The sequence below is a fragment of the Mycobacterium sp. NGS67 genome (assembly GCF_059812185.1).
Genome location: NZ_JCALCF010000002.1, coordinates 114,767 through 171,015, shown reverse-complemented (window position 1 = coordinate 171,015; position 56,249 = coordinate 114,767). Strand labels below are relative to the sequence as shown.

Annotated in this window: 56 protein-coding genes (2 of these 56 running past the window's edge); 21 read left to right on the top strand and 35 right to left on the bottom strand. The window is 66.4% G+C overall.

What is annotated here, in order from left to right; all coding sequences use genetic code 11:
- From AC5Y4D_RS02325 to AC5Y4D_RS02300, 6 genes are all read right to left on the bottom strand, one after another.
- Window positions 1–2,676: the 5' portion of an AMP-binding protein gene (locus AC5Y4D_RS02325; protein ID WP_500036241.1), read on the bottom strand. Its footprint begins 1,485 nt before the window's first position; 2,676 of the gene's 4,161 nt are visible here — the first part of the coding sequence; the start codon lies at window positions 2,674–2,676; its stop codon lies off the left edge, out of view.
- The gene (gene mmaB, locus AC5Y4D_RS02320; RefSeq protein ID WP_499943839.1) at window positions 2,663–2,908 is read right to left on the bottom strand and encodes an acyl carrier protein MmaB; all 246 of its coding nucleotides are present in this window, start codon (window positions 2,906–2,908) and stop codon (window positions 2,663–2,665) included. Before mmaB ends, AC5Y4D_RS02325 begins: the two co-directional genes overlap by 14 nt.
- Window positions 2,901–4,487, bottom strand: coding sequence for a fatty acid--CoA ligase FadD10 (gene fadD10 / locus AC5Y4D_RS02315; RefSeq protein WP_499943838.1), 1,587 nt, complete (start codon window positions 4,485–4,487; stop codon window positions 2,901–2,903). The genes mmaB and fadD10 overlap by 8 nt, the downstream gene beginning before the upstream one ends.
- A gap of 25 nt (window positions 4,488–4,512) precedes the next feature.
- On the bottom strand, window positions 4,513–5,073 hold the full coding sequence (locus AC5Y4D_RS02310) for an FcoT family thioesterase (RefSeq protein ID WP_499943837.1): 561 nt from the start codon (window positions 5,071–5,073) through the stop codon (window positions 4,513–4,515).
- Window positions 5,070–5,939 carry a (3R)-3-[(carboxymethyl)amino]fatty acid oxygenase/decarboxylase gene (scoE, locus tag AC5Y4D_RS02305; protein WP_499943836.1) on the bottom strand — a complete coding sequence of 290 codons (870 nt, stop codon included), beginning with the start codon at window positions 5,937–5,939 and terminating at the stop codon, window positions 5,070–5,072. Before scoE ends, AC5Y4D_RS02310 begins: the two co-directional genes overlap by 4 nt.
- Window positions 5,940–6,123: 184 nt before the next feature.
- On the bottom strand, window positions 6,124–7,515 hold the full coding sequence (locus tag AC5Y4D_RS02300; RefSeq protein ID WP_499943835.1) for a PPE domain-containing protein: 1,392 nt from the start codon (window positions 7,513–7,515) through the stop codon (window positions 6,124–6,126).
- A gap of 97 nt (window positions 7,516–7,612) precedes the next feature.
- Between AC5Y4D_RS02300 and AC5Y4D_RS02295 the strand changes: the two genes are divergently transcribed.
- A complete protein-coding gene (locus AC5Y4D_RS02295; RefSeq protein WP_499943834.1) occupies window positions 7,613–8,422 on the top strand; it encodes a class I SAM-dependent methyltransferase in 810 nt (269 codons plus the stop codon).
- Between the two features lie 63 nt (window positions 8,423–8,485).
- Window positions 8,486–9,187, top strand: coding sequence for a zf-HC2 domain-containing protein (locus AC5Y4D_RS02290; RefSeq protein WP_499943833.1), 702 nt, complete (start codon window positions 8,486–8,488; stop codon window positions 9,185–9,187).
- Between the two features lie 19 nt (window positions 9,188–9,206).
- Here the strand turns inward: AC5Y4D_RS02290 and AC5Y4D_RS02285 are convergent, their stop codons facing one another.
- A complete protein-coding gene (locus tag AC5Y4D_RS02285) occupies window positions 9,207–11,444 on the bottom strand; it encodes a heavy metal translocating P-type ATPase (protein WP_500036240.1) in 2,238 nt (745 codons plus the stop codon).
- Window positions 11,445–11,550: 106 nt separating this feature from the next.
- On the opposite strand from AC5Y4D_RS02285, the gene sigC reads away from it, so the two are divergent.
- Entirely contained in the window at window positions 11,551–12,117 is a 567-nt protein-coding gene (sigC, locus tag AC5Y4D_RS02280; RefSeq protein ID WP_500036239.1) for an RNA polymerase sigma factor SigC, read from the top strand.
- A gap of 1 nt (window position 12,118) precedes the next feature.
- Here the strand turns inward: sigC and AC5Y4D_RS02275 are convergent, their stop codons facing one another.
- The 5 genes from AC5Y4D_RS02275 to AC5Y4D_RS02255 form a co-directional block, all read right to left on the bottom strand.
- Entirely contained in the window at window positions 12,119–12,925 is an 807-nt protein-coding gene (locus AC5Y4D_RS02275; protein WP_499943830.1) for an SDR family NAD(P)-dependent oxidoreductase, read from the bottom strand.
- Between the two features lie 335 nt (window positions 12,926–13,260).
- A complete protein-coding gene (locus AC5Y4D_RS02270; RefSeq protein WP_499943829.1) occupies window positions 13,261–13,728 on the bottom strand; it encodes a winged helix-turn-helix transcriptional regulator in 468 nt (155 codons plus the stop codon).
- Between the two features lie 24 nt (window positions 13,729–13,752).
- Complete coding sequence (locus AC5Y4D_RS02265) at window positions 13,753–14,265, bottom strand: PaaI family thioesterase (protein ID WP_500036238.1); 513 nt, start codon at window positions 14,263–14,265, stop codon at window positions 13,753–13,755.
- Between the two features lie 49 nt (window positions 14,266–14,314).
- Complete coding sequence (locus AC5Y4D_RS02260; protein ID WP_499991422.1) at window positions 14,315–15,091, bottom strand: DUF2127 domain-containing protein; 777 nt, start codon at window positions 15,089–15,091, stop codon at window positions 14,315–14,317.
- 108 nt (window positions 15,092–15,199) lie between these two features.
- On the bottom strand, window positions 15,200–16,060 hold the full coding sequence (locus tag AC5Y4D_RS02255; protein WP_500036294.1) for a helix-turn-helix domain-containing protein: 861 nt from the start codon (window positions 16,058–16,060) through the stop codon (window positions 15,200–15,202).
- Window positions 16,061–16,153: 93 nt separating this feature from the next.
- Here AC5Y4D_RS02255 and AC5Y4D_RS02250 point away from each other — a divergent pair, with 93 nt between their 5' ends.
- Window positions 16,154–16,972, top strand: a complete 819-nt coding sequence (locus AC5Y4D_RS02250) for an SDR family NAD(P)-dependent oxidoreductase (protein ID WP_500036237.1) — start codon at window positions 16,154–16,156, stop codon at window positions 16,970–16,972.
- On the opposite strand, the gene AC5Y4D_RS02245 is transcribed toward AC5Y4D_RS02250, so the two are convergent.
- The gene (locus AC5Y4D_RS02245) at window positions 16,961–17,569 is read right to left on the bottom strand and encodes a class I SAM-dependent methyltransferase (RefSeq protein ID WP_500036236.1); all 609 of its coding nucleotides are present in this window, start codon (window positions 17,567–17,569) and stop codon (window positions 16,961–16,963) included. The two genes, AC5Y4D_RS02250 and AC5Y4D_RS02245, sit on opposite strands and share 12 nt — an antisense overlap.
- Window positions 17,570–17,632: 63 nt before the next feature.
- Here AC5Y4D_RS02245 and AC5Y4D_RS02240 point away from each other — a divergent pair, with 63 nt between their 5' ends.
- Window positions 17,633–18,454, top strand: coding sequence for an SDR family oxidoreductase (locus AC5Y4D_RS02240; RefSeq protein WP_500036235.1), 822 nt, complete (start codon window positions 17,633–17,635; stop codon window positions 18,452–18,454).
- A 4-nt stretch (window positions 18,455–18,458) separates the two neighbouring features.
- Here the strand turns inward: AC5Y4D_RS02240 and AC5Y4D_RS02235 are convergent, their stop codons facing one another.
- Window positions 18,459–20,204, bottom strand: a complete 1,746-nt coding sequence (locus tag AC5Y4D_RS02235) for a SulP family inorganic anion transporter (protein ID WP_500036234.1) — start codon at window positions 20,202–20,204, stop codon at window positions 18,459–18,461.
- On the bottom strand, window positions 20,201–21,268 hold the full coding sequence (locus AC5Y4D_RS02230; protein ID WP_500036233.1) for a sulfate ABC transporter substrate-binding protein: 1,068 nt from the start codon (window positions 21,266–21,268) through the stop codon (window positions 20,201–20,203). Before AC5Y4D_RS02230 ends, AC5Y4D_RS02235 begins: the two co-directional genes overlap by 4 nt.
- Before the next feature lie 141 nt (window positions 21,269–21,409).
- Between AC5Y4D_RS02230 and AC5Y4D_RS02225 the strand changes: the two genes are divergently transcribed.
- On the top strand, window positions 21,410–21,892 hold the full coding sequence (locus AC5Y4D_RS02225; protein WP_500036232.1) for a hypothetical protein: 483 nt from the start codon (window positions 21,410–21,412) through the stop codon (window positions 21,890–21,892).
- 24 nt (window positions 21,893–21,916) lie between these two features.
- Here AC5Y4D_RS02225 and AC5Y4D_RS02220 read toward each other — a convergent pair whose 3' ends face one another.
- The 4 genes from AC5Y4D_RS02220 to AC5Y4D_RS02205 form a co-directional block, all read right to left on the bottom strand.
- Window positions 21,917–23,461, bottom strand: coding sequence for a PE domain-containing protein (locus AC5Y4D_RS02220; RefSeq protein WP_500036231.1), 1,545 nt, complete (start codon window positions 23,459–23,461; stop codon window positions 21,917–21,919).
- A gap of 82 nt (window positions 23,462–23,543) precedes the next feature.
- Window positions 23,544–25,097, bottom strand: coding sequence for a flavin-containing monooxygenase (locus AC5Y4D_RS02215; protein ID WP_500036230.1), 1,554 nt, complete (start codon window positions 25,095–25,097; stop codon window positions 23,544–23,546).
- Window positions 25,094–26,887: a flavin-containing monooxygenase gene (locus AC5Y4D_RS02210; RefSeq protein WP_500036229.1), complete on the bottom strand. Its 1,794-nt coding sequence runs from the start codon at window positions 26,885–26,887 to the stop codon at window positions 25,094–25,096. The genes AC5Y4D_RS02215 and AC5Y4D_RS02210 overlap by 4 nt, the downstream gene beginning before the upstream one ends.
- A 71-nt stretch (window positions 26,888–26,958) precedes the next feature.
- A complete protein-coding gene (locus tag AC5Y4D_RS02205; protein ID WP_500036228.1) occupies window positions 26,959–27,591 on the bottom strand; it encodes a TetR/AcrR family transcriptional regulator in 633 nt (210 codons plus the stop codon).
- A 56-nt stretch (window positions 27,592–27,647) separates the two neighbouring features.
- Here AC5Y4D_RS02205 and AC5Y4D_RS02200 point away from each other — a divergent pair, with 56 nt between their 5' ends.
- Both AC5Y4D_RS02200 and AC5Y4D_RS02195 read left to right on the top strand, forming a co-directional pair.
- Window positions 27,648–28,295, top strand: a complete 648-nt coding sequence (locus AC5Y4D_RS02200; protein WP_500036227.1) for a TetR/AcrR family transcriptional regulator — start codon at window positions 27,648–27,650, stop codon at window positions 28,293–28,295.
- Window positions 28,296–28,358: 63 nt separating this feature from the next.
- Complete coding sequence (locus AC5Y4D_RS02195; protein ID WP_500036226.1) at window positions 28,359–29,075, top strand: cutinase family protein; 717 nt, start codon at window positions 28,359–28,361, stop codon at window positions 29,073–29,075.
- A gap of 21 nt (window positions 29,076–29,096) precedes the next feature.
- On the opposite strand, the gene AC5Y4D_RS02190 is transcribed toward AC5Y4D_RS02195, so the two are convergent.
- Complete coding sequence (locus tag AC5Y4D_RS02190; protein WP_500036225.1) at window positions 29,097–29,564, bottom strand: SRPBCC family protein; 468 nt, start codon at window positions 29,562–29,564, stop codon at window positions 29,097–29,099.
- Window positions 29,565–29,777: 213 nt separating this feature from the next.
- On the opposite strand from AC5Y4D_RS02190, the gene AC5Y4D_RS02185 reads away from it, so the two are divergent.
- Both AC5Y4D_RS02185 and AC5Y4D_RS02180 read left to right on the top strand, forming a co-directional pair.
- Window positions 29,778–30,590, top strand: coding sequence for a polysaccharide deacetylase family protein (locus AC5Y4D_RS02185; RefSeq protein WP_500036293.1), 813 nt, complete (start codon window positions 29,778–29,780; stop codon window positions 30,588–30,590).
- A 156-nt stretch (window positions 30,591–30,746) separates the two neighbouring features.
- Window positions 30,747–31,307 carry a DUF3558 domain-containing protein gene (locus tag AC5Y4D_RS02180; protein WP_500036224.1) on the top strand — a complete coding sequence of 187 codons (561 nt, stop codon included), beginning with the start codon at window positions 30,747–30,749 and terminating at the stop codon, window positions 31,305–31,307.
- Between the two features lie 59 nt (window positions 31,308–31,366).
- Here the strand turns inward: AC5Y4D_RS02180 and AC5Y4D_RS02175 are convergent, their stop codons facing one another.
- Window positions 31,367–32,512: an LLM class flavin-dependent oxidoreductase gene (locus AC5Y4D_RS02175; protein WP_500036223.1), complete on the bottom strand. Its 1,146-nt coding sequence runs from the start codon at window positions 32,510–32,512 to the stop codon at window positions 31,367–31,369.
- Between the two features lie 79 nt (window positions 32,513–32,591).
- Window positions 32,592–33,197: a TetR/AcrR family transcriptional regulator gene (locus AC5Y4D_RS02170; protein WP_500036222.1), complete on the bottom strand. Its 606-nt coding sequence runs from the start codon at window positions 33,195–33,197 to the stop codon at window positions 32,592–32,594.
- Window positions 33,198–33,261: 64 nt separating this feature from the next.
- Here AC5Y4D_RS02170 and AC5Y4D_RS02165 point away from each other — a divergent pair, with 64 nt between their 5' ends.
- The gene (locus AC5Y4D_RS02165) at window positions 33,262–34,092 is read left to right on the top strand and encodes an alpha/beta fold hydrolase (RefSeq protein ID WP_500036221.1); all 831 of its coding nucleotides are present in this window, start codon (window positions 33,262–33,264) and stop codon (window positions 34,090–34,092) included.
- 317 nt (window positions 34,093–34,409) lie between these two features.
- Window positions 34,410–35,171, top strand: coding sequence for an SDR family NAD(P)-dependent oxidoreductase (locus AC5Y4D_RS02160; RefSeq protein WP_500036220.1), 762 nt, complete (start codon window positions 34,410–34,412; stop codon window positions 35,169–35,171).
- Here AC5Y4D_RS02160 and AC5Y4D_RS02155 read toward each other — a convergent pair.
- The 9 genes from AC5Y4D_RS02155 to AC5Y4D_RS02115 form a co-directional block, all read right to left on the bottom strand.
- Window positions 35,168–35,809, bottom strand: coding sequence for a PadR family transcriptional regulator (locus AC5Y4D_RS02155; RefSeq protein ID WP_500036219.1), 642 nt, complete (start codon window positions 35,807–35,809; stop codon window positions 35,168–35,170). The two genes, AC5Y4D_RS02160 and AC5Y4D_RS02155, sit on opposite strands and share 4 nt — an antisense overlap.
- Complete coding sequence (locus tag AC5Y4D_RS02150) at window positions 35,806–36,219, bottom strand: Zn-ribbon domain-containing OB-fold protein (RefSeq protein WP_500036218.1); 414 nt, start codon at window positions 36,217–36,219, stop codon at window positions 35,806–35,808. Before AC5Y4D_RS02150 ends, AC5Y4D_RS02155 begins: the two co-directional genes overlap by 4 nt.
- A complete protein-coding gene (locus AC5Y4D_RS02145; RefSeq protein WP_500036217.1) occupies window positions 36,216–37,376 on the bottom strand; it encodes a thiolase family protein in 1,161 nt (386 codons plus the stop codon). Before AC5Y4D_RS02145 ends, AC5Y4D_RS02150 begins: the two co-directional genes overlap by 4 nt.
- Window positions 37,377–37,388: 12 nt before the next feature.
- A complete protein-coding gene (locus AC5Y4D_RS02140; protein WP_500036216.1) occupies window positions 37,389–37,718 on the bottom strand; it encodes a hypothetical protein in 330 nt (109 codons plus the stop codon).
- A gap of 1 nt (window position 37,719) precedes the next feature.
- Entirely contained in the window at window positions 37,720–40,050 is a 2,331-nt protein-coding gene (locus tag AC5Y4D_RS02135) for a CaiB/BaiF CoA-transferase family protein (protein ID WP_500036215.1), read from the bottom strand.
- Between the two features lie 2 nt (window positions 40,051–40,052).
- On the bottom strand, window positions 40,053–41,405 hold the full coding sequence (locus tag AC5Y4D_RS02130; protein WP_500036214.1) for an amidohydrolase family protein: 1,353 nt from the start codon (window positions 41,403–41,405) through the stop codon (window positions 40,053–40,055).
- A gap of 163 nt (window positions 41,406–41,568) precedes the next feature.
- Window positions 41,569–41,985: a Zn-ribbon domain-containing OB-fold protein gene (locus AC5Y4D_RS02125; RefSeq protein ID WP_500036213.1), complete on the bottom strand. Its 417-nt coding sequence runs from the start codon at window positions 41,983–41,985 to the stop codon at window positions 41,569–41,571.
- A gap of 15 nt (window positions 41,986–42,000) precedes the next feature.
- Window positions 42,001–43,209: a thiolase family protein gene (locus tag AC5Y4D_RS02120; protein WP_500036212.1), complete on the bottom strand. Its 1,209-nt coding sequence runs from the start codon at window positions 43,207–43,209 to the stop codon at window positions 42,001–42,003.
- 9 nt (window positions 43,210–43,218) lie between these two features.
- Window positions 43,219–45,441 carry an acyl-CoA dehydrogenase family protein gene (locus tag AC5Y4D_RS02115; protein WP_500036211.1) on the bottom strand — a complete coding sequence of 741 codons (2,223 nt, stop codon included), beginning with the start codon at window positions 45,439–45,441 and terminating at the stop codon, window positions 43,219–43,221.
- 142 nt (window positions 45,442–45,583) lie between these two features.
- On the opposite strand from AC5Y4D_RS02115, the gene AC5Y4D_RS02110 reads away from it, so the two are divergent.
- Entirely contained in the window at window positions 45,584–46,153 is a 570-nt protein-coding gene (locus tag AC5Y4D_RS02110) for a TetR/AcrR family transcriptional regulator (protein WP_499943801.1), read from the top strand.
- Here AC5Y4D_RS02110 and AC5Y4D_RS02105 read toward each other — a convergent pair.
- Window positions 46,143–46,751: a TetR family transcriptional regulator gene (locus AC5Y4D_RS02105; protein WP_500036210.1), complete on the bottom strand. Its 609-nt coding sequence runs from the start codon at window positions 46,749–46,751 to the stop codon at window positions 46,143–46,145. The genes AC5Y4D_RS02110 and AC5Y4D_RS02105 overlap by 11 nt on opposite strands.
- A gap of 17 nt (window positions 46,752–46,768) precedes the next feature.
- Here AC5Y4D_RS02105 and AC5Y4D_RS02100 point away from each other — a divergent pair, with 17 nt between their 5' ends.
- The 4 genes from AC5Y4D_RS02100 (at window position 46,769) to AC5Y4D_RS02085 (ending at window position 50,837) form a co-directional block, all read left to right on the top strand.
- Window positions 46,769–47,833 carry a DUF1214 domain-containing protein gene (locus AC5Y4D_RS02100; RefSeq protein ID WP_500036209.1) on the top strand — a complete coding sequence of 355 codons (1,065 nt, stop codon included), beginning with the start codon at window positions 46,769–46,771 and terminating at the stop codon, window positions 47,831–47,833.
- On the top strand, window positions 47,830–49,002 hold the full coding sequence (locus AC5Y4D_RS02095) for a sulfotransferase family protein (RefSeq protein WP_500036208.1): 1,173 nt from the start codon (window positions 47,830–47,832) through the stop codon (window positions 49,000–49,002). Before AC5Y4D_RS02100 ends, AC5Y4D_RS02095 begins: the two co-directional genes overlap by 4 nt.
- Window positions 49,003–49,068: 66 nt before the next feature.
- On the top strand, window positions 49,069–49,440 hold the full coding sequence (locus AC5Y4D_RS02090; RefSeq protein WP_500036207.1) for a hypothetical protein: 372 nt from the start codon (window positions 49,069–49,071) through the stop codon (window positions 49,438–49,440).
- A gap of 53 nt (window positions 49,441–49,493) precedes the next feature.
- A complete protein-coding gene (locus AC5Y4D_RS02085; RefSeq protein WP_500036206.1) occupies window positions 49,494–50,837 on the top strand; it encodes an acyltransferase family protein in 1,344 nt (447 codons plus the stop codon).
- Here AC5Y4D_RS02085 and AC5Y4D_RS02080 read toward each other — a convergent pair.
- Window positions 50,834–51,277, bottom strand: a complete 444-nt coding sequence (locus AC5Y4D_RS02080) for a MarR family winged helix-turn-helix transcriptional regulator (RefSeq protein WP_500036205.1) — start codon at window positions 51,275–51,277, stop codon at window positions 50,834–50,836. The two genes, AC5Y4D_RS02085 and AC5Y4D_RS02080, sit on opposite strands and share 4 nt — an antisense overlap.
- A 68-nt stretch (window positions 51,278–51,345) precedes the next feature.
- Here AC5Y4D_RS02080 and AC5Y4D_RS02075 point away from each other — a divergent pair, with 68 nt between their 5' ends.
- A complete protein-coding gene (locus AC5Y4D_RS02075; protein WP_500036204.1) occupies window positions 51,346–52,278 on the top strand; it encodes an extracellular catalytic domain type 1 short-chain-length polyhydroxyalkanoate depolymerase in 933 nt (310 codons plus the stop codon).
- Between the two features lie 256 nt (window positions 52,279–52,534).
- Here AC5Y4D_RS02075 and AC5Y4D_RS02070 read toward each other — a convergent pair whose 3' ends face one another.
- The gene (locus AC5Y4D_RS02070; RefSeq protein WP_500036203.1) at window positions 52,535–53,536 is read right to left on the bottom strand and encodes an ATP-binding cassette domain-containing protein; all 1,002 of its coding nucleotides are present in this window, start codon (window positions 53,534–53,536) and stop codon (window positions 52,535–52,537) included.
- A 3-nt stretch (window positions 53,537–53,539) separates the two neighbouring features.
- Entirely contained in the window at window positions 53,540–54,589 is a 1,050-nt protein-coding gene (locus tag AC5Y4D_RS02065; RefSeq protein WP_499943791.1) for an ABC transporter permease, read from the bottom strand.
- A 310-nt stretch (window positions 54,590–54,899) separates the two neighbouring features.
- Here AC5Y4D_RS02065 and AC5Y4D_RS02060 point away from each other — a divergent pair, with 310 nt between their 5' ends.
- The 3 genes from AC5Y4D_RS02060 to AC5Y4D_RS02050 form a co-directional block, all read left to right on the top strand.
- Window positions 54,900–55,277: an STAS domain-containing protein gene (locus AC5Y4D_RS02060; protein WP_499943790.1), complete on the top strand. Its 378-nt coding sequence runs from the start codon at window positions 54,900–54,902 to the stop codon at window positions 55,275–55,277.
- Window positions 55,278–55,319: 42 nt separating this feature from the next.
- Entirely contained in the window at window positions 55,320–55,748 is a 429-nt protein-coding gene (locus tag AC5Y4D_RS02055; RefSeq protein WP_500036202.1) for an ATP-binding protein, read from the top strand.
- Between the two features lie 102 nt (window positions 55,749–55,850).
- Window positions 55,851–56,249, top strand: the 5' end (the start) of a protein-coding gene (locus AC5Y4D_RS02050; RefSeq protein WP_500036201.1) for an N-acyl-D-amino-acid deacylase family protein. It continues 1,362 nt past the right edge of the window; the window shows 399 of its 1,761 coding nt (coding positions 1–399); the start codon lies at window positions 55,851–55,853; the stop codon falls past the right edge of the window.

Genomic DNA, 56,249 nt, shown 5'->3' with positions numbered 1-56,249 from the left:
CAGCCTGATGCGGGTGGCCGCCGCGGCGTCCTCGACGCCTTTCCGGGTCCGCGCCGTCTCGAACCACACGCCGAGGCCGCCGTTGTGCAACTCGACGGCGACGTCGGACACTGCGGGGTCTTCGGCGATGCGCCTGGTCACTTCCGCGATGTCGACACGCCTGCCGGAGATCTTCACCACGGCGTCTTTGCGTCCGGAGAAGATCGGAAACCCTTCGGCGTCAACGGTTACCCGGTCGGCGGTGGCAAACGCGCGGTATGTCGAACCGTCGCCGGCGGTCACGGTACCGAAGGCGCGGTCGTCGGTGCCGAGATAGCCCGCGGAGACCAGGTCGCCGACGATGACGATTTCACCGAAGGCAACGAACACGCTGCCCGGCACGATGGGACGACCCACCCTGAGCCGGGCGTCGGGTGCCTGGTCGCAAATACCCGGCACATAGGTGGCGACGACGGTTGTCTCGGTGGGGCCGTAGCTCGAGACGAGTGAGATCCGTTGTGCCGCGCCCGATTCGATCCACTTGTCGACGGCGCCCGGGCGGATGGCTTCACCGCCGACGACGATCTGCCGGAGATCGGAGTGGCGCATCTCCGCGATCGCGTCGCCGTCCTCACACAGCAGGTGCCAGACGGCGGTCGGCAGGTCGACGACCGTCGCACCGGTGACGCCGAATTCCTTTGTCAGAGCGCCGAAGTCACCTGTTTTCATGGCGGTGGTCCGGACGAGCCGCGAGCCGCACAGGGCGGCACCGAAAATCTCCTCGACGCTGATGTCGGACGTCAACGGAGCGCACTGCAGGATGGTGTCCTGCGGTCCCCACCCGTAGGCGCTGCCGGCCGCGTGGCAGAACAGCGCGAGCGAGCCGTGCGACACCCGGACCAGCTTCGGCTGTCCGGTGGACCCCGATGTCGGCATGATGTAAGCGGTTTGGCCGGCGAGGGACTCGTCGGCGGTCACCTGCGCGATACGCGCGTCGGCGAGGTCGCGGAGCGCATCGTCGAGGACCGCGGGAAGGTCTGCCGCAGTGACGTCGAGGGCGTGCGCGGTCAGATCAGCACCGTGCTCGCCGATTGCGGTCACCCGCGCCGCAACGTCGTCGGGGCGGTCGCAGACGCTGTACGCGAAACCGGCCAGGTGACAGGCGATCATCAGATCGATCGTCTTGTCACCGTCGTCATCGGTGAAGACCAGCATCGCACCGGGTGCACCGGCGTTCTGCGCCAGCCACGCAACCCAGCGGTGCACGAACGGCCGGGTCTGCAGGATGTCGGCGACGCCGGCGCCCACGAACCAGGCCGGCACCGGCGGCGGAGGCGTCCGCATCAGCCCACCGTCCGGAGTGAGCGCCCCGTCTGGGCCCGCCACCAACCATTCTTCGGCGATCGTGGCGATCGGCTGCTCCCATCGGGTCGCCATCGATTCCAGCGCCGTGGCGATCCGTGCCGCTATCGGTGTCTTGGTCCCAGGCAGATCCGCCCGGTCCCAGATGGCGAGGTCGAGGGTGCGCCGCTCTTCGTCCAGCACGCTCGCCACGGTCATGCCCTCGACGGGACCGATTGCCGTCGCTGTCGGTGCCTCGGACAGGAACGGGCGCAGGGCCGGCGCGCACGCCTCGCGGATGAAGTTGAGCGTCAACGCCTCGACGTGCGACGTCCGGTTGATCGCCAAATACATACGGCGGAAGTGTTCTTCACGCAGCCATCGACGTCGGACCGCCTTGACATAACCCCGGTCGAGAGCGCGAACCACGTCCTGTACCGACGCGAAGGGCGGGAATCGGACGGAGTGCGCCAGCGAATTGACCAGGCAGGTCGCGACATTCAGTTCCGGGTCGCCGAACCGGTTGTCCACGGCATGGACCAGCAGGCACTCGGTACTCTGCCGCAGGCTTGCGTGCACTGCCGTGGCCGCCGTTGCCACCAGCACATTGAGCGGGACCTGCTTGTCCTCCGCCAGGGCCAGGATCGCGTCGAAGGCGTCGCCGGAGATCGTCACCGATTCCCGCAGGACACCTCTGGCGGCGGAGCCCGGGGTGCTCTGGGCGGTCTGACCGGGTGCGCCCAGTCGCGCTTCGTCGGCGAGCTCACGCTGCACGGCGGGCGCCACTCGCTGCAGCGACTCTTCGACCTTGGCGTCTTCGCGTCGGTGCGCTCGGGCCAGTCGGGCCACACCCGTTGCGACACTGGGCACTTCGACTTCATCTCCGGCCGCGAGATGCCGCGCCAGGTCCGCCTCGACGATTCCGGTGGCGCCGCCGTCGACGACGATGTGGTGGGAGTGGACGTCCATGCCGGTCACGTCGCCGTGCTCGTCGGTCCAGACGGTGTAGCGCACCAGCGGCACACCGAGGATGCCGGCGGACCACTCGCGCGTCAGCTCCTCCTCGGCATGATCACACTCACCCGAACGCACCCGCACGATGTCGTCGAATGACAACCGCGCCACCAGTTCCGGATAGTCGTCACCCGGTTCCAGGACGCACAGTTGCACCGGGTTTTCCAGCACCGAGGCCTGCAGGGCGGTCATGAAACGGGGCAGTGGGAGCGGGCGGAAGCGGTATTGCTTCCCGATCAGGTACAGCGTCGGGTCGCCGTCCTGCACCACCCCGTTGTAGAGGTTGCGTTGTGATCGGCTCAGCGGAACCGCGTCAGCACAACCGTTTTCAAGCCGGCTCACTCGAGTACTCCAGCTCCCGGACCCAGCCCGCGATCGACAGGTTCTCGGCCAATCGGGACGGCAGATCGGATTCCCGGTCCACGCCGAGCTTCTTCATCAGCAGGACGAACCGCACGGAGTCCAGACCGAGATCTCTGAGATCGGTGGCGTCGCCGTCCATCAGGTCGGTTTCGTCGATGTACAGCACGTCGCAGACAGCGGCCAGGATTCGTTCCCTCGTCGTCTCAACCATGAGCACTCACTCCTACTCTGTCGCCGCTCACCGTGGCGGCCAGCGAGGCACGCATGACCTTGCCGGACTGGGTGCGCGGGATCTCGGTGACGATCACGATGGCCGCAGGCCGCGCCGCCGACTCCGACTGCTCGCGGAAGTGCGCGGCAATCGCTTGCTTGAGTTTGCGGCCCCCGAGTTCATCCAGCTCGGTCGCGGGGACGACGGCGAGTCCGACCAGTGCCCCGAACTCGGCGTCCGGGATCTCGTAGCAGGCGGCCTCCCGCACGCCGGGCACACCTTCGGCGATCCGGTCCACCTCGTCGGGCGCGACGTTCACGCCACCGGAGATGAACATCTCCGACGACCTTCCCTTGATGTAGAAGAAGCCGTCCTCGTGGCGCTCGAGCAGATCACCGGTGTTGACCCAGCCGTCGACCAGCACCTCGCTGGTGCGTTCGGGATTGTTCCAGTACCCCAACATGTTTGCCGGCGACTTGATCCACAGGGTGCCGAAGGAGGCCGACGGCGCAGCGTCCGGGGCGGTCGGGGTAGCGCCGTCCGGGCCGGCCAGATAGAACTCGACGCCAGGGTACGGACGGCCCACCGCGCCCGCCTCGATCTTGGCGATCGACCCATTGTCGGTGGGCAGACATAGTGCGGTGCAACCTGTTTCGCTCAGACCGTAGACCTGTGCGGTGCGGACGCCGGTGGCCTCGATGAAGCGCACGTCGGCCGCGATCGCCCGGGACCCGCCGTAGCCGACCAGGCGCAGCGACGGAATTTTGTCGTCGCTGGACTTCAGTTCGGCGACCAGTTTGGACAGCAGGGTGGGCACCAGGCAGGTGGTCGCAACCTCGTTGGTGTTCAGGATCTCCATCAGGGAGGTCGTGTTCTCCCCGCCGGTGACACACGCGCCGCCGCGCATCAGGCAGGTGAAGATCCACCACAGCCCGCCGATGTGCGTTGCGGGCAGCGGGGAATAGGTCGTCTCCCCGTCCACCCAGCTGACCCAGTCCAATCCGGTTTCGCGCAGGATGTCCGGGATGGCGAAGAAGGTGCGATTGGCCAGCAGCACGGCTTTGGGCTCGCCGGTCGTTCCGCTGGTGAAGATCATCGCCAGCGGATCCTCGGCGTCTTGGTCGACGTCGCCGACCTCGGTCACTTCGGCGGCGCCCGTCACGCCGGCGCTGACGTCGACCCTCGTCGCCAGTATCGACTGCAGGCCCGCCGGCAGCACCGAAGCCGCGATCCGGCTTCCGGGCGCGACGAGAATCGCACCCGGCGTGGTGATCTGGCCGAACCGTTCGATCGTCGCCGGCGGCAGGTTGCCGTCGGCCATCACCGCAATCGCACCGAGCCTGGCGCAAGCCAACACCGACAGGTAGGTCTCGGGTCCGTTGTCGGAAATGACGAGCACCCGCGATCCGCGCGAAATCGACTGCGCGCGAAGAGCCGCCGCCAGCCGATCCACTTCGGTGACGAGTTCGCCGTACCGGAGCGAGCTGCTGCCGTCGCAGCGGTGCAGGGCAATGGCCCCTGGCCGCTGTCGGGCCTGCTGAAAAACCCGCTCCAGCACGGTGTTTGGTAACTGAGACATGACGTGAAGTGCTCTCCTGCCGGACTTACGGAATGTTGAGTGCGGCCAGCTCGACCTCAGCGGTCGCAGCACCGCCGAACTCGTCCCAGAACTCGATGGTGCAGGGGACCGACAGATAGCGCATCGACCGTTCCATGACCTTGAAATTCTGGCACAGCAAGCGTGCGGAGAACTTCTGCGCGTGGATGATCCTCTTGAACCGCGACGAGGTGTTCTTGATCAGCATGCTGGGCAACTGCAGGTCGAAATAGTCGGCGATCGACCAGCCTCGCAGCACCGGGATCTCCTCGTTGAGAATGGCCGGCGCGAAAGCGCTGTAGGCGAGTTGGTTGAAGCAGATGATGAGTTCGACGGCATTGAAATGCCCGGTGCTGCGAATGTAGGCGGGGTCGCTGATACTGAAGTTCCCGTATGCGAGGACCGAATCGGCGGTCGCCTTGTAACTCGCGTCCTTCAAATAGCGGCAGCCCTTGTAGGCATAGGGTTCCAGGACCCGAGCGAGCAGGTGCTCTTCGATCGGCGCGGTGTCGCCGATGTCGGTGAATTCAACCGGTTGGGTGTACGGAGATAACGTGATGGTAGTCATACTGCATATCCTGGTGTGATAAGGCCGTCCAACATGGTCAGCCGGTGGGTGGTCAAATGGCCGGCGGCGGTACCGTGCTTTGCACGGTGCATGAGAACACGGTTGTCCCACAAAATGATGTCGCCGACCTCGTAGTGCTGGGTGTGAATGAAAGGCGATTTGTATTCGGTGTCGAGTTGACCGGTCGCCTCCATTAGTTCTTGCAATATCGCCGGGTCGAGGACATTCCCCTCTGTGTCCTCGATCTTGGTGGTCCCTGTCGCGCAGATGTAGAGAATCTCCTGCCCGGTGTGCGGGTGCCTGATCACCGTCGGCCACTTGATCGGCGGCGTGGTCCGGTTAATCTCGTCCCACACTTCCCCGATGGGCTTGTAGACATCGCTGGGACGAATCTTGATGTGGCGCCGTGGATCATGAGTGCTGAATGTGCCGCGCACCGGGTCCTGCTTGGCGGCCGGCAACGACTCCCAGACCCGGTTCAGGTCGATGAAGTAGGTGCCGCGGTCGTGTCCGGGCACCGTGAGCGGGAGCACCATCGAGAAGGCGAACGGCTCCGGCATGAACATGTAGTCGATGTGCCAGAAAGCGCCGGTTTTCGGTACTCCTTGACCCTGCTCGGTGGACGAAACGAAGATCTCGTGATGGTCTTTGTGATGGTAGACCGGCTCGTAATAGGGCACGATTTCTCCCACCAGCCGACCGAGCTGAATGAACTGCTCCGGAGTCGGGTGCACATCTTTGAGAACGACGAGCTTGTGCGTGTAGACGATCTCTCGCAGTTCTTCGGTGGTGAGGTGTTCCAAATTCGAGGGATCGAGTCCGGTGACCTGTGCACCGAGTCCCTCGCCTTTGACGTTGAGCGTCATTTGGTTTCCTTTGTCGATTGTCGAACAGAACGTTGTGTTTCGGTTTCCTCAGCCAGCGGGAATCGACCTCCTGGATAACGTTCGAGTGATTTCACTTCCGCCCCCATTGGCTTCCGATGAAAAATGAGACTGCCATCGATCACTCCGAGGATTCTCAAGAGATTCTTGGCGGATTCTTGGAGCATCAGCGCCGCCCCGGCGCGGTGTGAGCGTCATCGGGCCACGTCGCTGGAAGCAACGGCACCGCTACGCCCTCGCCCATCTGCCCGACCAGTCCGGACGGGACGCTCGCAGCGGTCGGTACGGTGCCGGCGAAGCCGAGTGGGCCGGACCCGTGCCCGCTGGCGGTGTAGGACGGTTCCGTGTCGCTGGCGGCGGGTATTGGCCCGTCCATGGTGGCGTCGAGGAATTCGTCCCGGTAACCGCGCACACCGGTGCTGGCCCGTCGTTGCCGACGGTCCCGGAGGCGGGCCGGAGTCGCCCGCGCCGCCGCCGCGGCGTCGATCCCGTCAGCCACGGTGTCCGGCGACTTCGCGCCGACCTTCGGCCCTGAGCTGACCCCCGGCGGCGCGAAACCCATGACGGCGTAACCGATTCCGGGCGCCGAAGCGGTGCCGACGGATGGCGCCGGGGCGGACGCGGCGGGCGCGGGACTGGCCACCTGCGCTCCCATACCGGTAACGATCGAGGGGACCGGCGCCACCGCGACAGGAATCTCCGAGACACCCCGATGGGCCTCGCCGGCCACCACGGGGACCGGAAGCAGTCCCACCGACGGCCAGCCATTCAGCAACTGCCACAACACATTCAACGCGCTCAGCGCACTGAGAGCCGGTGTGAAGAACGGAAGCAGCAACAGCGCATACGAGGCGTAGTACGGGTACCAGAGGATGTCGTACAACAGCAGCGCGATCACGGCCAGTACGACGGTGGTCGCGGGACTGAATCCGAGTTGCTGGAAGAACTGCAGAAAGTACGCGTACGGGTCGGCAATGAGTTCGGTCAGTTCCGTGAAGATCTGGGTGATCGAACCGGCCACGTCCGAAGAGCTCTCAGCGGTATGGATGGGTGGCGCCGGCTGGGTGACGGGCATGGCGGCCGTCGCCGCCTCGGTCGTCACCTGATAGGCCGCCATCGTCTCGGCAGCCTGAATCCACATCCGGGTGTAGTCGGCCTCGTTGAGGGCGATGGGAATGGTGTTGATGCCGAAGAAGTTGGTGGCCACCAGGACCCCGTGGACGACGTGGTTGGCGGCCAGCTCCGGCAAGGTCGGCATCGCGGCGAGTGCGCTGGTGTATGCGGCCGCCGCCGTCTCGTGCTGAGCGGCGGAGACGGTGCTGTCGACCGCGACCTGCTCCAGCCAGGCCAGGTAGGGGCCGTGCGCCGTCACGTACTTCTCGGCGCTGCTGCCCTGCCAGCTACCGGACTGGACGTCGGCGAGCAGCAGGCTCAGCTCGGCGGCCGCGTCGCGGTAGTGGATGCCGAGCTCGTGCCATTGCGCTGCGGCGGCGAGCAGCGGTCCCGGTCCCTGCCCGGCGCTCAACAGGGCCGAATGCACCTCCGGAGGCATTGCCATCCATATCGGCCCGGTCAGGCTTCACCTCCTTGCATGCGCGTCGGTGGTGTAGTCGTGCGGAGCGGCCCCAAAGTTCCCGATCAGTACAGTCAGATTCATGTCAGTCGTCGACGGCCGCCACCTGACCGGGGTTTCGGAGACCGCGCTGATCACACTGCATCAGCGAGCCACCGAGGCGGCGCGGCCGGACGGCATCATCGACGATCCGATGGCCGTCACCCTGCGTGACAGCATCGACTACGACTACCAGCACTTCGGCCGCACTCACCAAGCCACGGCGTTGCGCGCGCTGGCATTCGACAACGCCACTCGGGAATTCCTGTCCCGGCATCCGCGGGCGACCGTCGTCGCCCTGGCCGAAGGGCTGCAGACCAGTTTCTGGCGGGTCGACAACGGTGACCTCAGCTGGATTTCGGTGGACCTGGAGCCGATCGTGCAGCTGCGCCGGCAGCTACTGCCCGCGTCGGACCGGTTGCGCTACTGCGCCCAGTCCGCACTCGACTACTCCTGGATGGACCGGGTCGACGACAGCGAGGGCGTGCTGATCACCGCCGAGGGTTTGCTGCAGTACCTCAACCGCACAACGGTGTTCGAGCTGATCGCGGCGTGTGCGCAACGCTTTCCCGGCGGCCAGCTGGTGTTCGACAGCATTCCGCGGCTGCTGAGTGTGTACTCGCGCCGCCGCGGGTTCCGGCTGAGTAAGTTCTACACGGCGCCGCCGATGCCGTTCTGGTTCACCGCCAACCAATATGCCGAGCTGCTCGCCATTCCCGGCGTCCGCGCGGTGCGCGAGTTGCCCGCCCCACCGGGGCGCGGCAGGTTCCTGCGGTCCGTGGTCCCGCTGGCGTACCGGATCTCTGCGCTGCGCCGGCTGCGGGCTCCGACGACGCTCGTCGAATTCGGCTGACCGCTGCACAGAAAAGTCTGCCGGAGCGGGAATTATTCGCGCGTACTGCGCGACTATAAGGGCATGGACTGCGAGGTGGCCCGGGAAGCCTTGTCGGCTCGGCTCGACGGTGAGCGCGAGCCGGTGCCCACGGCGCGTGTCGACGAGCACCTCGGTGGGTGTGCCCCGTGCCGGACGTGGTTCGAGCAGGCGGGCGAACAGGCCGAGTTGCTACGACGGCTGGTCCAGTCCCGTCCGGTGATCACGCCGCTCGGGCCGTTCGGCCTCGACCGGCCACCACGGCCGGGGCGGGCCGGATTGTCTTGGCGGCGTTGGGCTTTGCTGTCGGTCGGTGCGACGCAGCTGGTGCTGGCGGGTGCACAGGGGTTGGGCCTGAGCGTCGGATTCACCCACGATCACAGCGGCCCGGGCAACCATCTCCTGCACGAGTCGACGTCGTGGTCGCTCGCGCTGGCCGTGACGATGCTGGGCGCCGCGCTCTGGCCGCGCGCCGCGGCCGGACTCGCGACGGTGCTGACCGCCTTTGCCGCGGTGCTCAGCGTCTACGTCATGGTGGACGCGGTGTCCGGGACCGTCACGATCATGCGGATACTGACGCACGTTCCAGTGCTCGTCGGCGCTGTACTGGCCATCCTGGTGTGGCGGCGCGACGACCCGGCACCGGTACCCTCAGCATCCGCGTCGGAGCCCGAGATCGTGTTGCCGCAGAACGCATCTCGTGGTCGGCGCCGCGGCCATCTGTGGCCGACCGACGGGGCCGCGTAGCCGCAGCGCGCCCTGGGCCCTAGTCCCGCACCGCGCCGAAGTTGCGCAGCCGCAAGCTGTTCGACACGACGAAGAACGACGAGAACGCCATGGCGGCGCCGGCTATCAGCGGGTTGAGCAGTCCGGCGGCGGCGATCGGAATCGCGGCGATGTTGTAGCCGAATGCCCAGATCATGTTGACCCTGATCGTGCGCATGGTGGCTGCGGCCAGGTCCAGCGCCAGCGGCACGACTTCGAGGTCGTCCCGGACCAGGATGACGTCGGCGGCGCCGATCGCGACGTCGGTGCCCCGACCCATCGCCATACCCAGGTCCGCGCAGGCCAGCGCCGGTCCGTCGTTGATGCCGTCGCCGACCATGGCGACGACGTGGCCGCGCTCACGCAGCTGCTCGATGACGTCGACCTTCCCTTCGGGCAGGATGTCGGCGATCACCTCGTCCACCCCGACGCGGGCGGCCACCGCGCCCGCGGATGCAGGGTTGTCGCCGGTCAACAGCACGGTTCGGATGCCGCGCTGGTGCAGCGCGGCGACCGCGTCGGCCGCCGAGTCCTTCACCGCGTCACCCACCGCGATGACGCCGCACGGGTGGCCGTCCACCTCGACGAATACCGCTGTCTCACCGCGTGATTCGGCGTTGCGCCGGGCCGCGAGCAGTACCGGCTCCTGGTCGGCGGCGGCGATCCAGGACGGTTTGCCGATTCGCACGGTCCGGCCGCTGACGCTGCCGCTGACCCCCCGGCCGGGTACGGCACGGAAGTCGGCGACGGGTTCGCGCTGCGCTGCGGCGGCGGCGATCGCCAGTCCCACCGCGTGCTCGGATCCGGCTTCCACCGTCGCGGCCAGTTCGAGGACCTCGTCGGCATCCCAGCCGGGCGCGACGGTCACCGCGCCGACCGTCAGGTGCCCCGTCGTCAACGTGCCGGTCTTGTCGAACACCACCGTTTCGACGGCGCGGCTGGCCTCCAACGACTGGTAACCCTTGAGGAAGATGCCGAGTTGGGCGCCACGCCCGGACGCGACCATCATCGCCGTCGGGGTGGCCAGACCCAGCGCGCAGGGGCAGGCGATGACGAGCACGGCCAGGGTGGCCGAGAAAGCCTGGTCCGGCTGCCCGCCGGCGAGCAGCCATCCCGCGGCAGTCAATGCCGCGATGACGAAGACGCACGGGACGAACACCGAGGCGATCCGGTCGGCGAGTCGCTGCGCGTCGGCCTTCTGTGCCTGCGCCTGCTCGACCAGCCGGACCATGCCGGCGAACTGGGTGTCGGCGCCCACCGCGGCGGCCTCGACGATCAGCCGTCCGTCGAGCACGATCGTGCCGCCGATCACCTGCGATCCCGGACGCGCCCGCACGGGTTTGGCTTCGCCCGTCATCGCGCTGAGGTCGACCGCGGCGGATCCCTCGACGACGAGTCCGTCGGCGGCGATCGTCTGACCGGGGCGTACCACGAAGCGCTGCTGCTCCTGCAATTCGTCCGCCGGAATGACCGCTTCGGACCCGTCGAGCTGCAGGACAGCGACATCCTTGGCACTCAGCGCCGCGAGCGCGCGCAGCGCACTTCCCGCCCTCGACTTGGCGCGGGCCTCGAAATAGCGGCCCGCCAGGACGAAGACCGTGACGCCCGCGGCCACCTCGAAGTAGATGGCGTCGCTGCCCAACAGGGCCTGCCACACGCCCCGGCGCTCGGTGGTCTGGTGCTCACCGAAAACGGTGTAGAACGACCAGATCGTGGCGGCGGTGATACCGACGGAGATCAACGTCTCCATCGACGCCCCGCCGTGCATCGCGTTGCGCAGCGCGACCCGGTGGAACGGCCACGCCGCCCAGGCCACCACCGGCAGAGCCAGCACAGTGAGCAGCCACTGCCAGCCGGTGAAGCGGGTGCCCGGCATCACGGCGAACAACACCGACAGGTGCGCCAGCGGCACGAAGAACACGGCGGCGACGGCAAACCGGGTGAACAGGTACCGCGCCCGGTCGGCATCGGGATCGGCATCCAGGTCGCCGCCTCGGCGCAGCTCGGCGTCGTAACCGGCACCACGCACCGCCGCGCACAGCTCGTCGGCCGTGACGTCCCCGCTGGCCTCGACAGTCGCGACGCGGGTGGCGAAATTGACCGAGGCCCGCACACCCGGCAGCTTGTTGAGCGTCGACTTGACCCGGTGCGCGCAGGCCATGCAGGACATCCCGGTGATATCGAGCTGCACCACCTCGGCGCGTTCGGAAGATGCGTCGGTCGTGGTCGTCGTGGTCATCGCGGTTCCTCACCTCCTGTCAAACCGTCCGATACAGATCAGTCGTCGCGACCGGCTGATTAGTTCCCGACGTATCGACCGCAGTTATGGCCTATCCTCGACATCCGTGGCGACTGGCGGCGACGATGACCAAATTACCCACCTCGCCAAATGCGCCGGTCGGGGTGACCGGGCGGCGTTGTCGCAATTCATCCAGGCCACCCAGCGCGATGTGTGGCGGATGGTGGCCTATCTCGCCGGCCCGGCCAGCGCCGACGACCTGACCCAGGAGACGTTCCTGCGGGCGATCGGTGCGCTGCCGCGTTTCGCCGGCCGGTCCACCGCCCGCACCTGGTTGCTCTCGATCGCCCGTCGCGTGGTCGTCGATCAGATCCGGCACGACACGAGCCGGCCCCGGACGGCCCATGTGGCCGACCTCGACGAAGCGCTCGCCGCCAGTCCTGCACCGGGTCCGCGTGGCAACCGGATCGAGAACATGGTGGAAGTCCGGATGTTGATCGACGGGTTGGATCCGAAGCGCCGCGAGGCCCTGGTCCTCACCCAGATCCTCGGTCTGTCCTACGACGAAGCCGCAGAAGTCGCCGGATGCCCGGTCGGCACCGTCCGCTCCCGGGTGGCGCGCGCCCGCGACGACCTGCTGCGCGCGGCCACCGAAGGCGACCGCGCCGGATAGCTCAATTGCGTTTCAGCGCAGGATGACTGCGGGTGAGCAGCGGCAGCATCCATTCGGGGGGCGCGACCCGGAACAATGCCGAGGCCGCCCGGTTGACCAGTCCCGGGACGACTACAGCCTTGCCGGCCGCCAGCCCGTCGATCCCGGCCTGCGCCACCTTGTCGGCGGGAATCCACATGACCTTGGGTAACGCCGCGTCGGCTTCTTCTTTGGAGAACCCGGCCGCCTCGCCGAATCCGGTGTCCACCGGTCCCGGACACAGCGCGGTGACGGACACCCCCGTTCCGCCCAACTCCCCACGCAGCGAGTGGGTGTAGGACAACACGAATGCCTTGGCCGCGCCGTAGGCCGCCTGACCCGGCAGCGGGCCGAACGCAGCCACGGACGCCACGTTGAGGATGGCGCCGCGCCGGCGCTCGACCATTCCGGGCAGGAACCTGCTGGTCAGGTCCACGACCGCGGCCACATCGACCTCGACCAGGTTGAGTTCCTTCGCCGGGTCGGACTTCGCGACGACGCCAGTCGTGGACAGTCCGGCGTTGTTCACCAGGATGTCCGGGGTCAGACCCAACGCGACGACGCGATCGAGCAGGCTCGCGCGGTCATTGCGGTCGGACAGATCCGCGGGCAGCGGGTGCGCCTGCGCGCCCAGCCGGCCGGCGATCTCCTCGAGGCGATCGACGCTGCGCGCCACCAACACGACCTGATAGCCGCGCTGTGCGAGTATCCGCGCGACTTGCTCGCCGATGCCCGACGATGCACCGGTGACGACGGCGGCGCCGTCCTTTCCTGCAGGTGGGAGTGCCATCAGCTGACCGTACCCGGGCCGCTGTCCAGGCCCAAAGAGGTCAGCAGCGTTCGGCGCCCGGTTGCATCAGGCGGAAGCCGCGCGTCTTGCTTCTCGATACGGCGTGCCAGGCAAGGCAGGCGCGCGCCCGGATCGGCGCGACGAAGTCGAAGCCCGGGGGGCTCAGCTTCCCGTGGTGGAGTGCTGTCATGGCGTCGGTCCTGTCGTCGGTTGGTCAAATTGCAGCCCGTCCGCTTTACACACTCCCCGCACTGCGGTTAAGAACGGGCGAAGCGGCCCTGTGGAGTCCGGCACAATCGCCACGTGCCTGCCGCTCTTGTCACAGCGGTGAACCGTCAGCGCTTCGCAATCCGTACGGCCGCATCGGTCAGCGAAACGTCGTGCCCCGCCGTACATCGAACGCGGGGGACGACGGCGGCGCCGCATCCGTCGTGGACGAGTTCCATGGCGCCGGCTTCACCCTGCAGGGACCTGCCGAATTCGATCAGGCTGATCAGCACCGGGAACAGTTCGCGGCCACGCTCGGTGAGCACGTACTCGTAGCGGGTGCGCTGCCCGGGTTCCTGGTACGGCCGCTTTTCCAGCAGTCCGGCATCGACGAGTTGCCGGAGCCGTTTGGCGGCGATCTGTTCGGTCACTCCGGCGCGGCGGGCCAGTTCGTCGAAACGCCTTCCGCCGAAGAATGTTTCACGCAGCAAGACCATGGCCGAGTGGGTGCCGATGAACTGCAGCGCATATTCCATCGGGCACCAATCGGCCACCGTCCAGCGGTCCCGGTCAGCCAGCCCACCCGACAGCTTCACGTGACTCCGATCTCGTTGCGGCGGTTAGGGATTGAGAATCAGGCAATTGCTGGTCGCGGATGCCAACAACTTGCCGGTGCCACTGGTCAGCACTGCTTCGGCCAGCGCGGTGCGCCGGCCCAGATGGGTCACCGTGCCGGTGCACCGGACCGGCCCGGTGTCGACGCTGATCGCACCGATGAACCGCACGGACAGGTCGAGGCTGGTGTAGGCGACCCCGGCCGGCAGCATGCTGTGGACTGCGCACGCGGCGGCCGAATCGAGCAAGGTGCAGTACATGCCGCCATGGACGGAGCCGATCGGGTTGTAGTGGAACTCGGCCGGCGTCATGGTGAAGACCGCCGTGCCTTTCGAAACCGATTCCAGGCGAGCGCCGATGGTGCTCATCACAGGTGGCGGCGGTATCTCGCCGGCGGCCATGGCCTGCAAGAACTCCAGACCACCGCGGCCGCGGGCGGCAGCTGCGGCGACCATCGGATCTGCCCATTCGACGGTGCGGGTTCTGGTGTCGCAGGCCATTTCGCTCACGCGCTTCATCGTCACCCCCTGACTAAACTCTAGTCAAGTCAGGGGCGTGTCGCCTCGGTCACACCTCGGCCGTCATGGCCGCCCTTTCCAGGTCGAGCAACTGCTCGCCGTGCAGTTCCTCGTCGTAGGCTCGGCGTCCGCCGCGCAGACCGAACAGTCGTTTGGAGACGAGCAGGTACACCACCGCTGCCAGGTTGATTGCCAGCGTCACCACCCGGGTCATCGTGACGCCTTTGAGCAGGTCATGGATCTCCAGCGGCAGAAACAGCGACGTGGCCACCACCGCCAGGTACTCCCCCCAGCGTTTCAGTAGCCACAAGCCGACGCCTTCAACAACCTGCAGCACCGCGTAGGCGCCGAGCATGCAGGTGATCAACGCCAGCGTGGACGGTTTCGCGGCCAGTGCCTTCTCCAGTTCTTGGACGGCGGTCATCTGGTCGACCTTGAATCCGGCTGCACGGAAGATCGGCAGGTCCCGGTCCAGGGTGGCCTGGATGGCACCGCGGGAACCGCGGAAGGTCCACACCGCCCACGCTGCGAGTGCCAACACCACCGCCCGCAGCAGGCGCTCGACAGCCAGCGCGCGGATGATGATGGCCTGCCGCAACGCCTTGCCCCTGGTTATCAGCGGCGCATCTTCGGGACGGCCGCGCCCGTGCGGCTCGCCCAGGGCGAAGTCACCGCATCGTAGGCAGCGCCACGCCTCCCCGAGTTCGGTTGTGGCACTGAGCCTTTCGGCCAATGCCTCGTCGTCGGGCGCGTAGGTGGCATGACCGGTGAGCGCGCAGGTGACCAGTTCCCACCGGTTGACCGTACGGTTCTCCTTTTTGGCCACGTGCGCTCCTTCGGAACCGATCGCGGCCGAATCGATGCCGCGGATGCGCCGATCATTCAATGCCGGAAGCAAACCACGCAAGGGGAACGCGCGTATCGGGCGCCATGCCTACTGTTGCGACACCAACTCGGCTTCCTGCACCAACCGGCTACCTATCGACCGGATCTGGCGAGCCGTGATGGCGCTGAGCGGATGGACCGCGATGATCAGTGCGACCTGCCGACGGGGACCGAACACCGGGGCGGCGATGGTGGCCACCGGTTGCAGTGCCCGGCCGTCCTCGAAAAGCGCTCCGCTGGCAGTGAATTCGACGAGCAGCTGATCAAGGATCTCGCGGACCGTAACCGGCATCTCGTCGTTGTGCAGCCTGCCCACCAACTGCGCGGCCCGCGCCAACGCGGGCGTGGTGCAGTCGACGTCGAACCCACGGTCGCGGGTGCGCGCCAGCACCAATCGCAGGCGCTGCACGCGTTCGGCATCGTTGCCTGCTCCGCGGCGGATCCAGTCGCGCTGACCCTCGGCGGTGTCCCAGGCGGCAAAGGCGACGCCGAACGGCGGCGCGTATGGGATTCGGTCGCCGGGCAGTCCCGAGGGTTCGGTGGCCCCGTCTCCCTCGAACGCGGTGATCACCAGCGAGTCCTCGAACCGCTCGACCACCGAGCCGGCGAAGCCCACCTCACGGGACACCCGCAGCGCCGCCGCGCGGGCGTGATGGGCGAGTGGCCGGGCGATGTCGGCACGGGCGGCCACCACCGCCAACGCCGGACCCAGCGTGAACGTCCTGTCCATCGGGTCGCGGCTTACCCACCCCCGGTCGCAGAGCGTCTTGAGAATGGCGTGCGCGGTCGCCTGGGTGAGATCGAGTTCGCGGACGACGTCGGAGAAACGCAATTGCCGGTCGGTCGAGCGGGCGAGCAGTTCGACCACGTCGAGTACCCGCGCGGTCGGGGCAGAAGTGGATCCGCGAATGGCTTGACTCCCTCTGACCGGTCTTCTTAGAGTTGGACCACTATTTCGAGAGTGTATCTCGTCTATTTGAGAAATTGCCGGAGCGGGGCGCACGTGACATTCGCAGCGAAGTACGGCCCGTGGGCATTGATCGCGGGGGCATCCGACGGCGTGGGCGCCGCGTTCGCCAAAGGCCTGGCCGAGCGCGGAGTCAACGTCGTGCTGCTGGCGCGCCGGCAGGCCGTGCTGGATCAGGTTGCCGCCGAGATCAATTCGACGACATCTGTTCAAACCCGCACCCTCGCAGTGGATCTCGCGCAACCACACGCGTCGAGCACCATCGTCGAGGCGGTTGGTGACCTCGACATCGGATTCCTGGTGTACTGCGCCGGTGCCGACCCCGATTTCCAGCCGTTCCTGACCAATCCACTCGCCGCCGCGGAGTCGATGGTGCAGCGCAACTGCGTGGTGCCGATGCAGTTGTGCCACCATTTCGCTGCGCAGATGGTGGCGCGGGGACGCGGTGGGATCGTCATCTTCGGCTCGGGCGCCGGATTCGCCGGGGGCCCGAACATGGTGGCCTACGGTGCATCCAAGGCTTTCGGCATGGTCTTCGCCGAAGCGTTGTGGGCTGAACTCCACGACAGAGGTGTCGATGTCCTGGGGCTGATCTTGGGCAAGACCAACACGCCCGCCTTGCGTGAACTCGAATACAGCCGCGGTCAGATCGCCTCGCCCGACGACGTCCCGCCGGGCGCGGCCAGCGTCGAGGACGTCATCGCCGAGGCGTTCGAGAACCTGACCAACGGGCCGACCTGGATCGTCGGCGACGACATGCGGGCCGCAATGCAGATGTTGGGTTCGCTCCCGCGCAATCAGGCTGTCGAACTCATCTCACAGGCCAGTGCTGCGGCGATGGGCTCAGACGGCTGACGGTTGGATCGGCGCGCGCCAGGTGATCAGGACCCGGCCGTAGCGCAGGCGCCGAATGCGGGCATCGGGCAGTACCGCGCCGAGATGGGTCCGCAGTTGCGAAAAAGTGTCGGGCGGCGGCCATTTGATGGGAGCACTGTGCTCCCACTTACCTTTGACGCGATTGACCACGGCGCATGCCAACCCACTGCTGAGATGCCACAACCCCTGTCGCAGTGACGGTTTGACGAAGGTGACGACGGTCAGGGTGCCGCCGGGCAGCACCAGTCCGGCGAACCGGGCCAGCGCCGCCCGGGTGTCCTCGATATGGTGCAGAGCCGCATTGGACACCACCGCGTCGAACCGGGACAGGTCCGCGGTCATCACGTCACCGTGCGTCCAACGAACCCGGGCATCGGCAAAGCGAGATTGGGCACGCCGCAGGACGGGCGCGTCGATGTCGATCGCGGTGACCTCGGGAAACCGCTCGGCCAAGCGGGCGGCCAGGAAACCGTCGCCGCAACCTACGTCGAGAATCTGCCGGGCATCGACGGGGACGGTGGATTCGACCAGTCCGTCGTAGTGGATATTGATATTCCACGGTTGTTCGGCCGACACCCCGTCCAACCTAGCCGCGGACATCCTATTCTTCGGTTGGGATCTGGCCCGGAAGGAGATGCAATGACCGCAACTCGAGAAGTTCTCGCCGTGATCGGCGCCGGCGGTATGGGTCTGGCCATCGCGCGGCGACTCGGTTCCGGCAAGACGGTGCTGCTGGCCGACAACAGCGAGGCGAAGCTGATCTCGGCGACCGAAGCGCTGGCGGCCGACGGCTACGAGATCGAGAACCAGCGTGTCGACGTCTCGTCAGCGGAGTCGGTGCGCGCGCTGGCCGACTTCGCCGGCTCCCTCGGGCCCGTGACTCAGGTGGCGCACACCGCCGGTCTGTCCCCGGCGCAAGCCTCGGCACAGGCCGTGATGGCCGTCGACCTGCTCGGTGTCGCCTTGGTGCTGCAGGATTTCGGTGACATCGTCGCGCCGGGCGGTGCCGGTGTCGTGATCGCGAGCATGGCCGGCCACATGTTCCCGCCGATGGACGCCGAGCGGGAAAGGGCGCTGGCGCACAACCCGCCCGGCGAACTGCTGGGCCTGGACTTCGTCAGCAGTATCACCGAATCGACAATGGCTTATCCGATCGCCAAGCAGGCCAACCTGCTTCGCGTACGCGCGGCCAGCGCGCACTGGGGCCGCCGCGGCGCCCGGATCAACTCGATCAGCCCCGGCATCATCTCCACGCCGATGTCGCAGGAAGAACTCGCCTCCCCCGTCGGGGACGGCATGCGCGCGATGATCGCGATGTCGGCGACCGGCCGGATCGGGACCCCCGACGACATCGCGGCCGCTGCGGCCTTCCTGCTCGGTCCGCAAGCGACTTTCATCACCGGTACCGATCTGCTGGTCGACGGCGGCGTGATTGCCGCCGTCAAGGCCGGGAACCCCTGAGACCTCAGACGAGGTAATAGAGCTCCGGTTGCTCGGTGTGGTCGGCCTTGGTCCTCGCGTGCGCGTAACGCACCGCGCGGAGGGTCGCCGAGAATTCCTTGTCCTCTTCGGGAAAGACGTGTTCGGCGGGAAACCACCGCGAGAAGCCGACGTTGTTCAATACCGCGAGGGTGTCCGCGCGCACCCCGGCCAGTAGCACCGTCGTCCCGTGGTTGGTCAGGTCATGGAGAAAGTGCTCGATGCGTTCGATGCAGACGACGTCGGGATGTCGTACCCGCTTGAGGCGGAGGATCACGATCTTGCCTTCGTCTTCGGCCCTGATCCGCTCCTGCAGTTCCGAGAGGTGGCGGTCCAATTCCGGTGCGGCCCCGAAGAACAATTCCCCCTCCAGGTCATAGATGACCGTCTCGGGGTCCGACGGATCTCCCGGAACACGTTCCCGGACAACACGTTCGGGAGTCACTACCAGTTCCTTGGCCCGCAGCTTCGCCGCGCGCGGCACGAACAGCAGGATCGACAGGATCACCCCCAGCAGCACCGCCTTGTCCAGATCGATCGCTATCCCGGTGAATGCCGTCACGGCGACCAGCCCGGCGTCGTACCGGGAGGCTTTCAGCGTGTAGATCAATCTCTTGAAGTCGACCAACCGCGCGGCGGTGACCAGCAGCAGCCCCGCCAGTGCCGGCTGCGGAACATAACGCAGCAGCGGCGCGAACAACAGCAGGGCCACCGCAACCGTTGCGGCCGAGACGATCCCGGAGAACCTCGTCGCCGCGCCGGACTGGTGGTTGATGGCCGACCGGGACAGCGATCCCGAGCCGGGAATGCTCTGGAAGAAACCGCCGCCGAGGTTGGCCAGGCCTTCGGCCATGATCTGCCGGTTGTAGTCGATTTTCTGTTGAGTCTGATGCGCAATGGCTTTGGCGATGGACAGGGCTTCGATGATGCCGACGAAGGCGATGGCCAGTGCGCTCACCGAGATCTCGGGCAGCCAACTGGTATGAACCTCGGGAATGTGCGGGCCGGGCAGGCTGCGCGGCACCTTCGCGGCCACCGAGACCGCGGTGTGGCCGCCCTTACCGGGAATCGACCATCCCGCCAGGTAGGCGACGAGACTGGTGATGATCAGCACGGCCAGCATGTCGACCTGCGGTAGACCGAAGCGCTGCACCAGCTTTCGCAGCACCACCGCCAGCACCACGGCGCCGGCGCTGAGCGTCAGGGCACGGTAGTTGACCGCATCGCCGTGGAACAGGGTGAGGTAGACGCGCCGCAGCACCTGCATGTGCCCGTTGCCTTTGTCCTTGACCCCCAGTGCATTACCGAGCTGACCGACGGCCAGTAACAGTGCTGCCGCGGCCATGAAACCGATGATCACCGACTCGGAGATATACCGGGTCAGGTTGCCCAGCTTGAACACCGAGATGGCGATCTGGAACGCGCCGACCAGGACACTGAGCAGGAACAGTGCTTCGAAGAGTTGATGAGTGTTCTCCGAGTCGATGAACGCCAGCGCGGTGAAGACGAGCAGCGATATGGCGCTCGTAGGCCCGTTGATCAGATGCGAGGACGAACCGAAGATCGACGCGATCGCCGTCACCACGATCGCCGAGTAGACACCGAATTTCGGATCCACGCCGGCGATCAACGCGTACGCGATCGCTTGCGGGAACGAAATGGCGGCCACGGTCAGGCCCGCGATGACGTCGCTGCGGCCCTTGACCCAGTCGTAGTTGAAGACGCGACTCATGACGCCACCGGTGGTGCCGAGATGGTGTCGTAGATTCCGTTGTCGCCGAAGAAATTTTCCCGTGCCTCCACCCAGTCCTTGGCCAGTGCGGTGATCGGGAACAGCTCGAGCTGCGGCAACTGCGGGGCGTGTTTGGCGAGGACTTCGGCCTTGAACGGACGGTAGCCGTACCTGGCCGCCAACTCCTGCCCGGCATCGGAGAACAGGTAGCCGAGGTAGGCCTTCGCGTAGGACGCGACCTTGGGATCGGTGACGTTGACGTCCACCCACGCGACGGCCGGCTCGGCTTTGATACTGACTGGCGGATAGACGATTTCGAGCTCGTCCGGACTCGCGGCGGCTTCCCGCAACGCCTCGTTCTCCCACGTCAGTTGCACATCGCCGATGCGTTGGGTGGCGAACGAGACCCCCGCACTGCGGGCGCCGTTGTCGGAGACCGCGACGTGACCCAACAGCGAACGCACGTAGCCGGCCGCCTGTTCCGGGGTGCCGCCGCGGGTGGTGACCGAGCCCCACGCGGCAAGAATGCTGAGCTGGCCGTTGCCCGACGTGCGTGGATTGGGCGTCACGATCGAGACGTCGCGGTTAATCAGGTCGGGCCAGTCGTGAATGCTCTTCGGGTTGCCCTTGCGGACCAGGAAGACGATGGTCGAGGTGTAGGGCACGGAGTTGTTGGGCAGCCGGGTCTGCCAGTTCGCCGCGATCAGGCCGCGCTTGCGCAGCGCGTCGATGTCGCTGATCAGCGCCAGCGACACCACGTCAGCCGGTTGCGAGCCATCTATGACGCTGCGCGCCTGACGGCCTGAACCGCCGTGCGACTGCTTGATTTCCAGCCTGGTTCCGGTCTGCGCCTGATACTGATCCACGAAGGCTTTGTCTACGGCGGTATAGAGCTCGCGCGTCGGGTCGTAGGAGACATTCAGGATCCGGTTGGGGTGGTCGTCGGGCAGATTCTTGATTACGAGCGCGGTTGCGGCCACGACGATGGCGACGACACCGAGCACGTTCAGCCAGGGAATGTGCAGCCGGCGCAATCGGCGAGCCTGCCGGTCGGTGTCTACCATCGGTATCTCATTTCACCTGTCGTCCAAAAGCTTTGACGATGCTAACGACCGGATGACGGTGCGGGAGTGCTGAGAATCAGGGTGAGCTTAAATATGCGCAGTTGACGCATCGTTCGGGTGCCTTATTTATGCTGAGTAAATTTGACCGGCAACGCTGGAAGGGGCTTGATGAGCCGCCGCGCGGTGATGACAACTCTGGTATGCCTGTCGACCCTGGGCGCATCGGCCATCGGCCGTCCTGCGCCTGCCCATGCGGACTTCTCCATACAGCTGCACTGGAAAGTGCCCGGCGGTGGCGGGGCGGATCGGCACGACCAACCACGGATCACGAACGTAGAAGTGACCGGCGAGACCTGCGCCACGAACCCCACGAAAGACGGTTTCGTGGTGGACCAGGGCGGAAGTCCCTTCGGCAAGTGCACCTACAACAAGACCTGGGTGCAGTACTCGGTGACGGTCACAGGAGCATCGACGAAGACGGTCCCCGTCCGCATACAGCAGGTGAGCGATGTCGGCTCGTCACCCGTTCTGTTCGACGCCCAATGCTCCCAACCGTACTGGTGCATCTTCGGGCCGGCCCAGAGTTCGCGGAACGCCGACGTGACGGTTGGCGGCGCGTACTAGTTAGTTCTGGGGCCGGTGGCCGCGTCAGCGCACGTTGTACTCGTGCAGTCTCTGGTTGGCATACTCGCTGACCGTCACGTATCCCCGACCGTCCGGATGGAACGCGATCGCCTCGCCTTGGGTCTCGTCGATGACGGGGCCTTCCACTGGCTGCTGACTGAACGGCGACCACGAGCTGGTGCCGGGAGCGCGGTTCCACAGCAGCACGTCGTCATAGGTCCGCACGGCCAACTGCGAACCGTCGGCGGAGAAGTCGGCGCTGGTGACGAGTTGCTCGTTGGCGTCCGAAAGATCAAGGGTGGCAACCTGTGTCAGCGTTCTGCTGGCACTGCTGCTGCCCGCGTTGCTCCACCCACTATCCGGCGTCGAATAGACACGGGCGACATCGGCGTCGGTTTTCTCGATGAGCATCAGATTGTGGTTGACCGGGTCGACGGCCAACGCCTCCGAGTTCAGTCGCGCACCGTCTGGGTAGACCAGCCGGACCTGCTCCACTCCAGTGAGTCGGCCGGTGGTCGGATTGGCGGCGGTGCCGGTGACGATCGGCTCGGGTACTCGATAAACGGTTATGCTGCTGCGGGATTGGCCGTTGTCGCCGATATCACCGACATAAATGTAGGACTTGCCGTCCGGTCCTCTGGCGACCTCGATATCCTCCCAGTCGTTGGCTGTCGCGCCACTGAGCTCATAGGTCGCCAACGTCTGCCCCGTCTCGGCGTCGATCGCGAAGATGCGCGCCGAGTCGCCCGAATCGTTGTGCACCCAATACACATCCGGGTTGTTGATCCCCGCGTCGATGCCGGAGATTTCGGTGAGGTTGCCGTCGGTGACGGTCCCGCCGTTGGAAGCGACGACGTCGCCGTCGCGGGCCGCGTCGACGACATTCGGCGGCGACGGGTCGGTCGGCCCGCCGGGGTCGGTCGGCCCGCCGGGGTCGGTCGGCCCGCCGGGGTTGGCGGTCCTGACGCCCATGGCGCCGTCGACCCCGTCATTGCCGAGCAACCATCCGCCGGCGCCGCCGCGACCTCCCGGCGCCCCAGCCTCGCCACCGATGCCCGGGCCGCCCCGCCCGCCGACGCCGCCGTTTCCTATCAGTCCGGCATCACCACCCCTGCCCCCGGCCCTGCCCGGCGCACCGGATCCGCCGTCACCGCCGTCGCCGTACAACAATCCGCCCGGGCCACCGTCCTGCCCGGTGCCTGCCACCCCGTCCACACCATTTCCGATCAACGGGCGTCCGAGCAGGGTCTGGGTAGGCGCATTGATCAGGTCCAGCAACGGGTTGGCGTTGGCCGCCTCCGCGGAGGAGTAGGCCGCGGACCCCGAGCCCAGCAGCTGCACGAACCGCTGGTGGAATTCCGCTATCTGCGCGCTCAACGCTTGATAGTCGCGGGCGTTGCCGGCGAACAGCGCAGCGACGGCGGCCGACACTTCATCTGCTGCGGCGGCCGTTATACCGGTCGTCGGCAGCGCGGCGGCGGCATTGGCCGCCCCCACCGCGGAACCGATCGCGGACAACTCGGTCACCGCGGACGACAACATTTCCGGGGCCGCTAGCAGGTACGACATCGCTATTCCTCCGGGCAGTAGAACTAATCAATCGATTGATCATATGCACAGTACGGCCCAGCCGAGGGCTTTCTCCGGAAAATCAATCAATTGATAGCTTAAGCGGGCCCGCGGGGTGGTCCGTGCGGCAATTCGGAACCCCGGTCCGGTGCACCCAGTCGCGCGGTCGCACCCGCCACGTGCGGCGCGCGTAGTCCAGTTCGGTATAGGGCCACTGGGTCACAATGCGTCCGGACGGCGAACGGAAGTAGCTGTCGCACTGCGTCCAGATGGTGCGGTCCAGGTCCGCCGACAACCGATCGTTGAAACGCTCTTCGGCCTCCGGCCGAACGTCGATATAGCCACCGCGACGGGCCAGCCGAGACACGGCGCTGGCCACCAACCGCGCTCCGGCTTCGAGGATGTAGACGATCGAGTTTCCGCCCTGATTGGTGTTGGGACCGTAGAGCATGAAGAAGTTCGGGAACCCCGCGACGGCGGTACCGAGATACGCGCTGGGGTCGGCGCCCCACCGTTCGTGCAGCCGCCGGCCCTCGGCACCGACCACCTCGATACCCGAAAGATATTGCGACGTCTCGAATCCGGTGGCCAGAACGATCGCGTCGACCTCCACCACCCTGCCGTCGGCGGTGACGATCGACTTCCGGGTCACCCGCTCGACCGGTTCGGTCACCAACTCGACGTCGTCTCGCTGCAGCGCCCGGTAGAAGTCGTCTCCGAGCAGCACACGTTTGCACCGGAAGGGATACGACGGCGTCAGGGATCGGCGCAGTTCCGCGTCGGTCACGGTGCGCTCCAGAAACGACGTCGCGAACCGCGACCTGCCCGCCACGACCGGATCGTCGACCATGGTCGCGGTGTTGTCGTGCTGGAACTTCCAGATCTGCCATCGGACCCGACGGGCGGCCAGTGGATTGCGCCGGAAGCGCGCCAATTCGTCTGCGGTGTAAGGCCGGTCCTCTTTGGGCACCATCCAGGGCGGGGTCCGTTGAAACACCGTGAGACCTGCGGTGATCTTGGCCAGTTCGGGAACGACCTGCACGCCACTGGCCCCAGTTCCGATCACCGCCACTTTCTTGCCGGCCAGGTCGACGCCATGATCCCACTGGGCGGTGTGCATCACGGTTCCCCCGAAATCCCCGAGGCCCGCGATCGCCGGAAGTTTGAGCGCACCGAACAGCCCTACGGCGCAGACGACGACGTCGACGGACAGGGTCTGGTCGCAATCGTCGAGGTGCAGGTCCCATCGCCAGGTGTCGGGGTTCCATCGCGCGGAGCGCACCGAGGTTTTCAGCATCAGATGGCGACGCAGATCGAACTCGTCGGTCACCGACTCCAGATAGGCCAGGATCTCCGGTTGCCGGGCATAGGTGCGACTCCAGTTCTTGTTGGGCGCGAACGAAAATGAGTAGAGGTGACTCTGGATGTCGCAGGCGGCACCCGGATAGGTGTTGCGCCGCCAGGTGCCGCCGACTCCGTCGGCCCCGTCGATGATCACCAGGTCATCGATGCCCCGGCGCCGAAGCGCGACCGCGGTGCCCAGGCCGCCGAACCCGGCGCCGATGATCGCCACCTTGGGCGGGTGCCGACGCCGGGTCGCGGCGCGCAGTCGGCCCACGGCATACCGCGACCTCATGAACGATCCCGGCGCAGTTCGAAACCCGCGAGATCCCCGTCAGTACGCCAAGCCGCAAGGGTGTCGGCGTACTCGGTGGGTCCACCGAAGAAGAAGCTGCCCTGCCGGGTCTTGGCGTCCGCTCTGCCCTCTCGGTTGTAGTACCCGGGCGTGCAGGTCCTGGAGCGTTCCGCGGTAGCCTCCGAGCGCGTCACCACGGTCTGGACCCACTCGGCTTCCGCGGCAAGCGACGCCTCGACTTCGCCTACACCCCGTTGCAGGGCCCAGGCGATGATCCACGCGGCGTGCGTCGCCTGCACGTCGAGCAGATAGGGAAAGTTCACGGTCAACCCTGCCTGGGCAATGCTTTCGATGAAGCAGTTCGGAAAACCGTTGGTGCACAGGCCTTGGAAGGTGCGCACGCCGTCACGCCACCGCTGGGTCAGCGTCACCCCGTCGCGGCCGACCAGTTCGAATCCCGTCCGGCGGCAGTAGTCGGTGCCCACCTCGAAACCCGTTGCAAAGATCAAACAATCGAGCTCGTAGGTCGTCCCGTCGACAACTACGCCCGTCTCGCTGATTGCCTGCACGCCCATGCCTCGGGTGTCGACCAACGCCACGTTGTCCAGGTTGAACGCCTGCAGATAGTCGTCGTGAAAGCAGGGCCGTTTGCAGAAGTAGCCGTACCAGGGCTTGAGCGCTTCGGCCGTCGCTGGATCGGTCACGATGCCAGCCACCCGCGCCCGGATCTCCTCCATCTTGGCGAAGTCCGCCATTTCGATGTCACGGGTGCGTTGCTCGGGGCTTACCGTCCCGTCGCTGTCGTGGCGCATGACCGGAAGTTTGCGGGTGATGCTGGTCCAGGCGTCGGCAACCAGGTCCCGCTCCGCCTGTCCGCCGGCGGTGAGGACCTGAAAGTTCTCGATACGTTCACGCTGCCACCCCGGCTGTAATGCGTTGGCCCACTGCGGATCTGTGGGTCCGTTGGCACGCACGTCCACCGAAGAAGGGGTGCGCTGGAAAACGAACAGCTGCTGAGCCGCCGCGGCCAGGTGCGGCACACATTGCACAGCGGTCGCTCCGGTACCGATGATGCCGACCCGCTTGTCGGCCAGATTCTCGAGGTTCTCGCCGGTGTAACCGTAGTCCCACCGGCTGGCATGGAACATGCGGCCACCGAACGCGGAAATCCCCGCAATGCCAGGCAGTTTGGGCTTGTCCTGATACCCGTTGGCCATGCAGACGAACTTCGCGCGCATCTCGTCACCGCGGTCGGTCATGACGACCCATCGGGAAGTCTCGGTCTCCCAACGGATTTCCCGAACATCGGTCTGCAAGCACGCGTTGCGGTACAGATCGTAGTGCCGGGCTATACGTTGGCAGTGCGCAAAGATCTCCGCCCCGCCGGCGTACTTGTGTTCGGGGATATAGCCGAGTTCCTCCAACAGCGGGATGTACACGTAGGACTCGACGTCGCAGGCGATCCCCGGATAGCGATTCCAGTACCAGGTGCCGCCGACGTCGGCTGCCCGGTCGATCAGCCGGATGCTTTGCACGCCCAGCTCACGGAGTCGCACCGCGGTCAGCAGGCCACCGAAGCCCGCACCGACGATCGCCACGTCGACATCGTCGCTGAGCGGTTCGCGGGCAAAGGTCTGGTCGGCCCACGGGTCCTGCCCGAAACGCGCGAATTCACCGGCGATTTCGACGTATTGCGCGATGCCGTCAGGTCGCAGCCGCTTGGCGCGCTCCTGGGCATACTTCTGGCGCAGCGCGTCGACATCGAATGCGCAGCCGACAGTCTCGGTCAATGTCTCGGTCCCACTCGTCGTGCGCCGACTCTATAATCAATCACTTGATCGCATCAAGGGTCCCCCGACGACTATGCGGTTCCCAACAGCGCCCCGGTCACCAACACCTTCGACGCGCCGAGTGCCTCCTGGAACTCTGCGGGCTGCAGGGTCGCCGCCAGTTCGGTCAGTCCGTAGATCAAGGCGTAGACCGCCTCCAAGACGGCCTGCGAGTCGGGATCCGAACCGAGTTCGCCGTCTCGCCGTGCGTCCTCGACGATGTCGGCCAGGAGTTCGCGCACCGATTCGAAACGGGGATGCCCGTCGTCGGGCGTGACGTCGCGTTCGCCGTAGGTGCCGAGGTTCTCGGCCTGGATCGCCCACTCGAACGCGGCAAGGTCGGGGTACTCGCGGAGGAGTTGACCACATTCGTCGAGCACTGCTGCGATGCGTTCGACGATGCCGATCGGTCCGTCGGCGGCCTCCCGCAACCGTGGCATCGCGGTGTCGGATCTCGTCGCGATGGTGGCCTTGATCAACTCGGACTTGGTCGGGAAGTAGTTGTACAGGCTGGCGCTCGTCACATTCGCCATCCGGGCGATTTCGCGGATCGTCGCTCGCGCGTAGCCCACCTCGGCGACGCACTTCATCGTCGCCAGTATGATCCGCTGCCGCGTCTGCGCACCGGTCGCGCCGACGGGACGTCCCAACTGTGGGCGAGTCACGCGGTCGAATATATTCGATCGATCAATTGATTCCGGTCCGCGCGGAGGTACCCGGCATGACCGTCGGCTCGTCGCAGCTCGGGCGGCCGGTTGGAGCGGTTGGTACGCAAACTCGCCTCAGAATCATCGACGCGACCATTCGATGTGTCGCCGAGGTGGGTTATTCGCAAGCCTCGATCCGCGAGATCGCGCGGGCTGCCGAGATGACCAGCGGCAGCCTGTATCACTATTTCCCCAACAAGGGCGAGCTGCTCAGAGCCACCGCCGAGGAGATCGAGCAGATCGTCTTGCCACGGTTACGCGCGGCCGCCGCCGGATCCGACGATGTCGTCGAGCGACTCGAGGCGGTGCTCGACGAGTCCAAGCAGTTGATGCGCGACTATCCGTCATTGGCCGGGTTCCTGCGCGCCACGCGCGCGGGGGGCCTGGTGGAGTCGCGCCGCGAAGCACCGCCATACCCGGGATCCAGAGCGCTGCGCGACGTCGTCACCGAGATCGTCGAGGACGCCCGAAACCAGGGTGCGCTGCCTTCGGGCACCAGTGTGACCGCGGCTGCGGAAGCCATCTGCGCGATCACCCGCGGTTTGTCGGAGCAAGCGGCCAGACTGGCGCCGCAGCAGTACGACGCCACCCTGGACGCGGTGAAGCGCCTGCTCAGGGGGAGTTTGTTCGCTTCCTCAGCTGACAGGCCTGACGAGTCTTAGAAAATTCTCGGCGTGGCTGGACCGCACTGGTTTGGGACGTGTTCAGGCGGGCAAGATAGATGCATGATTTTGCGCATTCTTGGGTCCGCGGCAACTGTTGCCGCAGGGGTGAGTTCTGCTGTGATGACGTCCTCCATGCCGGCTGCGTCCGCCGAGCCATGTCCCGACGTGGAAGTGGTGTACGCCAGGGGTACCGGCGAGGAAGGGCTGGGGGCGACGGGTGACGCGTTCGTCGACGCGCTGCGGCCGCGTATCGGCGCGCAATCGTTGAACGTGTACTCGGTCAACTACCCGGCCAGCGAGGAGTGGGCAACCGGCATCGACGGCATCAGGGACGCCGGCGCCCACGTGAATTCGATGGCCGGGGCCTGCCCGAAGACCAAAATGGTGCTCTCGGGCTTCTCCCAGGGCGCGGCAGTCATGGGCTTCGTCACGTCGGCCCGGGTGCCCGACGGAGTAGACCCGGCCACCGTTCCCAAACCGCTGGATCCTGCCGTGGCCGAGCACGTCTCCGCGGTGGTGCTGTTCGGCACACCGAACACGCGGGCCATGGAGTTCCTGGGTCAGCCGCAGGTTGCGATCGGCCCGCTCTACCAGGCGAAAACCCTGAAGATCTGCGCCACCGACGACCCGGTGTGCTCGGAGGGAATGAACTTCGCCGCGCACAACTCCTACGCCAATGACGCGGCGGCGATCGATCAGGGTGCGGCCTTCGCGGCCAGCCGGGTGGGGGCGGCGGGACCGGCTCCCGTGCCCGCTCCGCCGGGCTTCGGGGAATGAACTTTCGACAGCACCGCGGAACTAGGCGTACCGGTCGCGCAATCTGGTGAGCGTGGCCTCGATGCCGCTCGCGTTGTTCTTGGCGAAGCCCAGCCGCTCGTAGTACTTCAGCGTGTTCTTGACGGTTCCGGCGTCGTGATAGTCGAAGGTCTCGGTGACCAGGGTGAGCGTCGGCGAAAGCGCCTCGAATTCCCAGCGCCACCGGTGACCCAGCGGATGGCGCCATTCGACCACCTTGTCCGGTTGTAGGACGGTCACGGTGCTAGTGATGCGGTAGGGCAACCCCAGCATTTTCATGTTGGTCGAGAATTTGGAACCCTCGACCAGATTTGCAGGCGCCTTGACGTTGTCGCGAACGGTGCCCGATCCGTCGAGTTCGCTGTGGCGCCGGGGATCGGCGGCCATCTCGAAGAGTTCGGCAGCCGGGGCGGCCACCTCGACCGACCGACTGACTCGCCGGGGTCCTGCGTCGACAACGGTGACGGTCATCGGGTGTCCTTCCTGCTACGACGGCCCTCGGCCGCGAGGGCGTTTTCCAGCGTAGGCGTCGGCCGTGTGATTGCTACAACAGTCGGATCACCACCGGCGTTCCTCGCGGATTGGCCGCGCGGGTCGTGGTACGGTTCGCTGCTGTGGTGTCGTCGCTGGTCAACGTAGGTAGCAGCCCCCTTTCGGGCGCGCCCGGATCCCGCGATGTCTGAGCTGAACCGCCGCCGTTTCCTGGGGTCCCTGGCCGCCTCCACCATCGCCAGCGTGGGCCTGGCCCGGTGCATGGTCGATCCGCAGCCGCGGACGTTCGCCCAGACGCCGGCGGCCGCCGAGGTCGTGCCGCCTGCCGGTCCGACCCTCGCGGGCCTGCTGCCGCCGCCCCTTCCGAGCGCCCGCGTCCAACTGCCCGGCGGTGGCGTGCTCAGCCAACTCCCCGGCAACGGTGACCTGCTCGCGCTGACGGTTGACGACGGCACCAACTCCGAGGTCGTGCGCGCCTACACCCAGTTCGCCAAGGACACCGGCATCCGGCTGACGTTCTTCGTCAACGGGATCTACGACTCGTGGACCGAGAATCTGGCCTTGCTGCGACCGCTGGTCGAATCCGGCCAGATCGAGCTGGGCAACCACACCTGGTCGCATCCCGACTGCACCACGATCTCCAAAGGCGAGATCGCCAAGCAGCTCTCCCGCAACGACGACTTCCTCAAGAAGACGTACGGCGTAGGCGCCAAACCGTACTGGCGGCCCCCGTACGCCAAGCACAACGCCGTCGTCGACGCGGTGGCCGCCGACCTCGGATACAACGTGCCGGTTTTGTGGTCGGGTTCGCTGTCGGATTCGACGCTGATCACCGAGGAATACATCGTGAAGATGGCCGACCAGTACTTCACTCCCCAGTCGATCGTGATCGGACACCTCAACCACCTGCCGGTCACCCACGTCTACCCGCAGTTGGTCGCCATCATCCGGGAACGCAAACTGCGCACCGTCACCTTCAACGACGTCTTTCTCAAGACGCCGTAGCCGTCCTTTCGCAGACCGCTGCGCTCCAACGCGCGTCGTTCGACTCCTCAAGGATCGCGAGCGTGCGCAGAATGCCGCCCGCACCGACACGTCCCTGTACATCTGCGCACCCTCACGCCGGCGTCCTTGTGCTGTGTTGTCAGCGAAGATGGACGGGTGCCCGTTGCGCAGCGAAAGCCCCGGTATCGGGTGAGCGCATGGGCAACTCTGCTGGTCTTGGTACCTCTGGTGGCCGCGTGCTCCAGCGCTTCCCCTCAGCCCGCAGATCAGACCTCGACCGCGCGCCCCACGAAGCCGGTCGCGCACGGCCCGTCGTTCCCGGAGTGCGGCGGCGTGAGCGACCAGACCATCGCAGAACTGACCAACACCGCCGGGCTGGTCGTCACCGCCCGCAACCCGATGGGTTGCCAGTGGCTGGTGCGCGGCAGCATCGACGGACCGTGGTTCTCCTTCAGCTGGTTTCGCGGCAGTCCCATAGGCCGTGAGCGCAAGAACGAGGACCTCACCCGCTCCACCGTCAGCGACATCACCGTCGACGGGCACAGCGGTTATATCGCGATGGCCAGCGACCGGATCGGCACCCGGTTGTGCGACGTCGCCATCCAATTCGGTGACGACTTCTTCGAGTGGTCGGTCCAGTTCGTCAAGAAGCCGTTTCCCAATCCGTGCGACATCGCCACCGAGCTGTCCCGCCGAACGATCGCGGCGGTGAAGTGACTCTTACGGACTCGCACTCGCACTTCTGCTGCAAAATTTCAGCCTCGGCGACCGCGCCATCACAACTTCCTGACCCCTCGGACGATGGCGTTGAACGGCACTACCGATGCCAACCCTTTGCGCAGACTCCGCTGCAAAAAGCTGACGTTGATCAACACCATGTACCGGACACCGCAGTCCCGCCAGTGCGCGACCTGATCGATCACCTCATTGGGTGTTCCGTTGAGCAGGACCTCTCGCACCACAGCCGGTGGGACACCCGCGACGTGAGACAACGCGGTTTCCTCGTCCATATGGTGCGGAAGGAAATCCTGCGCACCGCTGAAACCTGCACCGAGGGGGTGCTGGGCACCATGGCGGGCAAAAACTGCGTCAGAGCTGTTGAGCCCAAACGCCCGAACCAATTCTGAGCCGAACGCTTCGTCGACGTCATCGCGGGTGCGGCCGGTGATGACGAACATTTGCATGGCCGGAAGGATGGCCATCGGGTCGCGGCCGGCGTCGGACGCCGCTGACCGCACGAGGTCCAGGCGCTGTGAGTACTCCTCCGGAGGGTGCCAGAAGCTGGGAAAGTAGGCGTCTGCATACCGGCCGGTGGCACGCAGCATGCGCGGGCCGTGGGCGCCGATCCAAATCTGCGGCCACTCCCCCCGATACGGCGGCAAATCGAAAATGGCGTTACGGAGCGGAAAGTAGGGAGAGTCCCGGTTGACGAGTTCGCCGCCGGAATCCCACAAAGCGCGGATGGTGGCCATCGCTTCTTCGAACCGCGCCACCGGTGTGGACCAGTCCACGCCGTAGGGTTCGTTGCCTTCTCGCTCGCCGGGACCGATACCCAAGATCGCCCTGCCGCGAGTGAGCAGGTGCAGCGTGGCAGCGGCCTGTGCAGTCACGGCCGGGTTGCGCCGCCCTGTGTCTGTTACAGCCACACCGAGACGCAGACGCCCGATCCGGTTGCGCGCGGCGAGATGCCCGAGCATAGTCCACGGCTCCATGGCGGCATCGATTTTCGGTATGAGTTTTGTTGCACCACAATACTTCTGCTGCCACAACGCGCGGGGGAACAGTTGATTGAGGTGATCAGGCACCCAGAATGAGTCGACGCGATTGGCGACCGCACCGAGATAGTTGCCTCGGTTGAACATCTCCGCCGTCGGACGGGCGGCCACGATCCCGTCGCCGACACCTACACGAAACCCCGTCATGCGCTGTCCTTTCTCGCGCCCGAGCGTTCAGTATCAGACAGGCGAATGCGATTGGCATGGGTATCGCGCTACCTCGACGTCAGTCCTTGAGCATCCCGTCCACCAGCCGGCGCAGCACCTGCCCGACCTCCGCACGGGCCCCCGGTTGATCGTCGGCGGTCGCGACCGCCATGGCCGCCTCGTCGAGTGCGCCGATCAAGACGGTCGCCAGGGGGCGGACCGGCAACCGGTCCAGCTGACCCGCCTCGATGGCAGCGGTGATCATCTGTTCGGTCATGCCCAGGCTGTAGCGCTGGGCGACGTCGCGGAAGCCGGACCACCCGAGGACGGCGGGCGCGTCCAGCAGGATCAGTTGGCGCACTTCGGGATCCCCCGACACCTCCAGCCAGGCGTCGATCGCGGCACGAATCATGTCGGCGGGCGTCGTCGCTCCCGATGAGGCGACCAGGGTGCCCAGCCGAGCCATCACATCCTGCTCGACCGCCTCGACCACATCGCGGAAAAGCGCTGCCTTGTCGGTGAATTGGTGATACATCGCGCCGCGGGTGACGCCGGCCTGGGTGGCGATCTCCGGCGTACCCACCTCCGAGTAGCCGCGCGATCCCCACAACTTGCGGGCAGCCGAGATCAACGCCTCGCGGGTTGCCGCGGAACGCTCCTCCTGGGTGCGCCTCTTGATTTCCATACAACCTGTTGCTAACTTACGAACAGACAGACTGTTTGTAAGCATACCGTTAGTAGGAGTCCTGATGCCGACGATCGACATTAGCGCCGGAACCATCCATTACGAAGCAACCGGACCCGAGGACGGCAGGCCGGTCGTGTTCGTGCACGGATACCTGATGGGCGGTCACCTGTGGCGCCACGTCAGCGTGCTTCTCGCCGAGCAGGGTCTGCGCTGCTTCGCGCCCACCTGGCCCCTCGGGGCGCACCCGCAACCGCTACGACCGGGCACCGATTCCACCATCACCGGCGTTGCCGACATCGTCGCCGACACGATCGAGGCGCTCGGCCTCGACGACGTGGTCCTGGTCGGCAACGACACCGGCGGTGTGGTCGCACAGCTGGTCGCGGTGCATCATCCCGACCGTCTCGGCGCGCTGGTGCTCACCAGTTGCGATGCGTTCGAACACTTTCCGCCGCCGATCCTCAAGCCGGTGATCCTGGCGGCCAAGTCGAAGTCGTTGTTCCGCACGGCGATGCAGACAATGCGCGCCCCCGCCGCCCGGCGGCGGGCTTATGAAGGATTGGCGCACAACGACATTGACGATTTCACGCAGATCTGGGTACGTCCGGCACTGGCCGATCCGGCGATCGCGGAAGACCTTCGCCAACTCACGCTGTCGCTGCGTACCGAAGTCACCACCGGCGTCGCTGCCCGGTTGCCCGAATTCGATAAACCGACTCTGATCGCATGGTCGGGTGACGACACCTTGTTCGAACTCGAGGACGGCCGCCGCCTGGCTGCGACCATTCCGAATGCGCGGCTGGAAGTCATCGAGGGGGCGCGCACCTTCTGCATGGTCGACCAACCCCAGCGGCTTGCCGCGCTGGTGTCCTCGGTCGCCGTACCCGCCTAGTCGCCACGTCCGGGCGAGCCAGGGCTTTCGGGTGTGAATCCCGGGCTTTCAGTGTGAATCCTGGGCTTTCAGCGTGAATCCTGGGCTTTCAGTGTGAATCCTGGGTTTTCAGCGTGCGCCCTGGGTGGGATATGACCAAAGTTCCCGCCCTCCGTTCACCCCGAAAGCCCTCCGTTCACAACCAAAGTCAAGGCTTCACACCGAAGACGCGAAGAAACGGCGCACCCTGAAGGCCTTCGCGCCCACAGCCGCTCGCCGGGCCAATGACCAAGACGGCACCGACGCCATCGAAAAAGCCAGGTACTAGCCTGGCCGTCATGTCCGACAACATCGCGCCGCTGACGGGCCGACGGATCCTGGTGACGGGCGCGGCCACAGGTATCGGCGCGGCCGCGGTCACCGCACTCACCGATGCCGGCGCACAGGTTGCTGCGACGTACCACCAGACGCCGCCACCCGAAGATCTGGCGGCGACCTGGTTACAGTGCGACGTACGCGACGCCGACGCTGTCTCGGCAACGGTGCATCAAGTGGCCGAAAAGCTGGGCGGTCTCGATGTTTTGGTGAACGCCGCGGGACTGTGGCAGCCCGGAATCCCGGGATACATCGACGCCGAACAGATCTCGTTTCTGTTGGACACCAACGTCAAGGCGACAATACTGACCAATCAGGCGGCGTACGCGGTGATGAAGGGTAGCGGCGGTCGCATCATCAACTTCGGCTCCTCGGAAGCCGTTATGGGCAGCCCGATCTCGGCCGTCTACGCCGCGACGAAGGGCGCGGTGCAGGCCTGGACACGTTCGGCGGCGCAAGCCTGGGCCGCCGACCGGGTCACCGTCAACGCCCTGGCGCCGGCGGTGCAGACACCCGGCGCCGATCGCCTGCGCGACTTTCTCGGTCCCGAAGCCGGCGCCCTGATCGATCAGCAACTCCAGACCAGGATTCCGCTCGGCGGGGCGCTGGGCGATCCCGGCCGTGACCTCGGACCGGTCCTGGTGTTTCTTGCCGGGTCCGGCTCGGCCTTCATCACCGGGCAATTGCTGGCGGTGGATGGCGGTCTGGTCATGCTGGGCGCCTAATCCCGGCGTCGACGGATCTGTCCCTTGGTTCGAGGTACCCGCTTGACCGGATCTCGCGTTGTGCCGGTGGCGATTTCGTCGCGTAGCTGCGCGATATTGGACAGTTCCGAGTACAGGCCCCGGATCGCGTAGTCCAAGACCGCGAAGGAGTAGCGCTGCTCGGGGTCGTCGGTGATGCCGAGCTCGCGCGACCGTTGCCTCGACCACAACGCCTCATCCAGCCGGGCTCTGGTGGCCTCGAGGTGCCGATCCAGAGTGTCGACGACACGTTCGGGGTCCTCGCCGCGAGCGAGCCACGTCCGCAGGATCACGGGATGTTTGATGACGACCTGGTCCTGGCCCGGGAAGTGTTGCACCCAGCGCCGCAACGCATCCCGTCCGGCGTCGGTGGTGCCGTAGAGGGTGATGGACCGCTTCCCGGACTGGGCCTCGATCTCGTCGACCATGCCGCGCTCCAACAGCCTGTTGAGTTCGCGGCGCACGTGACTCACCGAGGGCGACCAGTAGAAGTGACCGACGGACAGCTCGGCGCGCATCTTGATCTCGCCGGCGGTGAGTTGCTCGTCGTTCGCGGCCAGCACCCCCAACACCAGATAGGCGGTAATCGGCAGTCCGGCGACGGTCCGGGCCGGGCTCACGGCGCCCCGGTGAAGTACGGCAGCGTGACGTCGGAATCGACAGGATGGAACTGCACCCGCACCCGCATGCCGATCTCGAGCGCATCCGCGTCCACGCCCACGATGTTGGTCAGCAGCTGATAACCCTCGTCCATGGTGACGATCGCCGGCGCATAGGGCGGTTCGAACTCCGCGGTGACCGGTCGGTGCACGACGGTCCAGCTGTAGATCTCACCCTCACCGGCACTCGGCGACCAACTCAACTCAGGCGAAAGACATTGGCGGCAATGCTCGGTCGGCGGGAAATTGGCTTGCCGGCATTCGTCGCAACGCTGATAGAGCAATTGGCGGGATCGGCATCCTTCCCAGAACGGGATGCTCAGGTGACTGCTGGCGTGTGGTACCGGCCCGGTCTGCGGTCGTAGCTTCATCGCGGCTCGTCCCCCAGCAGCAGCACCGTAGTGAACAGAGCTCCCGCTCCTCCGTTGCTGCACAACGCAATATGAGCGTCGGGTACCTGCAGCTCACCCGCCTGGCCCCGGAGTTGCTGCACCGCCCGTACGGCCCGCTGCATCATCTGCGGGTTGGCGCCGGCGTGGCTGAACGACATGGTTCCTCCGTCGGTGGTGATCGGGTGACTGCCGTCGATCGCGATGTGACCGTCGGCGACGAAGGGTCCGCCCTCGCCCTCGCCGCAGAAACCGAAAGCCTCCAATTGGCGGATGATTTCGAACGAGAAGGGGTCGTAGAGTTCCAGCACGTCGACGTCGTCGCGCCGCAATCCGGCGTGGGCGAAGGCGCGATCGGCGGCGTGCCGGCCCACCACGCCGTTCACGTGATCGCCGCGGCGCCCCTTCAGGTCCCAGGCGGGTGGATGTTGATACGACGGGCCGTGAAAGTCCGCGCCGCTGCCCAGAATATAGATCGGCCGGGTCGTCGTCTCGGTCGATTCCAAGTTGGCCAGCACCAGCGCGCAGCCACCCTCGGAGGTGGTGGCGCAGTCGAGCAGATGGAACGGGTCGGCGATCGGCCGGGACGCGGTGATGTCGGGCGGGGTGAACGGACCGCGTTGGTAGTAAACGGCTTCGGGGTTGCGCGACCCGTTGTTTCGGATGGTGGCTGCGACGATCGACAGCTGCTCGCGGGTGGTGCCGTAGACGTGCATGTGCCGCCTCGCGATGAGCGCGAACTCGGCGGTGGTGAACATGCCCCACGGCGCCACGAATTCGTTTTCCGGGCGCGTCCAGGGCGCGGTGGCCTCGTGGTCGCGGTATTCACCGGCCTGGGCGGCGACGAGCACCACGACGTCGGCCATACCGTGTTCGATCGCGGTGGCCGCCTCGGTGATCATGCCGACACCGAAACCCATTCCCTGCCAAGCCGGTCCGATGCGCAAGTCGTAGATCAACGAGGTGGACATCGGGCTCGCGCTGATCCCGTCCACATCGTCGAGACTCAGGCCGGCGTCGCGCAGTGCTCCCTGGATGGCTTCGATGGCCAAGCCGCGTGAGGTCGCGCCGTCCAGCCGGCGGCCCTGCGCGGTGTTGTACACACCGACGATGGCCGCCGTGCGCTTGGTCGCACTCAACCTGCCTCCACTTCAGTTTTCGTCCGCTACCACACCGAGATACGTTCCCAGGACGTCGTATTCGCGTCCGTCCCGGTTGATGACGCCGATCGTCGTCGCACGCGCGTCGAGGGTCGGTGCGCCGTGTTCCACGACGTCGATCCGCACGTCGACCGGCCGCGCGGTCTGTGGATCGGTGATCTCGACGACCATCGCCACTGCCTGCTCCGCTTCGTCCCACTCGACCCCGGTGATGCGGTGCCGCGCGGTCAGTTCCATCACCACCGAATCCTGACGCAGTAGGAACCGCACCGGCGCACACAGCTCACCGGAGCGGGGCGGTACACACAGCGTGACAGCCACGTCACAGCCCCGCCGGACGGGACGCGGTCACACCGGACTCGGACAGGACCGCGAGATCTTCTGCCTGCCAACCCAATACGTCGCTGAGTACCTCGTCGGTGTGCTGGCTGTACAGCGGTGCGACGCGGCGGATCCAGCGCCGCGTCCTGCCGACGAAGGCGAATGGCATACCGGTGCACAGGAATGACCCCGCGACGGGGTGCTCGACCCGCTCCCAGAAGCCGCGGGCGAGCAGGTGCGGGTCACCGAGCAATCCGGCCGACGCGGTGAGCGGCGCCGCGGCCACGCCGTGCGATCGCAGTGCGCACACCGCGTCGGACACGGTGTGCCGCCCCGCCCAGTCCGTGATCAGCTTGTCGAGTTCGTCGGCATGTTCCCGCCATTCGGCTTCGCCCGGACCCAGCTCGGGCCGACCGATCAGACGCCCCAGCGACGCACGACCGGCGTCGTCCACGGCGGCGAGCGCAACCCACTGGTCGTCACCCTGGCAGCGGTACACCCCCTGCGGGGCGGCGCCCGGCCCGCGATTTCCCTGACGCCGCAATTCGATTCGGTTTCGCGAATACTCCACCACCATCTCGGCGGCCACGTTCAGCGCGGCCTCGACCATGGTCGATTCGACATGCACACCGACGCTGTCCCGATCGCGGACCACCAACGCCGCCACCACCGCGAACGCCGCATGCAACCCCGCGATCGGGTCGCACACGCCCCGCGGAATCAGCGGAGGCCCGTCGGTATGACCGGTCATCCACGCCATCCCGGTCGCCTGCTCCATGGTCTGCGCGAAGCCGACGCGGTCGCGCCACGGACCGTCGAGGCCGAAGGCCGGCATCCGCACCATCACCGCACGCGGGTTGGCGGTCTGCACCGCATCCCATTCCAGTCCGAAGTTCGCCATCACCCGGGGTGAAAAGTTCTCGATGACGAGATCGGTTGCGGCGATGAGATTCAGCGCCACGTCCCGCCCGGCGTCGGTGCCGAGTTCGACGCTGATCGCGCGCTTGTTGTTGTTGCTGCACAGGAACACCGGGCCCCATTCCCACCACTGGTCCCAGCTGGGCGGGCGTCCGGCGGAGAATCGCATGCCGTCGGGGCGGCGCACCCCCTCGACCTTGATCACGTCGGCCCCGAGACTGCCGAGGAACTGAGTGGCGACCGGACCGGCCCAGAACGCGGTCAGGTCGGTGACTCGGATGTCGGACAACGGAAGTGCGCCGGCATCGCCCGTAACGGTCCGGGCCGGCCTGGGCGGCCAGTGCACATTGCCGTTGTCCGCGCCCAGATCCGGTGGACGTCCGGGTGCTCTGGTCGCGAAAGCGTCAGCGCGGTACGGAACCCGCGGTTGCAGCACGCCGAGGGCGGATTCGACGAAGACACCGCGCTGCACGAAGTGGTCGACGGCCGGCAGGGTGGCCGGAGTCGCGATGGGCGCCACCGGAATCCGGAACGCCACGGCCAGATCGACGATCTCCTGGGCGGTGCGACTGCTGGTCCAACGGGTGACCATGTCGAGGAATTCGTCGCGCCGCGCGATCCGGCCGTCGAAGGACGCCAACTCGGAATCGCCGATCAGGTCGTCCCGCTCGATCATCACCAGGAAGTCCTGGAACTGCTGTGCGGTGATGGTGCAGAAGCCGACCATGCCGTCGGCGGTGGGGACGATCGACGGCAGCTCGAGACTGCGGGCGAACAGCAGGGAGTCCGCGCCGAGCACGCTCGCCGACATGGCCGGCAGACCGCCCATCGCGATCGCCATCGCCTCGAAAATCGAGACGTCGACGACCTCGCCGCGGCCGGTCCGGGCGGCATGTCGCGCCGTGGCGGCCGCGACCGCCGCGGCGCAGGTGCCGGCCAGCCACTCGCCCAGTCGGCCGCCCGCCTGGACCGGTTCGTCGCCGGGCCAGCCGCGCCCGGCCGTCGACCCGCACAACGCCTGCAGGATGAACTCGTTGGCCAGTACCTGGTCGTCGACATAGGGACCGGTCGTCCCGAACGGTGTCACGGCTACCACGACGGCAGACGAACTCGTCTGCGCCGCAATTTCATCCAACGTCCAGCCGCCGGTCAGGTCGGTGAATACGACGTCGGCTCCGGCCAACAGGGCGGGATCGTGGTCGGTCACTGATCTCTTGCCGGCGGCCAGGTAGCCGAACAGGGCGCCGGGGCGACCGCCGCCCGCCGACCAGTTACGCAGCGAATCACCGGGCGGTGTCTCGACTTTCACGACGTCGGCTCCCGCGTCGGCGAACATCTTGGCGGCATACGCGGCCGCGATGCCGTTCGACGACTCCAGCACCCGCCACCCGGTGAACGGCGGCTCCGCGGTCACGCTCAGTTGCCCAGGGTGGTCGCGCGGCCGGCGATCCCGCTGGCCTCCACGGTCACCGGCGCCGTCACGCCTTGGGCCTGGAGGGCGAACTGGGTCATCCGGGTCCACGCGTCGCGGTCACGTTGGCTGGCTTCGTGACCGACGTGGGTCACCACGTCGACGTCGGCGGCCTGGCTGCGCAGGTAGCCGGCCCGCGCCTGGTCTTTGGGGATGTACTTGAACGGGTCGAAAGAGTATGCGGCCATCGCGTTTTCATGGGTGATCTTGTCGACGACGGAGTCGTCGAGGTGACCCATGGTCTCGATGACGTCCTCCGGCGCGAACGGCCAGTTGCTGTCGGAGTGCGGAAAGTCGGACTCCCAGCACAGCATGTTCTCGTTGAACCAGTCCAGGTTCCGTACGCCGACTTTGTCGCTGATGAAGCAGGTGTAGAAGTGCCGCTTGAACACGTCGGCCGGTCCGGCGTAGCCGGGCGGGAATTTGGCCAGCGTCCAGCCCGAATGGCGTTTGTACACGTGCTCGGCGCGCCAGACGAAGTACGGCATCCAGCCCACGTCGCCCTCGGTGAGCGAGAACCTCAAGTCCGGGAAGTCCGACCAGAACTCGGCCCAGATGAGCTCGGTGAAGGTGAACATGCTCATCATCGACGAGGCCGTCATCATCACGCTGGCCGGTGCGTCCAGGGAGACCATCGGTGACCGCGACGCCGAACCGACATGTGTGCACAGGACCGTCTTGTTCTCGCACACCGCCTCGAACAGCGGGTACCAGTACTTGGTGTGAATGCTGGGCATCTGCAACGCTTCCGGGTTCTCCGAGAAGGTCACGGCGTGACATCCGTTGTCCGCCAGCCGTTTCACTTCCTTGGCGGCTTCGGCGACGTCGTAGAGCGGCAGGATCCCGCACGGGATGAATCGCCCCGGATAGGCCGCGCACCATTCGTCGACGTGCCAGTCGTTGTAGGCCTTGATCATCACCAGGTTCACGTCGCGGTCGGGTCCCTGGTTGAGCACCTGCCCGGAGAAGCCGGTGAAGTTGGGGAAGTTCAAACCGGCCAGTTGCCCGCCGGCGTTCATGTCGCGGACCCGCTCGTCGACGTTGAAGCAACCCGGACGCATCTCGTCGTAGCGTGACGCGTCGACGTTGTACATCTCGCGGGGTTTGCCGGCGACGGCGTTCAATCCCATGTTGCGTCCGCGGATCTCACCGTAGTACCACTGCTGGATCCCGTCCGGTTCGATCACCACCCGGGGCGCGCGGTCTTTGTACCTGGCGGGAACGTGCGCGTCGAACATGTCGGCCGGCTCGGCGATGTGGTCGTCGACGCTGATCAGGATCAGATCGTCTTTGTTCATGGGCGTGCTTCCCGACGGTGGCCGATTCAAGGACTAGTAGACACTGATCTGTGCGGCGGGTCAATCGTCATGGCGACCAAAACCGCAGGCCAACCAGTGATCGGTCGGCAGCCCCGATGTGACTAATAGTCGGCCCCGCTGGCCCCGCCTCGCCGAGGGGGACTCAGCCGGCGGGTTCGTAGCGCAGCATGGTCACCTCGTGCTCGGGGTAGTCGACGAACACCGGACGCACCCGCATGCCGACCTTCAGGTCACCCGGCTCGACGTTCACCATCTCGGTGGAAAACCTTGGGCCCTCGTCCCATTCGACGATGGCGAGCAGTTGCGGCACCGCGTCGGCGAAGTGCGGGCTGACCGGTCGGCGCGCGACGGTGAACGAGTACAGCGTTCCCATGCCGGAGATTTCGCGCCATTCCAGGTCGTCGGCAAGGGTGCGTGGGGCGCGCACCCGCGGGTAGAACACGTAAGCCTGCGACGACGGCGAGTACTGGATCACCACGCGGTGTTCGGCCAGCGCATCCCAGAACGGCGCCGTGGTGGGTGTCTTGACCGGCATCGGCCGGTCGAAGCTGATGGCCATGAATTCTCCTGCTGCTCAATCGCCTTCGAGGACCAGCGCGGTCTGTTCGGACAGGATCCCGCCGTTTCCGGAGACGAACGCCCGGTTGCAGTCGGCGACCTGAGCGGCGCCCGCGCGGCCCATGATCTGGCGGGTCGCGTCGCAGATGTGGTGCATGCCGCCGGCCAGTCCGGCCTGCCCGAAACCGAGTTGACCGCCGGCGGTGTTGAGCGGGAAGTCCCCGCGGAAGGTCAGGTCGTGACCGGCGACGAAGTCCAGTCCCTTGCCCTTTCCGCAGAACCCCGCGTCCTCCAGGGACAACATCACGGTGATGGTGTAGCAGTCGTAAATCGAGACCATGTCCATCTGGTCGCGGTCCAGACCGGTCATGCCGAAGGCGGTGTCGGCGGCCGCGGTCATCGGCGTCTGCAACAGATCCTCGGCGTAGGTGGGCGTCTTGAACGGTACGTTCTCACCGAATCCCTTGATCCACACCGGTCGGTTCCGGGTCCGCTTGGCGATGTCGGCATTGGCGACGACCACGGCGGCGCCACCGACGCACGGCATCACGATCTCCAGCATGTGCAGCGGATCGGCGATGACCGGGCTGGCGAGCACGTCGTCGACGGTGAGCGGCTTGTCCTTCCAGATCGCTCCGTCGGTGTGGTTGGCGTTGACCCGCTGGTCGACCACGATCTTGGCCATCGCCCGCTCGTCGTAGCCGTAGACGGCGGCGTACCGCTGGGCCACCTGACCGTAGGGTCCGTTCTGGCCGAGGTTGCCGTAGGGGATCTCGAATTCGGCTTGCGGAGAACCGTATTGGTTGCTCGACGATCCGAAGAACATCGCGTCCACCATCGGCCTGGGTTTCTTCTTGGACGACGGCGTGATGTAGCGGGCCGGCAGCGCGCACAGCACCGCGTCGCAGATCCCCAGCTCGATCGCTGCGGCCGCCCGCCACACCATGGCGGCGGCACTGGCGCCACCGAGATCCACGAGTTCGGCGAATCGCGCTGGAATACCGAGGTATTCGGCGATGGTGGACGGCACGAAGATCTGCGACTCAGCGAGATGCGATGCCGCGATGCCGTTGACGACGTCACCCGTCAAGCCCGCGTCGTCGAGTGCGGCCGCGGCCAGCTCCGCCCACTGCTCGAGGACGAACGGCGCCGGCGAGGCCTTGTTCAGTCGCTCGGGCGGCAGCTCGACGTATCCGACGATGGCGGCTTCTCCGCGTAATCCCATCCGGTGTCCTTACTTACGGGGCAATCCGAGAATCATCTGGGCGATGATGTTCAGCTGGATCTCTCTGGTGCCGCCGCCGATCAGCTCGGCGGGTAGGTGCAGATAGGGCTCGACGATCGCCGGTTGCGAGTCGGCAACCATGGCCAACCGTCCGGTCAGCTGCAGGGTGGCCGCAAAAGTTCGGCGCAGCAACACGTTCATCGCGACCTTGGCGATGCTGGATGCCGGTCCCGACGCCTGGCCGTCGAGCAACCGGATGGTTTCCCGCACGCCCAGCGCCTTGATCGCGTTGGTGTACGCGTCGAGTTCGCCCAGCGCGCGCTGCGCATCCTCCCGGTCCGGTCCGTCCTGCGAAGCGAGCCGGCGCAACGCGGCGGCGCGGTCGAACTTGACGTATCCGCTGATGGCCGAACGCTCTTCGGCCATGGTGGCGATGGCCAGGTTCCAGCCGCCGACCGCGTCACCGAGCAACATGTCATCGGGGATGAACACGTCGGTCAGAAACACCTCGTTGAAATGTGCTTCCCCGGTTGCGGTCTTGATCGGTTGGATCTCGATGCCCGGTGAGCGCATGTCGAGGATGAAGTAACCGATGCCGCGGTGCTTCGCGGCGTCTGGATCGGTCCGGGCCAACAGCGCACCGAAGTCTGCCCGGTGCGCCACCGACGTCCAGATCTTGTGCCCGTTGATCTTCCAGCCACCGTCGACCTTGGTGGCACGGGTACTCAGTGCGGCCAGATCGGATCCGGCCCCCGGCTCGCTGAACAACTGACACCACGCGATCTCGCCACGTTGTGTCGGCGGAATCAGCTTGTCCTGCAGATCCTCAGACGCCGCGCGCAGCACCGAGGGCAGGATCCACTCGGCGATACCGAGCGAGGGACGGACCAGGTCTGGTCGCTTGGCGAATTCGTCGTCGATGATGAGCTGGCGCAGCGGACCGGCATCGAGTCCCCAGGGCGCCGGCCAGTGTGGCGCGATCAGGCCGGCTTCGGCGATCAGGGTGCGTTGCGGACCGGTCTTGAAGTCGTCGTAGTCGCCCTGGCGTCCGGGTTGGTCGTTGGTCAATTGCAGTGCGGCGTCCAGGGTTTCGGCTACCGACGCGCGGAAGTCGGCGTCGGCGTCGCCCAGATCCACCGACATGTCCCGCTGCTGCGTGCAGGTCAACCTACCCAGGCGCCGCGCCCACCGGTTTGCCGGCCCGAGCGATGCGGCCAGGCTGATCGCGCGCCGCCAATACAGGTGCACGTCGTGTTCCCAGGTGAAGCCGATGGCGCCGAACATGGTGAGCGCATCGAGCACCAGATCCGGCACCGGCGAGACCGCGATCACGGCGGCACCGGATGCGGCGATGCGGTGCTGGTCGAGGGGTTCGTCCAGGGCGCGGATCGCGTCCCAGGCCGCGGCGCTGGCCAGCTCGCTGTTGACCAGCAGCATCGCCGCGCTGTGCTGCAGCGCCTGAAAGGTGCCGATCACCTTGCCGAACTGTTCCCGGATGCGCAGGTGCGCGGTCACGGCGTCTACACACCACTGCGTGATGCCGGCTGTCGTGGCGGCGACCAGCGCGACTACCACGCATTCGGCGCGCTCGGCATCGATGCCGCTCAGCACATCGGTCGCGCCGTGTTCGGTCAGGCGCAGGATTCCCACGTCGGCGACCAGGTCGGTGCCCTCGTCGACGGGTTCTATTGCTGCGGTGGCACTTTCGGTATCGATCACCGCCCACACCAGGTCCCCGTCCGAGGTTCGGGCCGACACCAGGAGCAGCCGTGCCGAGCAGAGCCCCGCGGTGACCGTCGAGGTCCCGTCGATCACCCATCGCTGGCCATCGAGGTTGGCATGGAAGTCGCCGGCGTCGGGAAGGATCACCGCGGCAGGTGCGCCGGAGGCGAGTTCGCGCAGCAACGCTTCACTCGCCGGCGTCGGCTCGGCCAGCAACGCGACCGCACCCGCAGCTACCGTCGCCAGCAACGGTCCACCCAACAGCGATTTGGCCGCCGCCTCGAGTACGCACGCGACGTCGATCAGCCGGCCGCCCTGGCCGCCGACCTCCTCGGGAAGGTGGACCGCATGGAAACCGTTGCCCACCAAAGCTTCCCACCAGTCGGGCACCTTGCCGACCATCAGCCCATCGAGATTGTCGCGGGTCGCGGCGACGGGGGCGTGCCGCGCGGCGAATTGGGCCACAGCGGCGCTGAGTTCCTGCTGCTCGGCGGTCAGTCCCACGCTCATGACAGCGGTCCCGCAATGGGACTCGGCTTCGGCCGCACCAGCTGCTATCCTCTCGTCTTACAAGACGAACCGTCTCGTCTTGTGGGACATTACGGCCCAGCGCAACGTGTGTAAAGCCGGTGCCACGAGCGAGGACCACTGCATGACGACCGATCTCACGCCGCGCCGCCGAAGCGAGAAGTCGCGCACGGCCATCGTTACCGCCACGCGTGAGTTGCTTCTCGAGCGCGGATTCGACGGCCTGACCATCGAGGCGGTCGCCGCCCGCGCCGGGGTGGGCAAGCAGACCATCTACCGCTGGTGGCGCAGCCGACCGGTACTCGTTGCCGACGTGATGCTCGAGGATGCCGACAAGATCCTGGCCTCGATGAACCACACCGACGACCTGTCCGCCGACCTGGTGGAGTGGGTCGGCAAGCTCGCCGCCACCCTCACCACGACCCGCGGCTCGGCCATGCTGCGGACGCTGACCGTCGCCTGCATGGAACACGAGGAGACCGCCGACAGGTTGCGGGCCGGGTTCAGTGCGCCGTTGCACGCCAGCGTCCGGACTCGGTTGCTCGCGCACGGGATCGACGCGGTCACCGCAGATTCCGCTGCCGATGCCATCGTGGGCGGGGTGGTGTACCCCATTCTTTCTGGCGCACAGGGTTATTCGCGCCGGCGTGCCGAACTGAGCACGCGCCTGATCGTGGATGCGCTCAGCCGTTAGCAACGACTATCGAGGCCAGGCCGGCACGAACCCGATCGGGCAGCGACCCGCCGTGGCTCAGCCAGTCGTCCAGAGCGATGCGAACGGTGGCCATCGCCAGCGCCCCGAGCAGCCGCGGCCGGGGATCCTGCGGCACCAACCCGTGCATGCGTGGGGCGACCAGCTCGGCGATCGCCGCCTCGTAGCGCACATAGATATGGAGCGTCCAGGCGTCCAGGGTCTCCGAGGACCTGGTGAGGGTGGCCAGCTCCCGTACCTGGGACTCGATCTCGACGAAGTTGTCGGCGAGGGACCCGAAGGCGCCGGCGATGGCGTCGGTGGCGGACAGGCCGGCCGGCTGAGCGGCCAGCGCCGAAGTGATCCGCCCCAGCCAGAGCGCGTTCACACCTTCGGCGACGGCGTCCTCCTTGGAGTTGAAGTAGCGGAAGAAGGTCGCCCGACCGATGGCGGCCTCGTCCGCGATCCGCTCGACCGTCGCCCCGGCCAGACCGACGTCGGCCACCAACGCGGCCGCGGCTGCCGCGATGCGTTGCCGGGTCGCTGCGCGCCGGCGCTCGGCGGGCGACTCCGGGAAACCACTCGCCAAAACGTGAGACATAGTCTAAGTATGAGACTATGACTCAAGTCGACGCACCGCAGGCGGTCGGCGCCTGGCAGTTCTTCCGGCAGATGCTGGCCGACGTCACCAATATCGTGACCGAGGATGCCGAAACCGAGCGGGAGCTCCTCGAAGGGCTGCGAGTGATCGCGCGGGTCTCGTCGCTGTGCTCGCAGATGGCCGTCGAGGCCGACTCGAGCCAGCCGGCGTTCTTCGACATGTGCTCGCCGAACCGGATGATCGGCGGCCCGAATCCCGACGGCAACTATTACCTGGCGATGATCCGCGGTGACCGCAGCTATCGGATCACCGGCACCCGAGGCACCAGCGCCTACCTCGGAATCCAGATCCTCGCCGGCACCGGGCTGACGCCGCGGCGGATGTCCGGATACCTCAGCGACACCGATTTGGCCCTGACCGCAGGCGAATTCGCGATCGTACTGTCCGCTGGGCAACCGGCAGACCTCGACGGGGCGCAGTGGCTGCAGATCCCCGACGACGCGTCCTCGGTGGTGGTGCGGGAATACATCGGCGACCGCGCCGACGAAGAGCTGGCCACCCTACGCATCGAGGCCCTCGACCCCGACCCGCTCACACCGCTGACCGACGACGCGCTGGCCGAGCAGTTCACCGCGATGGCCTGGTCGCTGATGAAACTCGCCACGCTGCACCGCACCATCAAGCCCGAGTTGCTGGACAACGCCAACACACTGGTGACCGCCGAAGCCGCGGACCTCGGCGCGGCCGACACCACCCCGGACAACCTGTACATGATCGGGACGTATCGCCTCGAGCCCGGGCAGGCGCTGGTCCTCGACATCGAACCGCCAGACACGAGGTATTGGAACGTCACCCTGGAAAGCATCTGGCACGAGTGCCTGGAACCCCGCCGGCGGCACAGTTCGGTGACCAACCGCGGCGTGCAACCGGGACCGGACGGACGGGTCCGCATCGCGATCTCGGAGCGGGACCTCGGGCTGGGCCACTGGCTCGACACCGGCGGCCGGCATCGCGGTTTCGTCGTGCTGCGCTGGCTGGACAACCCGACCCCGCCCGCCGTCACGGTGTCGGTGCACCCATGACGCTGCAGGAGCGATTCGATCCGGAGCGGCTGATCGCCACCGCGTGCGAGGAAACCGGTCACGACGACTTCGGCGACGACGGCTGGCGCGACGGACTCGAACGGGTCGCCGACGGCCTGGTCACCGAGGCACGGTTGTCGGCCATCGGGGTCGAGATCGCCTACCTCGACCTGATGCGCGCGCTGAAGAACCGGCTCGACGTGATCGCCTGGCGCAAACAGAATCCCGGGATCACCGAAAAGCCCGTAGCCGCACCCATCTTCATCGTCGGCCAGCCCCGCACCGGAACCACGATCCTCTACGACCTGCTCGCCCAAGATCCCGACCTGCGCGCCCCCCTGACCTGGGAGGTCGACGCGCCCTGCCCCGTCCCGCAACCCGAGACCTACCACGACGACCCGCGCATCGCCGTCACGCAGGCCAGCCTGGAAATGTCGGAGCAGATCATCCCCGGCTTCCTGAAATTCCACCCGATGGGCGCGCTGGTCGGACAGGAGTGCGTGCGCATCACCGCCAGCGACTTCGTCAGCATGATCTTCTCGGTGCAGTACCGGCTGCCCAGTTACTACCGGTGGCTGCTGTACGAGGCCGACCATGCCGGCGCCTACCGGTTCCACCGCATCTTCCTGCAGCATCTGCAGTCCGGCGTGCCCGGGCAGTGGCTGTTGAAATCGCCCGCGCATCTGTGGCAACTCGAGGCCTTACTCACCGAATACCCCGACGCCCTGATCGTGCAGACACACCGCGATCCCCTCAACGTCATCTCCTCGATCGCCGCACTCACCCATCACCTGCGGCGGATGGGCAGCGACGAATCCGATATCGCCGAATGCGCCGCGCAGTCCTACGAGGAGATCGTGGTGGGTCTCGAGCGCGAAATGGCGCTGCGTGAGAGCGGCACGGTGCCTGCCGACCGGGTGATCGACGTGCACTACGCGGATTTCCTGGGCGACCCGTGGACCACGATCGGCGGCATCTACCAGAAGCTGGGTCGCGAGTGGCGGCCGGACGCCCAGCAGCGCATGCGGGACTTTCTGGCCGCCCATCCCGGTGACGGCGGACGCGGTCGCTACACCTGGTCGGACACCGGCTTGAACGCCGGCGAGGTTCGCGACCGGGTCCGCGGCTACCAAGAGCGCTACGGGGTGCCCACCGAGGAACTGCGCTAGACGAGCTGAAAAATTGGGCGCCGTTATTTCCCCCAAAATGTGACGAAAGACATAGACTTCCGGCTTGTGACGACCCCGTCGAACCCTTTTGGCGACGAACGACGGCGACTCTCGCAGCAGCTTCAGATGCGAGGTCAGGTGCTTGGGCGCAGGCAGGCGCGACGGCTGAGCCGGCGCTTCGCGCACGTCGGCGTGGACATACCCCCGACCCGACTGCGGCAGTTGGTCACCGGGTCAGTGGACGCCGACCGGGAAATGACGGACGTGAACTTCGCGTTGATCGCCACCCGGTACAACCGCGAGAAGCAGGCCGCGAAATTCGTGCACTTGCAGCGCCGCTGTAAGCACGCGCTGGTCTGTGCCGGCTTGGTCTTGGTCGCACTGAACTTCCTGATCTGTCTCGGTTACGTCTTTTTCACCCTGGCCCATCAGTCCTAGAACGAGTAGTACTACGCAGGTGTCGGCGGGCGCCGGACAGCCAAGCTGCTTTCATGACAACTTTTTTGGGCTTTCCGCGCGCCGCTGAATTGGAGGCAAGCACGCCGGTCGACCGCGACCGCGCGATCGACGTCATCCGGATCACCGCGTTGGTCGGGGTGGTGATCGGTCACACGGTGATGGCGATCAGCATCATCCGCGGCGGCGTACTCATCTGGGACAACCTGCTCACCACCTCGGTCGTGTTTCAGGCCCTGACCTGGATCTTCCAGATCATGCCGCTGTTCTTCTTCGCCGGCGCCGCGGCGTGCGTAACGTCCTGGCAGCCCGGCACCAACTGGGGCGGCTGGCTGTTGAAGCGCTGCACCCGGTTGTTCCGGCCGGTCTTCTACTACCTCGCGTTCTGGGCGGTCGCGCTGGTCGTACTGAATCGAGTGCTGCCCCGACACGTGTACGAGCCAGTCGCGGGGATCAGCATTCAGCTGTTGTGGTTTCTCGGCGTGTACGTGCTGGTGCTGGCGGCGATGCCGGTGCTGCACCGGATTTCCACCCCGGCCCGACTGGCCGGCGGGGTGGCAGTGGTCTACGCGATGGTCGCGGTTGTCGACGCCGCCCGGTTGCACTGGTCCGCGCTGGCCCCGCTCGGTTATCTCAACCTGGCGGCGTGGCTGATCCCCGGCATGTTCGGCGTTGCCTACCGGCGCCGGTTGATCACCGGCCGGGTCGCGGTGATCCTTGCCACGGCGATGTTCGCGGTAGATCTCGCGCTGCTGCAGTGGGGGCCCTATGAGTTGAGTCTGGTCGGCATCGAGGGGCAGCGGCTGGCCAACATGAGTCCTCCGTCGCTGCTGTTGGCCGGGCACGCAATTGTGCTCAGCGCGTTGGCAATTGCTGCCGCGCCGAGGATCGACCGGTGGGCCCGGCGACCCCGCGTCTGGTGGCTGACCGCAATCGGCAACTCCGGGGCGATGACGCTGTACCTGTGGCACATGCCGGCGCTGCTGGGCGTGCACGTGCTGTTCGACACGCTCGGACACCCGCGCTTCCCGGGACAGCCCGACTTCCTGGCGATCAGCCTCGTGCAACTCGCCCTCATGGTCGGCGTGGTGGCCGTGTTGTTCGTGGCCCTGCGCGCGTTGGAGAACAATCCGTTGCCTGGATGGGACGGCGCCCACGCCGTCGCGTCGGCGCGACGCGGCACCGCGGTCGGCATCTTGTTGTGTGTGGCCGGAGCGGCGATCTTGGCCGCGGTGAAGTGGGGCCTCAAGGACGAGGGGCTGGTCTGCGTCACGATCATGCTGATCGCCTTGGCGGCGGCTCGGGTGCTGGCCGCGGCGTGGCTGCCGCAGGCCGGCCGGGCATTGGGTAACGCGCTGGGTATTCGGGCCGTGCGCTAGGTGTCGGCGGCCAGCAGTAGCTGCAGCATCTCGCGGAACTCGCCGAGTCGGCGCCCACCCAGAATGTGTTCCCACTTGTTCTCCAATTCGACTGCGCTGGAACGTATCACCCGCAGCGCACGGCGACCGCGTGGGGTGAGCTCGATGATCAGGGTGCGGGCGTCGTCGGGATTGGCCACCCGGGAGACATAGTCATGGCGTTCCAGCGCCGATACCGCCTGAGCCACGGCCTGGCGGCTCACCGCCAGCCGGTCGGCCAGCTCCGAGGCATGCAGGCCACCGGCGGCCAGCGGGACGAGGGCTGCCGCCTGGGCCGGACGGATCCCGTCGAGCCCGGCCTGGGCGAAAGCCGTTTTCAACCGCGGGGCCCCGGTCGCGGCCAGCAGCTGGACCAACGCCGGCACGGTCGGTTGCCACGGCGCATCCACCAGACGTCGCATGGCTGCAGAGTGTGCCACAAATTGACAAGTTTCTTGTCAATCTGTGGCTGGGCTGTCACGATGAGTCGATGGTGGCACCGCGCGCCCGGGCACTCGGCATCGTCGTCCTCGCGACGCTGGTCGTCCTTGTCGGCGGATGTTTCAGTCACGGCCACGCGGTGGGCGCACCGACGATACCGGTGGGTCAGTCCTCCCAGAGCATCGAATGGGGCGGCGAGACAAGAACTTTCCACCTCTACCGTCCGCAGGGACTGATGGACCCGGCGCCGTTGGTGGTGATGCTGCACGGCGGGTACGGCAGCGGCACGCAGGCCGAGCGTGCCTATCACTGGGACACCGAGGCCGACAGCGGCCACTTCGTGGTCGCCTATCCCGACGGACTCGGCCGGGCCTGGAATGCCGGATCGTGCTGCGGCAGCCCGTCCCAGGACCGTCTCGACGACGTCGGGTTCATCACCGCCGTCGTCGCTGCCATCCAGCGGCAACTGCCGATCGATCGGACCCGCATCTATGCCACCGGCATGTCCAACGGGGCCATGATGTCGCTGCGGCTGGCTTGTGAGACAGATTATTTCGCCGCGATCGCCCCGGTGGCGGGCGCCTTGGTGACCGATTGTGCGCGGGCGCGGCCCACCTCGGTGCTGCAGATCCACGGCACCGCGGACGCCAGCGTTCCGTACCACGGTGGACCGGGCAAAGCGCTGAAGGCAGACGGGACCCCGCGCGTGGACGGCCCGCCGGTCCCGTCGGTGACCGCGACCTGGCGTGCCATCGACGGGTGCGGGCCACCGACGTCGTCGACTGCCGGGGTGGTCACCACCGAAACAGCAGAATGCCCCGATGGCCTTGCCGTGCAATTGATTTCGGTAGCAGAGGCCGGGCATCAATGGCCCGGCGGTGCCAGCGGACCCGTCTCGAAAAGACTCGGCCTGCCCGAGCCGTCGACCGCGCTGGACGCCACCGACACCATCTGGCGGTTCTTCGCCCAGCACCATCGCTGAACGCCGCGCGCACAGTTATTCGCTGCCGCGTTCCGGCGAACCTGCCGCGTTGCGGCGAACCTGCGGCGTTGCGGCGAACCTGCGCGTTCAGTGTGAATCCTGGGCTTTGCGGCGGAAGCCCGAGCGGGATCTAGCGGATTTTCCCACCGTGGGCTCACCGTGAAAGCCCTCGCTTCACCCCGAACGCCAAGAGCTCACACCAAAGTCATGCAACAGCCGAAACACCCAAACCTGCCGCTTGAAACCGCGCCCCGGGTCAGTCGCTGAGCTGACGGTGTTCGATCAACTCACGGATACCGCCGCCGCCCAATCGCTCCCGGAACGCCTGAGCGGTGTACCCCACCACCTTCGCGTCGGTGCGGGCCCGCGCGGTCGCCGACCGCGGCATGTGAAACAGCACGCCCATCTCACCGAAGTAGTCACCCGGTCCGGCCACCTTGATCAATTCCTCACCGCCGTCGGCCATTTCGTGCACCAGGTCGAACTCGCCTTCGATGACGACGTAGATCAGTTCGCCCATCGTGCTCTGCTCGAACAGCACCACCCCGGCCTTCAGCTCGAAGGTCTCCGGCGGACGGTTCGTGTCGGCGAAGTCGGGAGTCAACTCGACCACGCGGTCGGCCATCGGCAGCATGCGGTTGTCGTGCGTCGCGACCACCACCACCCGGTCGCCGTCGGCGAGTTCGCGGATCAGCCGCAGGACCTCCTCCACCTGGATGAAGTCGAGGTGGGCCGTCGGTTCGTCGGCCAGGATCAACGGCGGATCCAATGCGATGGCCCGCGCCACCGCGACGCGTTGCTGCTGCCCGCCGCTGAGATCCCCGGGCCGATGCTTCATCCGGTCACCGAGGTTGACCCGTTCGAGCAGCTCGGTGGCCCGTTGGCGCGACGCCGAACGTGACATCCCGGCCGCGCGCAGCGGCACCATCACGTTCTCCAGTGCGGTCAGACTCGGGACGAGATTGAACGCCTGGAAGACGATGCCGACCTTGTCGCGGCGGTACTTCGCCAAGGCCTTCCCCTCCAGGGAAGTGATGTCGACACACCCGTCTGCCGAGTCGAACTTGATGGTCCCGGATTTGGGTCGCAGGATGCCACCGAGGCAGGACAACAGCGTCGTCTTACCGCAACCGCTGGGCCCGAGCAGGATCACCAACGAACCGGCTGCCACGTCGAGGTTCAGGCCGTTGATCGGCCGCAGGGCGTAGCCGCCGCTGTCGTACTCGACGACCAGGTTCTGGATGCTCAGATCACCCACGGCTCAGGGCCCTCCGAACGCGAGCGCGGGATCGATGGCCACCACCCGTCTGAGGCCGGCGAGGCTGGCCAGCAGCCCGATCGCCGTCGCCACCACCGGCAGCAACAAATAGGCGGCCGTCGGAACCGCCACCACCATCGGAAACAACGGCGCCAATAGCTTCGACAGCACCACACCGACCACGGCCGCCACCAGCGAGACGATGAGCGCCTGCAGGGCCAGTCCCGCCAGAATCGAGCGAGTCGGCGTCCCGATCGCCTTGAACACGGCGAAGTCACGCACCCGTTCGAGGGCAGAGAGGTACACCACCGACCCGACGATCAGCACCGCCACGATCCACAGCAACACGGCGACGATGGAGATCGAGTTCACCGCGACCTTCAGCGGTCGGATCAGGTCGTCGACGGCGCCCGCGCGGTCGTAGGTCCGGTAACCGTCCGGCAGCGCGCGCGGGGTGCCATTGACCCCGATCGAGGTGACCATCGGTTGGCCGTTGTAGGCGATCCGCTGCAGACCTTCGGTCGTCAGGAAGATATTGGGAATCTTGGCCAGCGCGGTCGAGTTGGGCACGATGCCCACGATCCGCAGCGTGTGGGCGCCGACCTGGAAGGTGTCGCCGAGGTGTCGGCCCAGCGTGCTCGACGCCGCCACCTCGTCCGGTTTTGACGGGACCCGACCTTCGGAAACCTGCGGCATGCCGGGCCCCCGCTCGGGCGCGCCGAAGGCCGTCACATTACGGGTCGACTTGTCCTCCCGCATGATCGTCCCGACGCAGCCCAGCGGTGCCGCGGCCGAGACCCCGGACTCCGCACGCACCCGCGCCAGGTCGACGTCGGGAAACGGCGTCGACCCCAGGAAAGGCCCAGCTGCACCGTCCTTGACCACAAATGCGTCGACACCCAGGGAATCCACGGTCTGCCGGGCTTCCACGCGAAATCCATTCGCCAGGCCGCTCATCACGAGCGTCATCCCGAAGATCAGTCCGGTGCTGACGATGGCGATTACCAGGCGACGCTTTCGCCATTGCATATCGCGCAGCGCGGCAAAGAGCATTCGTAGACGCTACCAACGCCCACAAGTGTCGGATCGAATTCGCCTGCACACCCCGCGGATCACGGCGGCGACGGGCCGGTGCTGGTCGGAAGGCGGCCGGACCCGACTGATGGCAGAATGTTTACCTGCCGGAATGGCGCCCGTCGAAGATTTTGGTGCGTGGCCTAGGATTGGATTTCGTTGGCTGCCGCAGGGCTGCACAAGGCAGTGCAGTATCCATGGCGGTTGTCGCGGGTTGAATCAACAGCCCCACAAGGCGTGGTTGTGTGAAAACTATTGGTGTCCCTGGCGGACGGATTTGAGATAAAGCATGGTCGATCAACCCGGCGATCCAATCAATCGCACAACTTTCGAGGTGGAGCAGTACCAGACGGACGGAGCCGTCGTCCTGGCTGTCTCGGGCGAAGTGGACATGCTGAGCGCGCCTCAGTTGGCCGACGCTATGCAGACGGCGCTGGCCGGCAAGCCCGCGGCCCTGATCGTCGACTTGACGAAAGTGGAGTTCCTGGCATCCGCCGGCATGAGCGTGCTGGTCAACGGGCAGGCTGAACTCGTTCCGCCGACCCGCATGGCGGTGGTCGCGGACGGGCCGGCGACCAGCCGCCCGCTCAAGCTGATGGGTATCGACAGTGTGCTTCCGCTGCACCGCACCCTCGACAGCGCGCTGAACTGGCTCAGTGGTGCGTGATCCCGTAACGGGAGCTGACCGGACGCTCTGATCGGCGGGCCCGTGAGACCACAGCAGGATGACCGTTCTCGCTTCGTCCGGACGCGGGTTGTCGCCGACGCGCCGAGCGCGAGCCGGCTCCGCGGCGAGTTCCGCAACTGGCTCGACCGGCACTTCACGTTGGGCGCCGAACGGTTCAGCGACCTGGTGCTGGCCGTCAGCGAAGCGCTGGCCAACGCCGCCGAATTCGCTTACCCCGACTCCCCTGACCAGGGAACCATGGATGTCCGCGCGGCCTACGACCCCGATTCGGACACCCTGGCGGTGACCGTCAACGATCAGGGGCGGTGGCGCCAGCACGGCAGCCCGGCGGAGCTGGCCCGCGGCCGCGGCATTCCGCTGATGCGTGCGCTCGCCGACACGGCCAGGATCGACGGCACGCCGCACGGCACGCAGGTCACGTTGACCTGGCGTCATCTGACCGCCTCCTGAGTCATTGACTCGGGCGAGCCGGGCGCCTACCGTCGTCAGTACATACGCTACGCATCGTAGCGAAATAACCATTCGGCACTGGTTCGCTGCCCTGGAGGCATCATGTTCGACCTGAAAATCATCGGTGGCACCGTCGTGGACGGAACCGGCGCCGAACGTTATCGCGCCGACCTCGGCATCAAGGACGGAAAGATCGTCGAGGTCTTCCGTCGCGGCACGGATTCCGCGGAACTCGCCGGCGAGGCCGCCGAGACCATCGACGCGACCGGACGTGTGGTGGCGCCGGGATTCGTCGACATCCACACCCACTACGACGGACAGGTCAGCTGGGACAGTTCGCTGGAACCGTCCAGTGGACACGGGGTCACCACGGTGGTCACCGGCAACTGCGGCGTCGGCTTCGCGCCGGTGCGACCGGGAACCGAGGATTGGCTGATCAGCCTGATGGAAGGCGTCGAAGACATTCCCGGCACCGCGCTCACCGAAGGCATCACCTGGGGT

Excerpts from the sequence above, each read along its gene's own strand:
- AC5Y4D_RS02075 (WP_500036204.1), top strand. The coding sequence starts at position 51,346 with ATGGTGGCACCGCGCGCCCGGGCACTCGGCATCGTCGTCCTCGCGACG.
- AC5Y4D_RS02125 (WP_500036213.1), bottom strand. The coding sequence starts at position 41,985 with ATGGCCATCAGCTTCGACCGGCCGATGCCGGTCAAGACACCCACCACG.
- AC5Y4D_RS02200 (WP_500036227.1), top strand. The coding sequence starts at position 27,648 with ATGACCGTCGGCTCGTCGCAGCTCGGGCGGCCGGTTGGAGCGGTTGGT.
- scoE (WP_499943836.1), bottom strand. The coding sequence starts at position 5,939 with ATGACGCTCAACGTCAAAGGCGAGGGACTCGGTGCACAGGTCACCGGA.
- AC5Y4D_RS02300 (WP_499943835.1), bottom strand. The coding sequence starts at position 7,515 with ATGGCAATGCCTCCGGAGGTGCATTCGGCCCTGTTGAGCGCCGGGCAG.
- AC5Y4D_RS02275 (WP_499943830.1), bottom strand. The coding sequence starts at position 12,925 with ATGGCACTCCCACCTGCAGGAAAGGACGGCGCCGCCGTCGTCACCGGT.
- AC5Y4D_RS02095 (WP_500036208.1), top strand. The coding sequence starts at position 47,830 with ATGACGCTGCAGGAGCGATTCGATCCGGAGCGGCTGATCGCCACCGCG.
- AC5Y4D_RS02100 (WP_500036209.1), top strand. The coding sequence starts at position 46,769 with ATGACTCAAGTCGACGCACCGCAGGCGGTCGGCGCCTGGCAGTTCTTC.
- AC5Y4D_RS02060 (WP_499943790.1), top strand. The coding sequence starts at position 54,900 with ATGGTCGATCAACCCGGCGATCCAATCAATCGCACAACTTTCGAGGTG.
- AC5Y4D_RS02150 (WP_500036218.1), bottom strand. The coding sequence starts at position 36,219 with ATGAAGCTACGACCGCAGACCGGGCCGGTACCACACGCCAGCAGTCAC.
- AC5Y4D_RS02290 (WP_499943833.1), top strand. The coding sequence starts at position 8,486 with ATGGACTGCGAGGTGGCCCGGGAAGCCTTGTCGGCTCGGCTCGACGGT.
- AC5Y4D_RS02295 (WP_499943834.1), top strand. The coding sequence starts at position 7,613 with ATGTCAGTCGTCGACGGCCGCCACCTGACCGGGGTTTCGGAGACCGCG.
- AC5Y4D_RS02285 (WP_500036240.1), bottom strand. The coding sequence starts at position 11,444 with ATGACCACGACGACCACGACCGACGCATCTTCCGAACGCGCCGAGGTG.
- AC5Y4D_RS02130 (WP_500036214.1), bottom strand. The coding sequence starts at position 41,405 with ATGAACAAAGACGATCTGATCCTGATCAGCGTCGACGACCACATCGCC.
- AC5Y4D_RS02190 (WP_500036225.1), bottom strand. The coding sequence starts at position 29,564 with ATGACCGTCACCGTTGTCGACGCAGGACCCCGGCGAGTCAGTCGGTCG.
- mmaB (WP_499943839.1), bottom strand. The coding sequence starts at position 2,908 with ATGGTTGAGACGACGAGGGAACGAATCCTGGCCGCTGTCTGCGACGTG.
- AC5Y4D_RS02120 (WP_500036212.1), bottom strand. The coding sequence starts at position 43,209 with ATGGGATTACGCGGAGAAGCCGCCATCGTCGGATACGTCGAGCTGCCG.
- AC5Y4D_RS02110 (WP_499943801.1), top strand. The coding sequence starts at position 45,584 with ATGACGACCGATCTCACGCCGCGCCGCCGAAGCGAGAAGTCGCGCACG.
- AC5Y4D_RS02240 (WP_500036235.1), top strand. The coding sequence starts at position 17,633 with ATGACCGCAACTCGAGAAGTTCTCGCCGTGATCGGCGCCGGCGGTATG.
- AC5Y4D_RS02215 (WP_500036230.1), bottom strand. The coding sequence starts at position 25,097 with ATGAGGTCGCGGTATGCCGTGGGCCGACTGCGCGCCGCGACCCGGCGT.
- AC5Y4D_RS02170 (WP_500036222.1), bottom strand. The coding sequence starts at position 33,197 with ATGGAAATCAAGAGGCGCACCCAGGAGGAGCGTTCCGCGGCAACCCGC.
- AC5Y4D_RS02265 (WP_500036238.1), bottom strand. The coding sequence starts at position 14,265 with ATGAAGCGCGTGAGCGAAATGGCCTGCGACACCAGAACCCGCACCGTC.
- AC5Y4D_RS02175 (WP_500036223.1), bottom strand. The coding sequence starts at position 32,512 with ATGACGGGGTTTCGTGTAGGTGTCGGCGACGGGATCGTGGCCGCCCGT.
- AC5Y4D_RS02195 (WP_500036226.1), top strand. The coding sequence starts at position 28,359 with ATGATTTTGCGCATTCTTGGGTCCGCGGCAACTGTTGCCGCAGGGGTG.
- AC5Y4D_RS02235 (WP_500036234.1), bottom strand. The coding sequence starts at position 20,204 with ATGAGTCGCGTCTTCAACTACGACTGGGTCAAGGGCCGCAGCGACGTC.
- fadD10 (WP_499943838.1), bottom strand. The coding sequence starts at position 4,487 with ATGTCTCAGTTACCAAACACCGTGCTGGAGCGGGTTTTTCAGCAGGCC.
- AC5Y4D_RS02160 (WP_500036220.1), top strand. The coding sequence starts at position 34,410 with ATGTCCGACAACATCGCGCCGCTGACGGGCCGACGGATCCTGGTGACG.
- AC5Y4D_RS02230 (WP_500036233.1), bottom strand. The coding sequence starts at position 21,268 with ATGGTAGACACCGACCGGCAGGCTCGCCGATTGCGCCGGCTGCACATT.
- AC5Y4D_RS02310 (WP_499943837.1), bottom strand. The coding sequence starts at position 5,073 with ATGACTACCATCACGTTATCTCCGTACACCCAACCGGTTGAATTCACC.
- AC5Y4D_RS02080 (WP_500036205.1), bottom strand. The coding sequence starts at position 51,277 with ATGCGACGTCTGGTGGATGCGCCGTGGCAACCGACCGTGCCGGCGTTG.
- AC5Y4D_RS02115 (WP_500036211.1), bottom strand. The coding sequence starts at position 45,441 with ATGAGCGTGGGACTGACCGCCGAGCAGCAGGAACTCAGCGCCGCTGTG.
- AC5Y4D_RS02105 (WP_500036210.1), bottom strand. The coding sequence starts at position 46,751 with ATGTCTCACGTTTTGGCGAGTGGTTTCCCGGAGTCGCCCGCCGAGCGC.
- AC5Y4D_RS02220 (WP_500036231.1), bottom strand. The coding sequence starts at position 23,461 with ATGTCGTACCTGCTAGCGGCCCCGGAAATGTTGTCGTCCGCGGTGACC.
- AC5Y4D_RS02165 (WP_500036221.1), top strand. The coding sequence starts at position 33,262 with ATGCCGACGATCGACATTAGCGCCGGAACCATCCATTACGAAGCAACC.
- AC5Y4D_RS02065 (WP_499943791.1), bottom strand. The coding sequence starts at position 54,589 with ATGCTCTTTGCCGCGCTGCGCGATATGCAATGGCGAAAGCGTCGCCTG.
- AC5Y4D_RS02085 (WP_500036206.1), top strand. The coding sequence starts at position 49,494 with ATGACAACTTTTTTGGGCTTTCCGCGCGCCGCTGAATTGGAGGCAAGC.